This window comes from Candidatus Halobonum tyrrellensis G22 (genome assembly GCF_000495475.1).
Taxonomy (GTDB): domain Archaea; phylum Halobacteriota; class Halobacteria; order Halobacteriales; family Haloferacaceae; genus Halobonum; species Halobonum tyrrellense.
In genome coordinates this window covers 1-46632 of sequence record NZ_ASGZ01000044.1, presented here as the reverse complement: position 1 = coordinate 46632, position 46632 = coordinate 1, and the positions used below count along the sequence as shown (strand labels likewise).

Sequence of the window (46632 nt, the reverse complement as noted above, 5' to 3'; positions counted from 1 at the left end):
CGGCGAGGGGCGGGTCACCGTCGCCGTCGACCGCTCGGCGGCGAGCGCGCTGCTGTCGGCGAGCGTGCGTAGGCTGGTGGTCCGCTCGCGGGGAACCCGCCGGGAGTTCGAACTGCTGTCGCTGCTCCGGCGTGCGGGCCGACGGTTCCGACGGCTGACCGTCCGCGCCGACGGGGCGCTCGCGGGGCGGACGCTCGCGGACGCGGCCGTCCGCGCCGAGTACGACGTGGCCGTGCTCGCGGTCAGGGCCGAGGGCCGCTGGACGGTCGGGCCGGACGGCGACCGGGTCGTGAACGCGGGCGACGAGGTGGTCGTCGTCGGGGCGGGCGCGGCGCTCGACCGCTTCGCGTCGGAGGCGGCGTGACGGTGGCTCCGGTCGCGTCGGTCGTGTCGGTCGCGTCGGTCGTCGACCCCGCCGCGGTTCCCGTCGTCGGGGTCCGCCGGGTCGCGGTCGCGCTGTTCGCGCCGGTCGGACAGACGGGGCAGGTCGACGCGACGCTCGCCGTCAGAGCCGCCCGGGTGCTCGGCTTCGCGACGATGTCGTTCCTGATGGCGGCGGTGGCGGCGCTCGGCTACCGGTGGTACGTCCGCGAACCCGTCCCCGGCGGGCTGGCGGTGCTGGTCGGCGTCGCGGGGGTGGCGTTCTACCTCAACACGGTGGGGCTGTTGGGCGAACTCCTCTCGGTGGTCCAGCGGCAGGAGGACTTCTTCACGACGGCGAACGTGCTGACGAACACCGCCACGCTCGCGGTCGCCGCGCTCGCGGCCCCGCTGGGCCGGCGGGCGGGTGACGGGTTCGCGCGGAACGTGGTCGCGGTCGCCGGGGCCGACCGGGTCGACGGCGAGGTGGGCCGACTGGTGCGGACGGTCGGCCGGGTCGTCACGGTGACGCTCCCCGAGGAGATCGAGACGCTGGAGGGGTACGACCCCGTCCCCGAGGCGACGGTCGAGCGGCTGGCGGGCGCGACGCTCATCCTCCCCCGGCGGCCCGCCGACGCGTCGCTACGCGAGAGGCTGACGACGCGGCTGAAGGAGGACTACGGCGTCTCGTACGTCGACGTCGACCTGACCGGCGGCGACGTGTCGTACCTCGCGGTCGGCCAGCGGGTCGCCGGGCTGGGACCGACGCTCGGGCCGGGGACGTGTGCCGTCCCGGTGCGCGCCGACCCCGCCAACGGCGCGAGCGTCGGCGACGTGGTGCAGGTGTGGACGACCGCGAGCGGCGCCGGAGCCGACCACGCCGACGGCGCCGGAGCCGACAGCACCGGAGCCGACGGCTCGACGGCGTCCGCGGGAGCCGCCGGCGGAGCCGACGCCGACGCGGACGGGGCGCGACCCGAGCGGGTGGCGACGGGGGAACTCCGCGCCACCGCGGGCGACGTGGTGACGCTCGCCGTCGACGAGGCGGACGCGGCGGCGCTGTCGGCCGACCGGGAGTACCGCCTGCTCACGCTCCCGACGGACCCCCGCGTCGACCGCGAGTTCGCCTCGCTGTTGCGCGCCGCCGCCGAGACGATGGGCGTCGTGACCGTCGGCGGGGGGAGCGACCTCGTTGGGGCCGTCGTCGGCGACCTCCCGGGGACGGTCGTCGCGGTCCGGCCCGCCGCGGGGAGCGTCGACCCCCTCCCCCGGCGGGACCGACGACTCGCCGCCGGCGACGCGCTGTACGTCGTCGCTCGGCCGGACGCGATCCGCGACTTGGAGGCGCGGGCGGGGACGGGGGCGGACGACCCGCCCGCCGACGGCGCCTCCCGCGGGCGCTCGTGACTCGCCCCGACCCGAACCCTCTTGCCCGCCCGCCGCCGGACGTGAGGCATGCGCTGGAAACTGTTCGCCGACCTCGCCGAGGCCGCCGGGGGGCGCGAACTCGCGGTCGACGCCGACGGCGCCGACACCGTCGGGGAGGCGCTCGACGCCCTCTTGGACGCCCACCCGGCGCTCGCCGCGCGCGTACTCGACGAGGAGGGGGAGCTCCGCCCGCACGTCAACCTCCTCCGGAACGGCGAGGACGTCCACGAGACCGAGGGGTTGGCGACGCCCGTCGACGCCGACGACGAACTCGCGCTGTTCCCGCCCGTCAGCGGCGGCTGACCGGGGAAAAGCCGGGGACGGCGACGGCGTCGACGTTTCGAAACCTTCAACTGCGTACCCGCGGAAGGAGTAGTCGCGGCAGGCACGCACCCCCGGAGGGTTGGTGGTCTAGTCTGGTTATGACACCTCCTTGACATGGAGGAGGCCGGCGGTTCAAATCCGCCCCAACCCACTTCTGACGGCGCACGACCGACGAGCGAAGCGACGAGTGTGCGCGGTCGAGACTCCACGTGGATTCGAGCCAGCGAGCGAGGCGAGTTGGCGAGCGGAACGACCGTCGGTCCCCGCCCCAGGCCGCTTCCCGCGGCGCGAGGGGACGAACGCGTGAGCGGAACGAGCGACCAGCGGGTTCCGCCGATTCGGGACCGCCGGGTCGGTTCCGAGCCGCCTACTGTGCGAGGTAGCCGCCCTCGACGGGGAGGGTCACGCCGGTGACCCGCGAGGAGAGGTCCGAGCCGAGGAACAGCACGGCGTTGGCTATCTCGCGGGGGTCGGCCAGCCCCGGCATGGGTTCGGTGTTCAGGAACTGCTCTTCCATCTCGGGGTGTTCCTCGATGCTCCGCTCGATCATCTCGGTGCGGACGATGCCGGGCGCGACCGCGTTCGCGCGGATGCCGTCCTCGACGTACTCGATGGCGGCGTACTTCATCAGGTGAGCCACGGCGGCCTTGGCCACGCCGTAGCCGCCGTACTGCGGGACCGCCACCTCGCCGCCGATCGACGAGGCGGTGACGATCGACCCGCCGTCGTCGTCGAGCATCGCCTCGATGCCGTACTTCGTCCCGTACCAGACGCCCTTCAGGTTCACGTCGATCACCCGTTCGAAGGCGTCGTCGTCGTACTCGTCGAGTCGCGCGACGGGTCCCTCGATGGCGGCGTTGTTGAACAGGACGTCCAGCCCGCCGTACTCGTCGACCGCCGTCTGCACCATCGCCTCGGCGTCGGCCGGGTCGGACACGTCGGCGGAGACGAACGTCGCCTCTCCCCCGGCGTCCGCGATCGCGTCGACCGTCGCCTCGCCGCCGTCGGCGTCCACGTCGGCGACGACGACCGACGCCCCGTGTTCCGCGAACGTCTCGGCCGTCTCGCGTCCGATACCCGACGCCGCCCCCGTGATGACCGCGGTCCGGTCTTCGACCAACTGCATGGCCACCCGTCGTGCCGCCGCCCAGTTGTGCTTTTCTATTTTGATACCAGGTGGGGATAGTTTATACACGAGGTCGGACACGAGTCGGCCGATGGCCTACTACGAGTCGGACGTGGTCACCGTCGAGTGGAACGAGTCGCTCGGAGCCGTCGTGATGAACTGGCACGCGTTCGCGTCGGGCGAGAAGTACCGCGAGGGGCTGAACGAGGGTCTCGAACTGGTCGAACGCGAGGGGGCGCGCAACTGGCTCGCCGACCTCCGCGAACTCGGAACCGTCCCCGAAGCCGACAGCCAGTGGACCCAAGAGGAGTGGCACCCCCGCGCGTTCCGGTCGTCGCTGTCGAACATGGCCGTGGTCCAACCCGAGAGCGTCGTCGCGAACATGTCGGTCGAAGATCTGGTCGACGAGGTGGGCGAGAACACCACCTCGCGGATATTCGACAATCGCGACGACGCTTTCGAGTGGCTCCGGGACTGAGGCGGCCGAAGACGGGGCGTAACTACCCGGCGTTACGCGGCCGAACCGTACCCGCGCGGCGGTTCTCGGTCGGCCGTCGTGCGCGACGCGCCCGGGTCGGGAACGCGGTGACGGCGAGGACGCCGAGCACTAGCGGCCCGATTCCGGATAGACCGGCTGTCCGGGGAGCTACGCCGACGGTAGCGTGGCGGCGCCGGAGGCGAACGGCGACCGGCCGGCGGTGGCACGATACCTCACCCCGGTCCGACTCGCCGTCGGCGGGGTAGGAGTTCGGACCGCCCTGCGGCCGCGGGCGCTCACTCCCGGTGGTACTCCTGTCCGAGAACCAGCGCGCCGACGTTCGCTGCCAGCAGCGCGACGAACAGCGGCGCCTCCTCGGCGGTGAGTCCACCCCTCCCGCCGAGCAGCGGGAGGTAGAGGAAGGGGGCGGCGATGGCGGCGTAGAAGCCGAGCGCGTGGAGGGGGAGCGCGTCGGCGACGGCCGGAACCGCCTCCTTCAGTCGGTCGACGGTTCGGACCAACGAGGAGGGAACGGTGGAGGGCGTCATCGTTGGAGCTACCAGTTACTCGGTCGCCCACCCCCATATACCCCCGCGATCGTTCACCCCGGCCCGACCCCGAGAAGCGTCCCCCTACTAACGATTCGATACGTAGTAGATACCGACTGAAGGCGTTCGAAGCCCCGTCGGGGACGGCTCCGACCCCGTCACACCGCTTGGTGGACCCCCCGGAGCGACCAGTCCGCGGCCGGGGAGCGGTGGCGGCAGTCCGTGCGGGGCGGGCGAACTGCTTTGGGCCGGGGTCGCACAGACCCACCATGGAGACACGAGTCGTCGAGTGCGGCACGCTGCTCGACGGGGAGTCGGAACCGGTCGACGACGCGCGACTGGTGGTCGAGGCGGGGCGCGTCGCCGACGCCGGCCCGCGGGAGGACGTGGACGCGCCGGACGGCGCCGCGGTCGTCGACCACGGCGACGCGACGGTCACGCCGGGACTGGTCGACGCGCACGTCCACCTGACGGGCGACCGTTCGATGGACCCGATGACGTGGGTGACGGAGTCGACCGAACTCGGCGCGGCCCGCGCGACTGCGGACCTCCGCCGCCTGCTCGCGGCGGGGTTCACCGCCGTCCGCGACGTGGGCAGCGGCACCGGCCTCGCCTTACGCGACGCCGTCGCGGACGGCGAGGTGCCCGGCCCGCGTGTGTACACCAGCGGGCGGTCCATCTCCCAGACCGGCGGCCACGGCGACTCGCACATGCTGCCGTACGAGTGGGCCGACTCGGAGTCGGGGATCGGGACGCTCGCCGACGGCGCCGACGAGTGCCGGAAGGAGGCGCGAAAGCGCGTCCGCGAGGGGGTCGACCTGATCAAGATCATGACAACCGGGGGCGTGCTCTCGGAGAAGGACGCCCCGGACCAGAGCCAGTTCACCGACCGGGAGATCCGGGCGTTCACCGAGGAGGCCCACCGCGTCGGCATCCCGGTCGCCAGCCACGCGCAGGGCGCACCCGGCGTGAAGGCGGCGCTCGAGAACGGCGTCGACACGGTCGAACACGGCTTCTACCTCGACGAGGACTGTTTCGACCTGTTTGCGGAGACGGACGCGACGTTCGTCCCCACGCTGTCGATCATGCACCGTCTCGTCACGCGCGGCGCCGACCACGGCGTCCCCGAGTACGGACTGGCGAAAGCCGAGGAGGCGCGGGAGGCCCACTTCGACGCCACCCGGCGGGCGTACGAGGCGGGGGTACCGATCGCGCTCGGCACCGACTTCATCGGACCCGACCTGGTGCCGCACGGCGAGAACGCCCTGGAGGCGGAACTGTTCGTCGACGAGATAGGCATGAGCGAACGGGAGGCCATCGAGGCGGGCACGCGCGTCGCCGCGCGGACGGTCCCCGACGACGAGTTCGGCACGCTCACGCCCGGGATGCGCGCCGACTTCCTCGCGTTCGAGGCGGACCCGCTGTCGGACGTCTCCGCGCTCCGCGACCCCGCCGCGGTGTACCGCTCGGGCGAACGCGTCGACGAGGGGCTGGGCGCGTGAGCGGACGCGACCGGGACGGCGAGCGCGGAACGGACCCGGAGAGCGGGACCGACCCGGAGAGCGGGACCGACCCGGAGAGCGGGACCGACCCGGAGAGCGGGACCGACCCGGAGAGCGGGACCGACCCCGACCACCCGCGCGTGCGCGTCCTCGCGGCGGGCGGCACCATCGCCTCCGAACCCGGCGAGGACGGTGCCGCGCCGGCGAAGGCGGGGTCCGAGTTGGTCGACCGGGTGCCCGAACTCGCCGGACACGCCGACGTGAGCGCGGAGTCGGTCGCCTCCCGGCCGGGGTTCGACATGGACGTCGCCACGGTGGCCCGCCTCGCGAACGCGGCCGGCCGGGCGGTCGACGACGGCGCCGACGGCGTGGTCGTCACCCACGGGACGGACACGCTCGCCGACACCGCGTTCGCGCTCGCGGTCGGCACCGACCTCCCCGTCCCCGTGGTCGTCACCGGCTCACAGCGCCGGTTCGACGAACCCGGAAGCGACGCGCCCGCGAACCTCCTCACCGCGGTCCGGGCGGCCGCCGACGACCGGTTCGCGCCGGGGGTCGCGGTCGCGTTCGACGACGAACTCCACCCCGCCCGGGACGCGGTCAAGCGACACACCAACGCGCTCTCGACGTTCGGGTCGCCCGGCAAGGGTCCGGCGGCGACGTTCACCCGCGCGGGCGTCGATATCCACCGCCCGCTCCGCCCGCCGGACGTGTCGCTCCCGCTGTCGGCGGACGCCGACGACGTGTCGGTCCCGCTGGTCTCGTCGGGGACCGGCGTCGGCGCCGACGGGGTCGAGCGCGCGCTGTCGGCGGGCGCCGACGGACTCGTGGTCGAGGGCACGGGACTGGGGAACGTGACCGGCGAGTTGGGCGACGCGCTCGTCCGCGCGGTCGACTCGGTGCCGGTCGTCGTCGGCACGCGGTGTCACGCCGGCCCCACCGAACCCGTCTACGGCACGCGCGGCGGCGGCGTCACCCTCGCCGAGGCGGGCGTCCTGTTCGCGGGCGACCTCCCCGTCCACAAGGCGCGGCTGGCGCTCCGGCTCGCGCTCGCGGGCGGCGTGCCCGCCGACCGGGTGTTCGAGTCGTTCGCTCCGTAGTCGGGAACCGCCGACGGTCGGACGACCCGAACCGGTCCGAGGGGGAGCCTCGCGTCGCCGTTCGCGCTCCCTCTCCCGTCTCGCCTCCGGCACGCGTCTCGGTGGCGACGGTCGCCGTTCGTGCCATCGCGAGCGGACGGGGTGGGGGAGCGCGGAGGGCGTCCCGGGCTACCGTTCGAACACGTACGCCGCCCCGGCGTAGTCGTCGGCCCCCGGGGCTCCGACGACGACAGTGTCACCCGCGTCGGAGACTCCCACCAACTCGAAGTAGTTGTCCGTGTCGTCGTCGACGAGTTTCGACTCGCGGCTCCAGGTTTCGCCGTTCCGGACGAACACGTGCGGCCCGACGACGACGGTGTCGCCCGCGTCGGAGACTCCCACCGACTGGCCGGGCTGGATGAGTTTCGCCCGCTGGTTCCAGGTTTCCTCCGATCGGACGAACACGTACACCGACCCGGGGTAGGAGGCGTATCGCCCTTTGGGGCGAGTGGCGATAGCTGCGACGTCGCCGGAGCCGGACATCGCCACCGAGTCGCCGAAGTAGCTGTACTCCGCCGCGTCGTCGGCGGTGAGTTTCGGCCGCTGGATCCAGCCCTCCCCGACCGGACGAACACGTACGCCGACCCGGCGTTGGTGCCCCTGTCCTCGTCGCCGTCGCCCCGAGATCCGACGACGGCGGTGTCGCCCGCGTCGGAGAGCGCCACCGAGACACCGAACTCGTCCTCCCCCACCGCGCTGTCCGAGACGAGCTTCGCCGTCTGGTCCCAGCTCTCGCCCGTCCGATCGAACACGTACGCCGACCCGGCATCGATGTAGCCGCCGTCCTCTATCTCGTCGTACGGGGCTCCGACGACGGCAGTGTCGTCGGAGACCGCCACCGAGGTACCGAATCTGTCTCCTCCTCTCGCGTCGTCGGCGACGAGTTTCGCCCGTTGGCTCCAGGTCCCGTCAGTCCGGTCGAACACGTACGCCGCCCCGGCCTCGCGGCCCGTGTCGTCGCGCCGGTCGCGCGACGCGCCGACGATGGCCGTATCACCGGAACCGGACACCGCCACCGAGACGCCGAACTGGTCTTGCTCCCTCGCATCGGCAGCGGTGAGTTTCGCCCGTTGGCTCCAGGTCCCGTTCGTTCGCTCGAACACGTACGCCGACCCGCCGTTGCGCTGGAGCCGCGCGCCGACGACGGCCGTCTCGCCGGAACCGGACACCGCCACCGACTGGGCGTACGCGTCGCCCCCCTTCCTCTTCGCGGCGGTGAGTTTGGCGACTTGGTCGTACCCGTCCGAGGGTCGCGAACAGCCGAGCGAGGAGCGGTCGACCGTCAGTTCGTGCGTTCCGGGGCCGAAGGTTCCGGTCGCCGCGTCGGCGAGGCGCTGCTGGGACTCGAAGGAGAACTCGCCGCCCGGGAGGGGGTAGAGCGTCAACGAGAGCGTCCGTTCACACCCCTCCGCGACCCGAAACTCCACCGAGACGGTCCCGTCCTCCACGTTGATCGGTTCGGCAGTGACACACCGGCGGACTTCCGTGTCGAGCGAGTTCAGCCACGTGTCGCGTTCGATCACCGTGTCGCCGGTGGCGTGGACGTACTGGACGAGCCTGTTCTGTCGGCCGTAGAACGCGTCCTCGTCCGCTCCGAGCGTCTGGATGGGGTCGCCGGCGACGAAGTCGACCTGGTAGTAGCACTCGTCGGCCGAAGACCCGTCCGACCGAGCGGTTCCGACCCGCGTGCCGAGACCGACCAGTCCGGTCGCGGCCGCGCCGGTTCGAAGTGCGCTGCGTCGCGTGATCCACGCACCATCTATCATGATAGTTCATGAATTAGATCGCAGCTATAGTACATAAAATAACGTGTTCGGTTGAGTTACTCTCCGCACTGAAGGCACATGGAGTCCATCCGATCCGTGTCGTTTCTTCCACCTACTGGGGCCGTCGAACGACGCGCTCGGAGACGAGCGTCCGCATCGTGCCCGGGGACCGAGGGGATCCGACCCCTCACGCCGACGAGACCAGCCGGCGGAGTTCCGCGCGGACGGCGGCGCGCTTGAGCAGGAGGAACGCGGCGAAGATGAGACAGAACCCGACGGCCGTCGCGCGCGTCGGCGTCTCCGCGAGGAGCACCCACCCCGCGAGCGCCGCGAAGACGGGCGAGACGTACGACACCAGGTTGATCTCCACCGGACCCAGTCGGTCGAGCAGGTCGAAGTAGACCAGAAAGCCCAGCGCCGACGCCGCCAGCGAGAGGTACGCGAGCGCCGCGGCCGCCTCGACGGTCCACGTCACGTCGGCGACCCGTTCGCCCATCGCGACCGACACCGCGTGCATCAACAGCGCGCCGAGCAGCATCGACCACGCCTCCATCGGCTCTATCTCCAGTCCCGAGTCGACCCGCCGGGTGAGCACGCCCCCGAGCGCGAAGCTCACGACCGCGAGGAACACCAGTCCCTTGGCGACGCCGCCGGTCCCGAGGAGGGCGACGGCCGCGTCGGCGAGACGGCCGACGCCCGCCGCGACCCCGCCCTCGAAGAGGCGGGCGAACGAGAGGGGGTCGCTCCCCGCCCCGGTGCCGGCGAGCGCCGCGGCGTCGGGTTCCGCGAGCACGACCGCACCCGCGAACCCGACGACCAGTCCGACGAGACCCAGCGGCGAGAGCCGCTCGCTCGGCAGCAGCGCGCGCGAAAAGCCCGTCGTGAGCACGGGGTTGAGACCGACGATGACCGCGGCCGCCGCGCTCGACACCGCGGGGTCGGTCTGGCCGACGAACAGGAACGCGTGGTACGCCGCGATGAGCAGCGTCGCCCCGACGGCCACCTCGGTCCACTCGGCGCGCCCGCGGGGGACGGGGTCGTCGACCGCGTACCACGCGTACGCCAACATCACGACGCCCGCCACGTCGTAACGGACCGCCGCGAACAGCACCGGCGGGAAGAACGCCAGCCCCGCCTTGATCGCGGCGAACGCCGACCCCCACACCGCCGCGAGCAACAGGAACAGCGCCGCGTTCCGGTAGGGACTCACGTACCGGTGGTTCCCGCGGTCCCCGCCTTACGGTTACGGTTCCGACCCGTCGCGGTCGTCCTCACTCGCGTCGTGGTCGTCGGCGTCGTCCGCATCGCTAGAGTCCCCGTCCGAGACCCCGTGCTCCGGGTCGGACACCCCGTCGGGTAGCTCCCCGCCCGCCGCCTCGGGGTCCGGGGTCTCCATCCCCGCCGCCATCCCGGCCCCGCCGAACTCGGGGTCGGTCACGGGGTCGGCGTCGTCGTCGACGCCCGCGGCCGCTCGCTCGTCGTCGTAGAGGTGACACGCCGCCGGGTGCGGTTCGTCGGGCAACACCGGCTCCTCGGTCTCGCAGACCGACTCGAACCGCTCGGTCAGCCGCTCGGCCGCCTCGCGTTCGCGGCCGTTCGCGAGCACTTCGAGCGCGTCCTCGACGGTGTCGCCGTTCGCGCCCGTCAGCCCGTCGAGACCGAACTCCGCGCGCACCTCGCGTTTGAACGCCTCGGTGTCCTCGCGGTCGGGGTCGCCGACCGCCTCCCAGACGACGCCCGTGCCGAAGTCGCCGCGGCGGAGGCGGTCGCGGAGGTCCATCACCGACCGGTACGTCGACTGGTCGACGGCGACGCCCGCGGGCGGGATGACCTCCGGACAGCGGGTCCGGAACCGACAGCCGGACGGCGGGTCGCGCGGCGACGGCACGTCGCCCGACAGCGTCTCGACCCGTCGGCCCTGCTCGGAGGTGTCCGCCCGCGGGACCGACTCCAACAGCGCCTCGGTGTAGGGGTGTTTCGGCGACTCGAACAGTTCCTCGGTCGTCCCCGTCTCGACCACCTCGCCGAGGTACATCACGGCCACCCGGTCGCAGATGTGCCGGACCACGCTCAGGTCGTGCGCGATGAACAGGTACGTCAGGCCGTACTCCGACTGCAGGTCGTCGAGCAGGTTGAGGATCTGCGCTTGCACCGACACGTCGAGCGCGCTCACCGGCTCGTCGAGCACGATGAACTCGGGGTCGAGCGCGAGCGCTCTGGCGATGCCGACCCGCTGTCGCTGTCCCCCCGAGAACTCGTGGGGGTAGCGGTCGATCTGGCCGGCCGAGAGACCGACGCGTTCGAGCAGCGTGCGCGCCCGCTCGCGGCGGAGCGTCCGCTTGGAGGCGCCGACCGAGACGTGCACGTCGTAGCCGCCGTCGCGAGGGGTTACCTCGGCCGCGAGCACGTCGTCGTACCGGCCGAACGAGACGGTCGGCCCGCCGTCCGCGCGCGTCCCGCCGTCGGCCGACCCGGTCGCACCCGCGCCGGTCGCGTCCACGCGGACGGGGACGCGCGCGACGCCTCCCTCGCTTTCGACTGCGGTGTCGACGTCGTCGTCGACGGTCACCTCCACGTCGGCGTCGCCGTCGACGGTCACGTCGGCTTCGACCGCCACGTCGGGGTCGGCGGCGGGCAGGTCGTGGATCTTCAGCCCCTCGGCGATCACGTCGCCGACGGTCATCCGCGGGTCGAGACTGGAGAAGGGGTCCTGGAAGACGATCTGCGCGCGCTTGCGGAACCGGCGGAGCTCCGACGACCCCATCGAGAGCACGTCCTCGCCGTCGAACCGCACGGAGCCGTCGGTCGCGTCGCGCAGGCGCAACAGCGTCTCGCCGGTCGTCGACTTGCCACAGCCCGACTCGCCGACCAGCCCGAGCGTCTCCCCCCGCTCGATGTCCAGATCGACCCCGTCGACCGCCTGGATGCTGGTCGGCTCGCGGCGCAACAGTCGGTCGATCAGCGTGTCGTCCTCGTAGTAGTACTTCCGCAGGCCGCGCACCTCCACGAGCGCGTCGTCGTCGCCCGCGGGCGGGGCACTCGCGTCTGCGCCGTCCCCGTCCCGGGCGTCCGTCCCCCGGAGGTCGCTCCCGGCGCCGGGGTCGGTCTCAGTCACCGGTCGACACCTCCTCGCCGGCGGCCGGGTCGTCCGCCGACCCCGACTCGGAGGCGGAGTCGGGCTCCGACTCGAAGTAGCCGTCGGGGAGCGCCGCCGCCTCGTCGTACTCCTCGACGGCGAGCACGCACCGGGTCTCGTGTTCGTCGCTCCCCTCGGCGTCGTACATCGGGATCGGCCGGAGACAGTCCTCCATCGCCTTCGGACACCGGTCGGCGAAGTAACACCGCTCACCCATCTCCGAGTCCAACAGCGACGGCACGTTCCCCTCGATCGGTTCGAGCCGGGACGCCGGCTCGTCCATGTCGGGGATCGAACCCAACAGCCCCTCGGTGTACGGGTGGACGGGGTCGTCGAACACGTCGGCGAGCGTCCCGCGTTCGACCACCTGACCGGCGTACATCACGCCGACCCGCTGGCACATCCGCGCGATCACGCCCAGGTCGTGCGTGATCATCACGACCGACGTGTCCTGTTCGGCCTGTAGGTCCCGCAGCAGGTTGAGGATCTGCGCCTGGATGGTCACGTCGAGCGCCGTCGTCGGCTCGTCGGCGATCAGCACGTCGGGTTCGCCCGCGAGCGCCTGCGCCACCATCGCGCGCTGGAGCATCCCGCCGGAGAACTGGTGGGGGTACTCGTCGGCGCGTTCGGCGGGGTCGGGGATGCCGACCTGTTCGAGCAGTTCGACCGCGCGCGCCTCGCTCGCCTCGGAGGTGTACCCCCGGCCGGGGACGAGCGTGTCGACGAGCAGTCGACCCAGCCCGTACCCCTGGGTGCGCGAGCGGGTGCGCCGGGGGTTCGCGCTCGCGCGCCGCTGGACCTCCACCGCCTCGGCGATCTGTTCGCCCACCGTCACCGACGGGTTGAGCGACGACATCGGGTCCTGGAAGATCATCGAGAATGAGGGGCCGCGCAGCGAGCGGCGCACCCCCTCCGGGAGCCGGCGTACGTCGACGAACTCGCCGTCGACCGCCGCCGGGACGTCGTCTTCGAACTCCGCCGCCAGATCCGGCTCGCGGTACCACACCTCGCCGTCGGTGATCCGGCCGGGCGACTCCACGAGGTCGATCACCGACAGCGCGGTGACCGACTTGCCCGACCCCGACTCGCCGACGATGCCGAACACCTCGCCGTCGCGCACGTCGAAGTCGACGCCCTCGACCGCGTTCACCTGCCCCTCCTCGGTGAAAAAGCGGGTCGTCAGGTTCCGGACGCGGAGCACGTCGTCGGGGGAGCCGGCGGGCGCGCCCGCCGGTTCGGCGTCGGTCGGGTCTCGGCTCATCTCACATCCCCCCCTCGCCCTCGATGCCCGGGTCGAGCGCGTCGCGGAGCCAGTCGCCGACCAGGTTGATGCCGACGACGGTCAACACGATGGCGAGCCCGGGGACGGTGGCGATCCACCACGCCGACGCGAGGTACGCCCGCCCTTGCGCGATGTCGAAGCCCCACGAGAGGGTCGTCCCCGAGAAGCCGAGGAACGACAGCGAGGATTCGAGCAGGATGATCGACGCCACCTGGATCGTCGCGAGCACGAGGATCGGCGTCGTCGCGTTCGGGAGGACGTGCCGGAGGACGACCCGGGCGTCGTCCGCGCCGAGAGCGCGCGCGGCCTTCACGAACTCCTCTTCGCGGATGGAGAGCGCCTCGCCGCGGGCGACCCGCGCGAACCACACCCAGTTGACCAGCCCGACGACGACGATCACCGTCCCCGGGAGGACGAACGTGTCGGGCATCGGCGTCGGCAGGCCGAGCGCGCTCCGAACCGGGTCGACCACCCCCGCGACCACGAACGGGTCGGGGACGCTCACGCTCGCGCGCCCCCACACGCCGATCAGCGCGATCGCGAGCACCAGCGAGGGGAACGCGAGCGACACGTCCGCAAAGCGCATCAGCGTGTCGTCGACCCGGCCGCGGTAGTAGCCCGCGGTGAGTCCGACGCTCACGCCCAACAGCGCCGCGAGCGAGGTTCCGAGCAGTCCGACCAGCAGCGACGTGCGGGCGCCGTAGATCACCCGCGCGAGCATGTCCTGGCCGAGCGAGTTCGTCCCGAGCGGGTGGGCGAGCGTCGCGTTGACCGTCTCCGTCGTGTTCACCGTCTGGATGCTTCCGTTGACCATCTGCGTCTGCGTCTGTTGTTCCGTCTGCGTGAACCCCAGCGGGGGGAGCCGCCCGTTGTCGAGGTTCTGGGTCGTCGGGTTCTGGGGCGCGATGAACGGCGCGAACACCGCCATGAACACGACGACGAGGATGAGCGCGACCCCGACCTTCGAGAGCGCGCTCGTGCGGTACTCCGACTTCAGGTTCCGCACCGTCCGCGGCGAAACCGTCAGCGCGCCGCGGACGCGGTCTACGGCGCCGAACAGCCGGTCGAGGGGTCCGGTCGAGTCCGCCATCTACTCCACCACCTGCGGGTCGAGATACGCGTACAGCGCGTCGACCAGCACGTTCACCAGCACGAACCCGACGCCGATGACGATCAGCGTCCCCTGGATGATCGGCCAATCGCGGGCGTTGATCGCGTTGATCAGCGTGGTGCCGAGCCCGGGCCACGAGAACACCGCCTCGGTGATGACCGCGCCGCCGATCAGCGTCCCCATCTGGAGACCGAGCACCGTCACCACCGGGATCAGCGTGTTCTTGAGCGCGTGTCGGTAGCGCACCAACGTCTCGGGCAGTCCCTTCGCGCGGGTCGCGCGGACGTACTGCTTGCCGAGTTCGTCGAGCATCCCCGAGCGGGTGAGCCGCGTGACGAGCGCCGTGAAGTACGTCCCCAGCGTGACCGCCGGGAGCGCGATGTGCCACAGCCAGCCCGTGATGGCGGCCCAGAACGCGCCCACCCCCTCGGCGAACAGCAGTTCGAACGACCGGTAGAAGCCGAACGCCCGCCCGCTGGTCGGGAAGAGGTTGAGTTCGACCGACAGCAGCAACACGAGCATGATCCCCAGCCAGAAGTTCGGCGTCGAGATGCCGACCAGCGAGAACGACGTCGCGGCGTAGTCGGCGGGCTCGTGCCGCCGGGTCGCGCTCACGACCCCCAGCGGGATCGACAACACGATGGCGACGACTGTCGACGCCACCGCGAGTTCGAGCGTCGCGGGGAGTTTGCTCAACACGATCGTGCTCGCGTCGATACTCGAGATGTACGAGTAGCCCATGTCGCCGTGGAGCAGTTCCCAGATGTAGTCGGCGTACTGGACGTACACCGGGCGGTTGAGACCGAGCTCCTCGGCGATCCGCTGTCGCAGCTCCGGGCTGGCGTCCAGCGGCGCGACGGCGTTGACGGGGTTGCCGGGCGTGATGAACCGCAGTCCGAACACGACGGTCACCACCCCCCAGACGACCAGCACGCCCTGCAGACCGCGTTTGAGTAAGAACCGTCCGTAAGCCATGTGGATGTGAGTGTGAGTGTGAGGTGAGTGTTGGTGTGTGAGACGCGGGCCGCGGACGGGCGCGCGCCGCGCCCGGCGGTCGGGCCGTGACCGACCGCGCCGTCAGCCCGCTCAGTTGTCGCCCGGGAGGCCCTGGGCGTTCTCGACGAGGCTGTCGAACCGCTCGCTTTGGAACGTGGTCAACACGCCCTCGCTCGTCATCAGCGGGATCAGCGTCTGGCTCGCGTCGAACGTCGCGTTCCCCCAGCCGATGAGGAACCAGTGGGGCTTGTCCTCGATGCTGCCCGTCAGCAGTTCGTCGGTGAGCGACGCGAACTCCCGCTGTTCGACGCTCGCGGAGACGTTGGGGAGTTCGTCGATCTGGCTCGCGACCGCGCGGGCGATCTCGACGTCCTTGAGGTAGCGGCCGACCGGCGTGTGCAGCGTCAGCTCCGCGCCGCCGTAGCCCGACTCCTCGACCAACTGCTCGGCGCGGTCGGGGTCGTGGGGGTACGGGTCGACGTCGGAGTTGTAGCCGGTGAACCCTTCGAGCGTCGGCTGGCCCGTCGGGGCGCCGAACGTCTGGAGGACGTTCTCGACGATCGAATCGAGGTTGACCGCGTAGTTCATCGCGCGGCGGAACTCGACCGAGTCGAACGGCTCGACGTCGGTCCGGAGCCCGTTGTAGATGATCCGCGTCGACGGCACCGCCGCGACCGACGTCGACTCGTTGCTGTCGACGCGGCTCACGTCCTGCGGGGGGACGTTGACGATGATGTCCGACTCGCCGCTGAGCAGCGTGTTGACGCGCGTGCTCGCCTCGGAGGCGCCCTCGAAGGTGAGCGTCGAGATGGCCGCGGGCTCCTGCCAGTACTCCTCGTTCCGCTCGAACTCGACGGAGACGCCCTGCTCGTAGTTCGAGAGGACGAACGGGCCGGTCCCGTTCATGTGCTGGTTGATGTAGGCGTTCTCGTGCTCCTCGACCCACGACTGCTGCATGATGTCGCAGTAGCTCGCGAACAGCGCGAAGACGATCGGGTTGAGGTTCTCCGATTCGACCCGGACCGTCCGCGCCTCCGAGTCGGCGACTTCCGCGCCGGTGACGCCGGACAACTGGTCGCTCTGAGGGCTCTCGAGTCCGCCCACGTCGCTCTGGACGATCCGGTTGATCGAGAAGGCGACGTCCTCGGGGGTGAGCGGGTCGCCGTTGTGGAACGTCACGTCGTCGCGGACGACGAACTCGACCACGCCGTCCTCGACGCGTTCGTACTCGGTCGCCAGCATCGGGATGACCGACCCCTCGGCGTCGCGCGCGAGGACGCCCTCGTACGCCTGGAGGACGACGTTGTCGGTGGTCGTCTCGCGGTGGTCGTGGGGGTCGAGCCCCGAGTCGAGTTGCCCCTGCGTGATCAGCACGTCCTCGCCGCCGTCGCCCGCGGGCGCGATGTCGTACGCGTCGATCCGCTCGTCGCGTCGCGCCTCCCACTCGATGGCGTTCGACTTGCCGTACACCGAGTACTGGCGGTTGAGGAAGATCCACGGCGCCTGCTCGTGGGCCACGAGGTTCGCCCGCTGGAGGTACCCCTCCCGCGTCTCGGGTTCGGGCAGTTCGGTCGTCTCCGCCGCCTCGGTTCCGGTGGCGGTGTCCGTCCCCGTCGACGCGGTGGTGTCGGCGTCGCCCTCGGTGGTTGCGTCGTCGCCGCCGTTGCCCGAACAGCCGGCCAGCGCCGCCGCCGCCGCGGCCGACCCGGCCGCGCTCAGAAACCGCCGTCTGGTGGTGTCCTCGTTCGACATACCCCTCACGAAGTGACTGAGTGGCTTATATGCTGTGATAACGAGCCTCGGCGTCTACGCGCGGACTCGGCGGGTCGAGCCGTCCGTTCTCCGGCGTCCGGTCGGCCGCGCGGCTACGCGGTGTAGCGGTCGAGAAAAGTGTGAGAACGCGGGTGCGATTAGTTACTCGGCGCGGTGGACTCGCCGATGATCTGGGAGCTGCTGCCGTCGGGTGAGGCCCAGACAATCTGAACGGTTTCGCTGGGAACCACGCTATTGTTGCTGTTGTCAACAATGACACTACCGGCTGTGTATGGGCTGTTCGTCCCAGTGATCGAGATGTCCGACCCCTCCGAGGCCGCAGCTGAAATCGAATTGGCAGTCAGTTCCTGTCCACCTTGGTGGACGACCTGAACATTGTAACCCTCCTCGCTCGCGTTCTCGGTGAACTGAAAGTCCATCTGGACCTGCGGCGCTTGGTTGAGTCCGCTACCGAGTCCGAGCACGAACGTCCCGATGACAGCCGCGAGGATCACGGTGATAGCGACCATCAGGATGACCCCGATGACCGGGCTGACCGCGCGGTCGTCAGCGAAGAGTTGTTTGATATTCATGGTTAGTTGCTCGGCGCGGTGGATTCACCGATGATCTGGGAGCTGCTGCCGTCGGGGCTCGACCAGACGATGCTGATCGTCTCGCCCGCGTCGTAGTCACCGGACGCGATGGTGTCACCAGCGGTGTAGGTATCTTGAGTACCCAAACTCAGTGAGGTGTTGGTGTCCGATTCAGATATTGAAAGCGTACTGTTCGACAGTTCAGCGCCACCCTGATGAGTAACAGCAACCGTTCCATCCGGGCTATCGTATTCGAAGTCCATCTGCACCTGCGGCGCTTGGTTCAGCCCGCTACCGAGTCCGAGCACGAACGTCCCGATGACGGCCGCGAGGATCACGGTGATGGCGACCATCAGGATGACCCCGATGACCGGGCTCACGGCGCGGTCGTCCGTGACGAGTTGTTTGAGGTTCATGTGTTGGTGTTGCGCGCCCGCGACTCTCGCACGGCGACGGGCTCTGGACCCCCCCACCGCCCTGCGTCGTCGGGCTCTGTCCGGCGATACCCGAGTGGTAAACAAAAGGCTACCTGCTAGATTATCAGCACTGAATCTCGGGGTAGAAAACTCGTCCCGGAGGGATGTGCGCTCGGGGCTACTCGTCTTGGGCGTCGACGACCGCGACCCCGGCGAGGTTGACGATGTCCTTCACCTCGTCGCCCCGCTGGATCACGTGGACCGGTTTGTCCATCCCGACGAGCATCGGGCCGATGGCGCCCGCGCCGCCGAGCCGCTGGAGGAGTTTGTAGCCGATGTTCCCCGCCTCCAGGTTCGGGAACACCAGCACGTTCGCCGGCCCGTCGAGTTCCGCGAACGGGTAGGTGTCTTCGAGTATCTCCTCGACGACGGCGGTGTCCGCCTGCATCTCCCCGTCGACCGGGAAGTCCACTTCGGGGTCGTCGTGGAGGCGTTCGACCGCCTTCCGCGGCTTCATCGTCCCCTCGTTCTCGACGGAGCCGAAGTTGGAGTACGACAGCATCGCGGCGCGCGGTTCGACGTTGAACCGCCGCGCGAGGTCGGCGGTGTGTTTGGTTATCTCCGCGAGCACCTCCTCGTCGGGCGCCTGGTTGACCGTGGTGTCGGCGCAGAACACGACGCGGTTCTTGAACGTGAGCATGTACACGCCCGCGACGTAGTCGGCGTCCTCCGCGGTGCCGATCACCTGCAGCGGCGGCCGGAGCGCCTTCGGGTAGTCGTGGGTCAGCCCCGTCAACAGCGCGTCCGCGTCGCCCTCCTCGACCATCACGCTCCCGAAGTAGTTGGAGTCCCGCTGGACCAGGTCGGCCGCCTCCGAGCGGGTGATCCCCTTGCGCTTGCGCAGGTCGTGGAGGCGGTCGGCGTACCGGTCGGCCGCGGCGTCCTCGCCGGGGTCGACCACCTCGGGGTCGAACCCGAGCCCGAGTCGCCGCGCGGTCGACTCGATCTCCCCGCGGTCACCCAGGAGGACGGGGTCGGCGATGCCCTGCTCGCGCATCTGGTAGGCCGCGCGGATCATCTTCTCGTCGGCGCCCTCCGCGAGCACGACCCGCTTGGGCTCCGAGCGAGCCTTGTTGAGCACGACCCGCATCATCTCGCGGCCCTTGCCCAGCCGCGCCTCCAGCCGCTCGGTGTACTCGTCGGGGTCGAGTTCGGTCCGGGCGACGCCCGACTCGCTCGCCGCCTCGGCGACTGCGGGCGCCAACTCGAAGAGGACGCGAGGGTCGAGCGGTTTCGGGATGACGTACTCGGGACCGTACTGGAGCGGTTGGTCGCCGTACGCTTTGACGACGGCGTCGGGGACGTCCTGTCGGGCGAGGTCGGCAAGCGCTTCGGCGGCGGCGCGTTTCATCTCCTCGTTGATGTCGGTCGCGCGCACGTCGAGTGCGCCCCGGAAGATGAACGGGAAGCCGAGGACGTTGTTCACCTGGTTGGGGTAGTCCGACCGGCCCGTGGCCATGATCACCGTGTCGTCGCGGGCGTTTTTGGCCTCCTCGTAGCCGATCTCGGGGTCGGGGTTCGCCATCGCGAAGATGACGGGGTCGTCGGCCATCGACCGCACCATCTCCTGGTCGACGATGCCGCCGACCGACAGGCCGACGAACACGTCCGCACCCTCCATCGCGTCCGCCAGCCCGCCCTCGGCGGTCTCGCTGGCGAACTCCTTCTTGAACTCGTTGACGTCGTCGTTCGCGGCGCGTTCGGCGGTGATGACGCCCGAGGAGTCGCACATCACGATGTTGCTCGCCTCCGCGCCCAGCGAGACGTAGAAGCGCGCCGTCGCGATGGCGGACGCACCCGCACCGGAGAAGACGATGTCCAGTTCCGAGAGGTCCTTGTCGACGATGTCGGCGGCGTTGATCAGCGCCGCACCGGAGATGATCGCCGTGCCGTGTTGGTCGTCGTGGAAGACGGGGACGTCCATCTCCTCGCGGAGTTTGGACTCGATCTCGAAACACTCGGGCGCGGCGATGTCCTCGAGGTTGACGCCGCCGAACGTCGGCTCCATCGCCGAGACGCTCCGGATGATGTCGTCCGGGTCGGTCTGGTCGAGTTCGATGTCGAACACGTCGATGTCGGCGAACCGCTTGAAGAGGACGCCCTTCCCCTCCATCACCGGCTTCGACGCCTGCCCGCCGATGTCGCCGAGACCGAGTACGGCCGACCCGTTCGAGACGACCGCGACGAGGTTCCCCTTCGCCGTGTACTCGTACGCCCGTTCGGAGTCGGCGTCGATGTCGAGACACGGCGCCGCCACGCCCGGCGAGTACGCCAACGACAGGTCGCGTTGGGTGTTCGTCGGCTTCGTCGTCGATATCTCGATCTTCCCGGGCGGGTCGGATCGGTGGTACTCCCGCGCGTCGTCGTCCAGGCCCATGGAAGGGGCACCGCCGGCCCGGGGAAAAAGCTACCGAGCGGACAGACCGCTACCCGGCCGGGGTTCCGGTCCGCCCGCCGCCGGCGCCGCCCCGGCGGTCGTCGCCCCCGTCGTCCCCGTCGTCCGCGGGGGTGACCCCGCCGAACCCGTCGTCCTCGCCGGACCGGTCGCCGACCCGCCCGCCGGTGCCGCCGCCGGGACCGTCGACCCCGTCGTCGCGGGTCGCGCCGACGCCGCCGTCACCGGAGCCGCCGGGACCGCGCCGGTCGGGCCGGTAGGGACCGAGCAGGTCGAAGGCGTCGTCGAAGCCGGCGAGGGACGCGAGTTCGTACGTGCGGACGTAGGTGGTCGTGAGGATACCCACCGGCAGGAAGACGAACAGGAAGTACAGCAGCGCGAAGACGACGCCGCCCGCGAGCAGGCCGACGCCGGTGCCGGCCATCGGGTTGCCGCCGTGGGTCACCGCCGCGGCCGCCAGCCCCACCACCAGGGCGACGATGCCGACGACGACGGCGCCGAACAGGAACAGCAGCAGCCCGACCAGCCCCACGCCGATGCCGACGAAGAAGTGCATCACCAGGTACACCAGCGTCTGCTTCCACTCGTCGCGCAGGCGGGGCCAGAGCCGCCGCCAGCCGCCGAGGACGCCCGACCCGGTCGCCACCATCACCGGGACGACGAACGTCCGGGTGAACCCGGTGACCAGCCCCGTGACGACCAGCCACGCGGCCGCGAGGACGACCACCGCGACGGTGCCGGCGGTGCCGACGGAGCCGAAGAAGCCAACGAGCGCGTCGAAGCCGTTGAATCCGGGCGGTCCGCCAGCGAACAGTATCAGGAACCCGGCGACCGCGAACGGCAGGAGGCTGACCAGTCCGACGACGAACTCGAAGACGAACAGCCGCAGGCCGTCGCCCACCCGGCTCGCGAACGGTCCGAGCACGCGCACGCGGTCCTCGGCGATGGCGTCGACGAACACGAACTCGAACGTGTAGCTGATGAGCGCCAGTGCGAGGACCAACAGGAGGACGACCACGACGACGACGAGTGCGAGCCCCCCGAGTTCCGGGGTGACCGTCGAGGGGTCGGTGGGAATGGAGGGGGAGGGCTGGGTCGGTCCGGTCGGCCCGGTCGGGACCTGTCCGACGTTCTGGAGGTTGGAGACCTGACCACCGACGCCGCTCCCTCCGACGAAGAAGGTGATGAGCGCGAGCCGCGCCCACCGCCCGAGCGAGAACGGGAAGAGGAACTCCCGACTCGCGTCGAGGGCGTCGTCGATGGCGTCTATCGCGTACCACGACATGTCCCAGTCGAATCCGCACCGGACAATGAAAGTTGCCCTCCGTCGGGCGGCGGGCGTGTACACGGCCGGCGGTCGCGGCGCCCGACCTACGGCCGGTACACCGCCGGCCGGTCGAGCGTCAGCCCGCCCGCCGTCACCTCGTCGGTCGGCCACTCGCCGGTCGACGTGAGCACCTCCACCTCCTCGTCGCGGACGACCGCGGTGTCCTCGCTCTTCGCCCCCTGGACCGTCGGGTTCCACGCGTAGGCGGCGTCGGCCGCCACGGGTCCGTCGTGGCCGGGTTCGGCGAACCACTCCCGGCCGGCGTACCCCGTCGCGCCGCCCTGGTGGTGGTGGCGCCACTCGCCCTCGTACCCCTCGTCGGCGTACGCCTCGCGTATCTCGTCGAACACCTCGCCCGCCGTCCCGCCCTCGCGGGCGACCGACCGCGTGGCCGCGAGCGCGCGCGTCTCGACCCGCTGGGCGGCGGCGTGCCGCTCCGCGAGCCACCCGGGCGGGTCGAACGCGACGGTCCGGGTGAGGCTGGCGTGGAGCCCCGCCCGCCGCGCGGTCAGGACGACGAGCGCGTAGTCGCCCAGCGGCGCGTCGGTCGGCGTCGGGTGACGGTACTCCTGTGCGCGTTCGCTCCCGCCGACGAGGACGACCGGCGCGTCGATGTTCCGGGAGGCGAGGGCGATCCGGACCGCGGCCGCCACCTCGTGTTCGGTGTCGCCGGGTTCGAGCTCCCGACACACCGACTCCAGGGCGACCGCCGCCTCGGTCCCGAGCGCGCGGTAGCGCTCGACGTCGCTGTCGGCCAGTCGGAGGCGGAGCGGCGTCGGGTTCAGCCCGCCGAGCCCGGGAACGTCGAAGTCGGCGGCCGCGGGCGTCGGCGACCGCGCGGCGACCGACTCGGCGAGACCGGCGTCGTACCAGTCGTCGGCGGCGACCGACATCGACAGCCCCGCCGGGAGTTCCTCGGCGGCGATCCGCTCGGCCTCGATGTTGTTCGTGACGACCGTCCAGTCGCCGTCGCCCGCGTAGCCGACCGCGGCGTCGCCGACGTCGGCGGCCGCGTCGACCCAGTTCGACCCGCCGGTCAGCCACGCGAACCCCGCGGGCCGGCCGAACCAGACCGCCTCGTTCCCCGTCTCCGCGAGGTAGTCGTCGAGCCGTGCCTCGCGGTCGTCGATGTCGACGCCGATGTCGGGTGTGACCATACCCGTCGACTCGCCCGCGCGGGCTTTGAATCCACGGGCGGCCCGGGACGGGCAGCCGAGGGGCCACGACGACCGACGGGTGCCGGCGCGTGACCGGCGGCGGGGTCCGAGTCGGCGGGCGGTCGCCGGGTCGGCCGATCCGGACCGAACCCCTCAAGTCGACCGACACTAACGCCGTGATAATGACGACGACGCTCGGGACCGCGAGTGCGGCCCCCGGCGAGTTCGACACCGGTCGGCTGGAGGTCGGCGAGATGCGCGACGGCACGACGGTCGGACTCCCGGTCGCCGTCCTCAACGGCGCGACCGACGGCAAGACGCTGTACGTCCAGGCCGTCAGCGACGGCGACGAACTCAACGGACTCGGCGTGCTCAACCGACTCGTCCCGCAACTCGACCCCGACGAGGTCGCGGGCGAACTGCTGATCGTCGGGGTCGTCAACCTCCACGCGTTCCACGCCGCCCAACACCGCAACCCCATCGACGACACGAAGATGAACCGGGCGTACCCCGGCGACGCCAACGGCACCTCCTCCGAGCGGGTCGCCGCCGCCACGTTCGACGCCGCCAAGCGCGCCGACCTCGTGGTCGACCTCCACCAGGGGTCGACCTCCCGGATGATAAACGAGGTCCGGGTGCGGTGCGGTCCGCGCCACTCGCTCCACCGCGAGTGTCTCGAACTCGCGAAGGCGTTCGGGCTCGGCTACGTCTTAGACCAGAAGGGACCCGACGGCCAACTCGCGCGCGCCGGCCCGGACAACGGCATCCCCACCATCGACCCCGAACTCGGCGGCTGCGTCGGCTGGGACGACGACAGCGTCTCGCTCGGCGTCGAGGGGATGTTCCGCGTGCTCCGCTACTACGGCTTCCTCGACGGCAGCGTCGAGACCGAACTCCAGACGCGCGCGTCGGGGTTCGACCAGTACGGCTCGCCCGCGGGCGGGCTGGTCACGTTCGAACGCGAGTTGGGCGAGCGGGTGGGCGCCGGCGACGCGCTGTTCACCGTCACCGACCCGTTCGGGCAGTTGAAGGGCCGCGTCACCGCCGACAACGACGGCATCTTCTGGCGGACCCGCCGGCTCCCGCAGGTCGCGACCGGCGAGTACGTCTGCTCGGTCGGGACGGACGTGGATTCCTTCTAGCACGAACCGCTTTTAGCGGGGGCCTCCTCGTTCGCGCGCCTCCGGCGCGCTCACTCGTCGACCCCCGCCAAAACCCGTTCATGATCAAAAAACCGCTCGCTCGGTCGCTCACTCCGTTCACTCCCTCGCTCGCGGTAGAACTGCCAGTGGCCTGCATTCGGACGGGCCTCGTCGCTCCGCCCCTCCCGTTCTCCGTCCGCCGGAACCGTCACCTACTGGTCCGTCCGACCCGCCTCCCCGCGTATGAACGAGAGCCCGCCGTCGCTCCGCTGTCCCGACTGCGACCGCACGTACGCCGACCGGTGGCGTTGTGAGTGTGGTCACCCCCTCGACTACGCCGAGACGCCGCTCCCCGACGGCCCCGCGCCCGACCCCGCGGCGTTCGACACCCGGGCGGGGCTGTGGTCGTTCGACGGGTTCCTCCCGGAGGACCCGCTGGCGACGCTCGGCGAGGGGACGACGCCGCTCGTCCGAGCCGAGGGGTGGGACGCGTCGTTCAAACTGGAGTACGTCTTCCCCACGGGGTCGTTCAAGGACCGCGGCGCGACCACGACCGTCTCGCGGGCGGCCGCGCTGGGCGTCGACACGTTGGTCGAGGACTCGTCGGGCAACGCGGGCGCCGCGATAGCGACGTACGCCGCGCGGGCGGGAATCGACGCCGAGATATACGTCCCCGCGTCCGCGAAGGCGTCGAAGCTCCGCGCGATCCGACGGGCGGGCGCGACGCCCGTCCGTATCGAGGGACCGCGGCAGGCGACGACGGACGCGTGCGTCGACGCCGTAGAGGCGGGCGAGGGCTGGTACGCCAGCCACGCGTGGAACCCGGCGTTCCTCGCGGGCACGGCGACGTTCGCCTACGAGACCGCGCTCCAACGCGACTGGGACGTGCCGGACGCGGTGGTGCTCCCGCTCGGTCACGGCACGCTCTTCCTCGGCGCCTACCGGGGGTTCTCCGCGTTGGAGGCGGCGGGCTGGACCGACTCGACCCCGCGGCTGCTCGGCGCGCAGGCCGCCGGGTACGCCCCCGTCGTCGCGGAACTCCGCGGCGAGGAGGCGGCCGCGGGCGACAACGACGCCGCCGACGGGATTCGGATCGCCGAGCCCGTCCGCCGCGAGGAGATACTCGACGCGATAGCCGAGACGGGCGGCGACGCCATCGCGCTCGACGCCGCGAGCGTCGAACGCGAACTCGCGGCCCTCCACGCGGCGGGCTTTTACACCGAGCCCACCTGTGCGGTCGCACCCGCCGCGCTCCGCGCGTACCGCGAGCGCGGGGTGCTCGGCGCCGACGCGGACGTGGTGGTGCCGCTCACGGGCAGCGGACTCAAGACCTGAGTCGGTCGCTCAGCGCTCGGGGTGGGTCGGCGCGTCGAACCCGCCGCGCACCAGCGGCTTGGCGACGTGCCGCCGCGCCGACGGCGGCACCTCGTACCAGCCGAGTTCGAGGTCCCGCTCGACCGGCCGGTCGACCTTGCCGTCGGCGCTCGTCCCGCAGTCGCGACACCGGTAGCCCTGCCCCCGGCCCGCCGACTCCATCGACCGCCCGCAGTCGGGGCACGACGGGACGACCCGCTCGGTGCGCTCCAGCGAGCGGACCGCGAACTTCTCCAGTTTGAGCGCGCCCGTCGCGCCCTCACGCTCCGCGCGTTCGTCGCTCGCGTCCCCGTCCTCACTCTCGTCGCCGTCCTCGCTCCCGCTCGCGTCCCGTCGCCCCACCTCCCCGCAGACGGTCACGCGGTCGCCGGCCCGGAGCGCGCGCACCCGGTCGCGGAAGCGGCCGGTCGGCGCGAACGCGACGCACTCCAGGCGCGCGTCGCCGTCGCCCACCGCGAGGAAGACGTGTCCGCCGCGGCGCGTCTCCGGCGGGTCGACCACCTCGCCGGTCACGCGGTACGCCCGGCCCGCCCGCACGCTCCCGAGTGCCCCGTCGCGGAGGTGGGCGTCGGTCCCCTGGTTCGTCACGAACAGCGCGGTCCGCTCGACGGGTTCCGACGCGACGGCGTCGGCGACGGCGGTCACCGCCTCGGGGTCGTCGCCCCGGATCCCGTGGAGGATGGGGCCGGGCGCGTTCGGGACGCAGACCGCCTCGCCCGTCGCGCGGTCGACGGTGTCCCACGCCGCGGGGTAGCCCGCGTCGGCGGCCGCGAACAGCGAGTCGAGGTCCACCTCCCGGGGCGTGCCGCACCGGTCGAACTCGCGGTAGCTGATCCGCTCGTACGTCCAGTCGCCCGCCTCGCCGCCGAACGCCGCCCACGCGCCCGTCGCCGCGAGCGCGCCGATCCGTCCCCGACCCGGGCGGCCCCCGGCGGTCTCCGCGCCCCACCCGCGCGTCTCGAACCCCGCGTCGGCCGCGAGCGACAGCGCGTCGTCGAGCGTGTGGAAGCCGCGGACCGCGGTCCGGGCGAACGCTCCGACCGCCGGCGGCACCGCCTCCGGCGCGCAGTCGGCGACGACCAACCCGGGGCTGGTCCGGGGGTCGTCGACCTCCGCGTACCGCGCTATCAGGTCCGCCGCGAGGTCGAACGCGCGCGCGGCGTCGAGGTCCGTGTGGAGCGCGAGCGCGGCGTTCCCCCGGGTCTTGTGCTCGACGGCGGGGTTGAGCCTGACGAGCAGTCGACGGGTCACCGCCCCGCCGGCGTCGGCGACGGCCGCCGCGACCAGCGACGCGAGGTAGGTACTGCACATCCCCCGCGTCCGCGAGTCGGTGTCGTCGAGACCGATGACCGTCACGCCCGCCCGGAGGCGGCCCGCCGAAATGTGGCTTTCGCGTCGGGTTTCCCGTATAGTTCTACCGGCCGGTTCGGAATCGAACGGCGTGACGGCGGCGAGGTGAGTCTGCAAGCCGGCGGAACCCATATACGTCTGCGGGCGCTTACGTTATGGTATGTCACGGGAGGCGTTGCTCGGGAACGTGACCGCCATGCTGGAGGACGCGGAGTTCCTCGTCAGCGAGCGGTGTGCGGTCCGCCCGAAGAGCTTCGACCTCGCCGCCCGCCGCGGCGAGGACCTGCTGTTGGTGAAGGTGCTCGGGAACGTCGACGCCTTCGACGGACCGACCGGCGCGGAGATGCGCCGGCTGGGCCGGTACCTCTCGGCGACGCCGCTCGTCGTCGGCCTGCGGACGCGCGACGAGGACCTCAAACCGGGCGTGGTCTACTTCAGACACGGCGTCCCGGCCATCCACCCCGACACGCTGTTCGACCTGCTGGTCGAGGGGGTTCCGCCGCTCATCTACGCCGCGCCCGGAGGGCTGTACGTCAACATCGACGGCTCGCTCGTCCACGAGGAGCGGAGCGAACGCGGGTGGAGCCTCGGCCGCCTCGCGGAGGAACTCGGCGTCTCCCGGCGCACCGTCGCCAAGTACGAGGACGGGATGAACGCCTCCGTCGAGGTGGCCGTGAAACTCGAGGACCTGTTCGACCGGCCGTTCTCCGGCCCGGTCGACGTGTTCGAGGGTGCGCCCGAGGTTCGCGACGCCGACCCGACGCCCGAGGCGCCCGCGGCCGACCCGGACGACGAACACGTCCACGCGGTGCTCGCACGCGCCGGGTTCGTCGTCCACCCGACCGAGCGCGCGCCGTTCACCGCCGTCAGCGAGGAGGCCGACCGCGCGCCCGTCGAGTTCACCCTGCTGTCGGGTCACTCGACGTTCACCGAGACGGCGCGCAAGCGCGCGCGGCTGATGGCGTCCATCGGCCGGGTGACGCGCACCCGCGCGGTGTACTTCACCGACGACGACTCCAAGCCCCGCGACGAGTCCGTCGACGGCACCGCCATCGTCTCGTACGGCGAGGTGGACGACGAGGACGACCCCGAGCGCATCCGCGACCTCATCCGCGACCGCTCGGAGGAGCCGCAGGAGGCGTAGGCGCGTCGCGCGGACCCGCCGACGCTCCCCCGCCGCGGTTTTGCAGTTCAGTTCCTCCGGTCACCAGCCTCGGCGCCGGCCCCGACTCCGTGCCGACCCACTCCGACGGCCGCGGCTCGCGGGTCGAGAGAAGTGAGAACCGGGTCCGCGTCGCGCGGGCCGGGGCTTACGCCGCCGCGCCCGAGCCGTACGTCTCGTCGAGGTAGTCGACGATGTCGTCGCTCTCGGCCATGCCGTCGACGCCGTGCTCCTCGTCGACGAGGACGGGGACGCCGCGCTGACCGCTGACCTCCTCGACTTCGTCGCGTTGGCTCTTGTCGCCTTCGACCATCACCGACTCGTACTCCAAGTCGAGTTCGGAGAGTTTGTCCTTGACTTTCGCACAGTACGGGCAGCCGGCCAGTTCGTAGAGGACGAGGTCTGCCATCTTCACCCGCCAGTAGCGCCCGGTCGTACTTAAACCCGGTCGCGGCTGTGCGGTCGGGGCACAGAGACACCCGACGCGGGGGCGGCGGGGGTCGGCGGACGCGCCTTCCTCTGGCGTGCCACGACGTGTCACACCCGGGGCAGCGCTTTCGTGCGCCGGTCCGACGCTCGGCCGTGTTCCCCGAACGCATCGAGACCGAGCGGCTCCGGCTGGACCGCCACGACGCCGCCGTCGACGCGCTCGCGATGTACGACGGCGCCGGCCGGCGGCGGAGCGACACGGTCGGCGAGGAGACCCGGTTCCTCCAGTGGCGGCCGCACGAACACCCGAAGGAGAGCCACGACGTCACCGAGCGGTTCCGCGAGTCGTGGGAGGACCGGGAGGCGGCGACGTACGCCGTCTTCCCCCGCGAGGGCGAGGACGGTGCGGGCGAGTACGCCGGCAACGCCGGCCTCCACGTCGACTGGGAGAAGCGGACCGGCACGCTCGGGGTCTGGCTCCGCAAGCCGTTCTGGGGGCGGGGCTACTCGGGCGAACGGGCGCTCGCGCTCGCGAGCCTCGCGTTCGACCGACTCGACCTCGAACTCCTGTCGGTCGGCGCGCTCCCGGACAACGACCGGAGCCTGCGCGCCATCGAGAAGTACGTCGACCGACTGGGCGGCCGCCGGGAGGGTCGGCTCCGCAACTGGGTCGTCTCCGACGACGACGACCCGCGGGACATGGTGCGCTTCTCCGTCTCGCGGGCGGAGTACGACGCCTCGGACCCCGACCCCGAGGTGCGGTTCGTCGCGGACCTCCCCGACGGGGAATGACGCGCCGTGAGTGGATCCGCTTCCGACGACCCCGACCCGGCCAGCCTCGACGCGGCCGTCCCCGAGACGTTCGAGACCGAGCGTCCGCGGTTCGAGCCGCGTTCGCCCGCGTACGTCGATATGCGCGAGTGTTAGAGAGGATAGGACTGGGCGGCATGCGTCCATTCACAACAGTTGGGCACTCTTGAGGGATAGTCAACGCACGTACTCTGATACGACCATACCTACTCGATGCAAACCACCCGTTTCATTACACTTGTCTAATAATTCAGAATCGTGGACAGACGAGACTACATTACGCTGACCGGGAGCGCCCTTCTGACGACCGGGCTTGCGGGCTGTTCGGGGGAGACCGACACCGGGGCCGGCAGTGGATCGAACGGCGACGCCGCGGACACGTCAGCCGCCTCTGGCGAGACGACCGCGGCGACCAATTCGCCGACGGCGACGGACACCGAGGCGGCGACGGAGAGCCAGACGCCTACCCCTTCGACGGAGGCGTTCGGCCCCGAGACGTTCAGTGGGGAAGGAACCAGTTCGACCGACGAGTTCCAGTTGGTCAATGCGCCGCTGACCGCCGAGTACACTCACGACGGCGAACAGAACTTCCAGACGACGCTCATCGCGATGGAGGGCGAGTCCTATCAAGACGTCTACCTCACGAACGCCATCGGCTCGGTCGAGGGGTCGAAGGTAGCGAACGTCACTACCACGGGACCGTTCACGATGGACGTCCAAGCGGATGGAGAGTGGGAGATCACACTCGAGCAAACCCCGAATCCCGAGATACAGCCACTCCCCGTCGAGGCGTCCGGGTCGGGACCGACGTATCTCGGTCCCTTCGAGTTCGGCGGCGCGACGCAGTTTCAGGGCTCGCACGATGGCGAGCAGAACTTCATCGTCCAGTCAGTGCCGCTTGACTCGTTCGGCTTCGGCGACATCATCTTCAACGAAATCGGCACCGTCGAAGAGGCGACGACCACCGCCCGCCCCGGTGACATCGCGTATCTCAACGTCGAGGCCGACGGCGACTGGTCGCTCTCGACGAGCGAGTAGCGACTCAGCCTTCCTTTTCGGGACCTCGTCCGTAGCGCTCGCGATTGATCGGACTCAACCGGACCGACGATACGTCGCCGTACTGCGAACGGAAGCTCCTGCCGAACCTCAAGGGCTGGTTGACTGACCTGCCCAAGGAGTACGCGTGCGCGATGTCTCGGCGGACCAGCCGTTGTAGTGAGCTGAGTCGCCGGCCGGACTCCGCGCGCACGCCGCTACAACCTGCGGGCGACCATCTCGCCCCAGTCGTCGAAGCCGTGCCGCTCGTAGAACGCCTTCGCGCGCTGGTTGTCCGAATCCACGTCGAGCACGAGTCGGTCGAGCGGCGTGTCCTGCTCGCGCGCGGCCGCGAGCGCGGCGTCCATCAGGTCGTCCGCGACGCCGGTCCCGCGCGCGTCGGGTTCGACGTACAGTTCGTTCAACACCGCGGCGTCCCAGACGAACGCCATCGACTCGGGGAGGAGGAAGACGTAGCCCGCGAGTTCGTCGCCCGTCTCGTCCCCCCTGCGCTCGCGCGCCGCCACGGAGACGCAGTCGGTCCCCTCGGAGACGCAGTCGTCGACCCACGCGAGCCAGCGCGAGCGGTACTCCTGGTCAAGTTTGGCCTCGTACGCCTCAGCTTTCGCCTCGCCGCCGGTTCCGGCACCCAGCCCCGTCTCGAACCCCCGTTTCAGCTCCCACAGCGCGTCCGCGTCGAACGGCTCGAACGGCCGAACGTCGACGCCGGTGTCGGTCATACTCCGGGGTGGGGCGTCGGGGTGTTGAACCCGCCGGTGGCGGCGAACGTGCGACGGGCCGGCGGTCGTCACTCCGCGCGCGCCGACTGCCGGAACCGGACCGCGAGGGTCGCGGCGCCCGCAAGCACGACCAGGAACTGCCAGCCGGCGGCGACGACCGGGAACACGCGCTCGACGTTGCCGGGTTCGGCGCCGGGCGAGGGGTCGACGCCGGTGCTGTAGTGGAGGTTCTCGGTCGTGCGCGCCGCCTCGGCGGGCACCGAGAGGTCGACGAACGTCTGGACCAGCCCGCGCCGGGTCGACAGCGCCAGCCGGCCGTCCAGCGTGTAGAACTGGTCGTGGAGCGGCCAGAACAGGTTGACGCCGTTGACGACGTAGTCGAGACCGACCCCGGCGACCGCAAAGCCCGCGAGCGCGGTCCACGCGACGGCGGGCGCGGTCGGACCGTAGCGCGCGCGGACCCGCGAGTCGCCGACGCGCGTGTCGTACAGCAGCGCGGCCGCGAGCGCCGCGGGCACCAGCGCGTTGTGGCCGAGCGAGCGGTGCGCGCCGCCGACGACCAGCGACGCGAACGCGTCGAGGTCGGGGAGCGTCGCCGCCAGCAGCACGACCGCGACCGACCGCCGGCCGAACGCCCGCTCGCGGAGCAGGGCGGCGGCGAACAGGCCCGCGAGCGCGACGTGGACCAGCGTCGATGGCACTGGCCGTGAGTCGCCCCGCCAGCACGTGACGTTTTCGCCGTCGCGGGTCGGGCCGCCGTCCCGCGCCGGCGACGGTCGCGCCCCCTCGCCTCGGGTCGCCGCCGTCCGGCCCCCACCGCCGACACGCTTATTCGAGGCGTCGACGGACGGGCGGGCATGGACGCGGGAGCGGCGGGGGGCGACGCCCCGCGCGAGGAGTTGGCGCGGCGCATCGCCGGCGAGATCACGCTGTCGGCCGACCCCGGCGCGACGCTCCGGAAGTGGCGGACCGACTTCGGGGTCTCCCAGACCGAACTCGCGGGGACGATGGACGTCTCCTCGTCGGTCATCTCCGACTACGAGAGCGGCCGGCGCGCCTCGCCGGGAATCGGGCTGGTCTCGCGGGTGGTCGACGCGCTACTCGACATCGACGAGTCGCGCGGCGGCCACCGGATCCGCCAGTACGCCCGCGTGGTGTCGGCGGGGTTCGAGTCGGACATCGTCCGCGACATCCGCGAGTACCGCACCGCGCTGCCCACCTCGCGGGTGTACGAGGCGCTCGACGCGACCGAGATAGCCCCGGGGGAACGCGACACCGTCAACGGCCACACCGTGATCAACTCCATCGAGGCGATCACGTCGCTGTCGAGCGAGGACTTCTACCGCCTGTACGGCCAGTCGACCGACCGCGCGCTCGTGTTCACCGACGTGACCCGCGGGGAGTCGCCGCTGGTCGCGCTCCGGGTGGTGACGCCGACGCCGAACGCGGTGATCCTCCACGGACTCGGTCCCGACGACCTCTGGGAGCACGCGGAGGCGCTCGCGCGCGTCGACGGGTTCGCGCTCGCGGTGTCGACCGCGCCGCTGGAGGAGGCGCTCGACGAGTTGCGGGCGCTGTAATCCGCCCCTCCGGCGACGTTCCGCGGGGTGAGCATCCTCGCGCGGACGGCGCGGACGACACCCCTACCGGTGGTTCTCGACGAGTTCGACGAGTCGCTCGGCGCCGACGAACCCCTCGGCCAACCGGTCCACCTCGCCGTCGGCGTCGAACAGCACGAGCGACGGCACCGACCGGATCGCGTGCTCCTCGACGAGCGACGGGTCGTCCTTCGGGTTCACGGTGAGTATCGGCACGCCGGTCGCGCGCGCGACCGAGTCGAGCACGGGCTCGACGCTCCGACACAGCGTACAGCCGGCGGTGTAGAAGTCGACGAGCACCAGTTCGTCGTCGGCGAGCGCCGCGTCGAGTTCGGCGCGGAACTCGCGGGCGTCGACGTCGCGGGGTCTCGGGGTCGCGGCGGCGTCCGTCTCCATACCCCCGATCCGCGCCCCGTCGGCATGAGGCCGTCACTCGCGTGCGGTCGGCGCGCACACGCGAGCGCGGGGAACCCGACCGGCTCGTCGGCCCGCCCTACTCGACGTAGTCGTACTGTCGCTCGCTCATCCGGCCCCAGCCGGTGTGGACGAACTCGCCGTCGGGCTGGGTGAACGCCTCGATGTCGTCGTTCAGGTCGTGGTTGTGCGAGTCGTGGACCCGCTCGTACTCCTCGTACGAGAGGTCGTACCGCCGGTCGAGCTGTTCGTCGACCGTGAGTGCGGCGACCTCCTCGGCCCAGCCCGGCCGGACCGTCTCGGCGTGCATCTCCGCTTGCGCGCCCGACCCGTACGACCCGACGAGGAGCTTCGACCCCTCGAGGTCGACGTCGTTCTCGAGGGCGTGTTGGAGCGCGGAGGCGCGCGCGACGTGGACCGACCCGGTGTACCAGTTGCCCACCCGCCGCGAGAGCGCGAGCGTCGGCTCGATGGCCGCGCCGTACCACTCGCGGTACGTGTCGGTCCCCGACAGGTCGTCCATGTACCCGCGGATCGCCTCCTCGTACGACTCGCGGTCGTCGAACGCCTCCTCGCGGGGCTGGCGGCCGATCTCCGACGCGAGGTCCTCTTCGATCTCCGTGTCGCGGATCATGTGGCGGTAGCCCAACAGCCCCGCCTTCCGCACCATCCCCGGGAACGGCGTGTGGAACGGGATGTACGCGAAGTCGTCGGGGTGGGTGTCCCACGCGACGCTCTCGAAGTCGGTCAGCGCCTCGCGCATCCGCGCGAGGTACACCTGCATCGAGCGCTTGCCGTCGACGCTCGGGAACTGCTGGTTGGGCTTGAGGAAGTCCGTCTCGTCGGCGCTGCCGTACCCCTGCTCGGGCGAGAGTTCGACCAGCGACGGCTCCTCGGAGATGAGCATCGCCACCGCGCCCCCGCCCTGGGTCGCCTCGCCGGGGTCGCCGCGCGCGTACAGCGCGGTGTCGGTCGCGACCACCAGCGCCGACCGCCCGCGGTGGCGGCCCGCGCGGATCCAGTTGTACGCGTCGTCGATCGACTGGGTGCCCGCCACGCACGCGAACTTCCGCTCGCCCTTGTTGGCGTGGTGGAAGTCGTCGTCGTACACCTGTTCGAGACAGCCCGCGATGTACGTCGAGACGGGCTTGGAGTTGTCGAACGCCGACTCCGTCGCCACGTCGATCCGTCCGATGTCCTCGGGGACGAGCCCCTTCCGGTCCATCAGGCGCTTGGCCGCGTTCGCGCCCATCGTCACGATGTCCTCGTACGTGTCGGGGAACGAGGAGGTCTTCAGCCCCAGCCCCTTGGTGTACTTCTCGGGGTCTTCGCCCTTCGCCGGCGCGAACGTCTCCGGGAGGTCCAAGCTGAGCTTCCCCGTCCAGATCTCGATGGCGTCGATGCCGACGGCAGTCATGCACCGGGGTTCGGGCAACGGGCATATGCCTCTGTCGATGGGGATCACGTCGATCGTCGATCCGAGTCGCCGTCCGCCGCGGCCCGCGGCTCGGGTGTCGTCGCGTCCGGTCACGGTGTCCGACCACGGTGTCCGGGCCGGCTACCGCCGGTGGCGGTCGTCGTCCGGGCGGAGCGGGTCGTCCGGGTAGCGCGGCCGGAGCGCCCACGTCGGGACCGGCTTCTTGTCGTACCTCGACCGGTCCCGGCTGGTACTCGCACGCCGCCACGAGACGTCCAGATGCTGGTCGCCGGTGTTCTCGTAGTACGTCACCCGGATCGCGTGCTCGCCCGCCGAGAGGTCGACCTCCCCGCTCGCCTCCGCCCGCGAGTGGTCGCCCCCGTTGTCGACGACCCGCTCGCCGTCGATGTACAGTCGGCTCCCGTCGTCCGACTCGGTGTAAAAGCGGTACGTCGCCGTCTCCGGAACGGTGAGGTAGGCGGTGTACTCGATGGCGAACTCGTCGTCGCGCTCGCGCGCCGAGAGGTCGAACGCCGGCGCGTAGCCGGTCGCCGTCGGGGTCTCGCTGGCGAAGTCCGGCATGGGGATCGACCCGTAGTCGCCCTCGTAGTACCGGTAGTACGCCCCCTCGACCACTCGGGCGGTCAGTTCGTCGCTCGACTCGACGCTCGCGGCGCGGAGCGTCGTCGTGCCGGCGCCGTTGAGATCCAAATCGCGCGCGAGCCGTCCGTCGCCGTCCGTGTTCCCCTCAGACCCGTCGAACTCCGCGACCGCCCGGTCGCCGGTCGTGAGGTCGACGAACGCCTGCCCGGTCGCCGGGGTCGTCCCGAGGGCCGTCCGCACCTCGTCGCGCCCGGCCGAGCGCCCGACGGTACACTCGTCGGCGGCGCCGTCGCCGTCGGTGTCGACACAGCGGACGCCGCTCCGGGCGTCGAGTGCCGCGGTGTCCCACCGCAAGTCGTACTCGCCCGCCCCGCTTTCCGCCGCCCGCGAGAGCGTCACCTCGACGCGCTCGGCGGGGTCGTCCCCGATCCGGAACGTGACGTTCCGGTCGCCCGACGGCTCGCGGTAGTGGAACGTCGCGCGGCCGTCCGCGCCGGTCGCGACCGACGACTCGACGACCGCTCCGTCGCCGGCCACCCCGACGGTCGCGCCCGAGACGGGGTTGTTGTACGCGTCGCGGACCTCGACGGTGACGCTCCCCGGCGCCGCGGCGGTCGGGCGCGTCTCCCCGACCGGGACGAGGTACGCCGGTCCGGGCGTCTCGGCGCCCGAGCCGACGCCGACCTTCGCCATCCGGAGGTCGTACGTCCGGCTGGCGTTTAACTGGACGACCACCGCCCCCTGTCCGCGGTCGAGCGAGACGTCCCCGCCGACCGCGCCGTCGATTCCCGACCCGTACGCCCGGAGCTGTTCGTTGGAGTAGTAGTCGACGGACTCGACGTTGCCCTCGGCGAGTTCGTCCGCGAGCGTCTCGCGCCACGCCGACTCCGACGCCATCGTCAGCACGTACAGTCGGATGGGGTCGCCGTCGGCGCTCCGGACGGGGACCGTGGTGGTCGAGACGCTCAGCGGCTCGGTTCCCACGCTCTCGACGCCGCCCCGCGAGACGGAGCGCGACCCGTCGAGCGCGACCAGCGTGACCGTCCGCCCGTCGACGAGCGACCCGTCGGTCAGCGGCACCGTCGCGTCGTCGAACCGGTTGTACACCAGCCCGCCCTCGACGACCGTCTCGGGAGGCGAGCGGTACTCGTGGTAGCCGGGCGCGTAGACGAGCGCCTCCGACCCGACGACCCGCCAGTCGCCGTCCCAGTAGTCGCCCGCCTCGCCGGTCGCGCGGGCGTTCTGTATCCCGTACCCGGTCGAGAACGCGCCCGTGGTGCGTAACGACCCCGACGGCGCGGGCGGGTTGACGAACAGCGTCCGCGAGGGGTACCGCGTCCCGAGCGTGACCGCCGTCGACTGCCGCACGCCCGTCGCGGCGGTGCGGAGCGCGGCGTCGTGGACCCGCTGGAGGTCGCCCTGGACCGTCTGGCTGTGGGAGAACTCGATATCCTCGTTCTGCGCCGGCACCACCGTCGACTGGTACGTCGCCATCGAGACGACGAGGAAGCCGAACAGCAGCACCGCGCCTATCTGCGTCGACTGCCCCCGCTCGTCCCCCCACAGACCCATACTCCGAGACGCCGTCGACCGGGGAAAAGGGTAGCGGGGGCGGTATCAGTTCGGAGAACCCGAGTCCGACTCCGTCGCCGACTCCGGCCGCGGTCGCCCGCCTGAGTCGGCGTCCGGTCCCGGCGCCCCCCAGGGGCGAGTCCCCGGGTCGCGAGCGCCGGCACCGGGCGGCTCAGTCGTCCTCTTCCTCGACGACTTCGGGGTCGGCCATCGCCGACTGGAGCGAGTCGAGTCCGTTGACCCACTCGGAGACCAGCCCGTACTCGAGGTCCTCGACGACGTCCATCGGGAGTTCGTCGCCGTCGATGATCCGCGTGCCCGCCTGCACCAGGTAGCCGAGCGCGGCGTCGACGTCCTCGTCGGCTTCGGCGTCGACGGCGGCGTCGACGTACTCCGCGACGGCGGCGTCGTCGGCGGGACCGCCGACCACGTACTCCTCGGCGGCGTAGAACACGCAGACCAGGCTGGTCTGGACGCCGTCGACCAGCATCCGCTTCTCCTCGTCGTCGAACGCGACGTCGTCGAGGACGATCTCGCGGATGTTCGCGATCTCCTCGGCCGTCCGCTCCTGGTCGAGTTTGTCGTCCTCGTACGCCGAGACGATCTTCGCCACCGCGATCGCGGCGTCGTCTTGCAGGTTGAGCAGGAGGCGCGCGGAGTCCTCGTCCTCGGGGTCGAGGCTCTCCTCCCGGAGCCGGTCGAGCCAGTTCTGCCACCGATCTTCGGTGTAGAACGTCTCCTCGGGTTCGCTCATACCCACACCGTCCGGTCCCGTGTTGATAGGCCTTTCTTATCCTTCGACACGCGTGAGAACCGGAGCGACGGTCTCAGCCGAGCGTTCCAACCGTATCGATGCCGTACACCCGCTCGGGCGTGTCAACGTGCGCGCCCCGCACCGCCTCGGCGTGTCCCTCCTCGCGGAGCCACCGGACCCGCCGGGGGACGGTCTTCGGTCCCATCACGGCGCCCGGCCGGTCGGGGTCGTCGACGAAGTCGGTCTCCATCAGGAACGGCTCGCCCGCCGCACAGGCGGTCAGGAGGTCGTCCTTGTCGCACATCACGCTCGGCGTCGGTCCCGCCAGTCGGCCGGCGGCGTAGTGTTTCACCACCCGGTGGGGCTCCAGTCCGGCGTCGTCGGCCCACGCCGCCACCTCGCGCAGGTCCTCGCTCGCCTCGGTGTGGAGTTGGACCGCACAGTCGTGGTCCGCGCCGAGTTCGAACGCCCGGCGCATCACCGCGTTCGAGGCGTCCCACACCGCGTCGGCCACCTCGTAGTGGGGCCGCCCCGACTTGAGCGCGAGCGCGCGGCCGTCGGCGACGTACTCCGCCGCCACCTCCAGCCCGCCGGCCATCAACTCGCGCGCCTCGGCCGGGTCGAACCCCCGGTCGTCGACCAGCCGACTCACCAGCCCGGGGTGGACGCCGAGCACCGGCCACGCGCGCCCCTCCAGGCGGTCGGAGGCGTCGGCCACCACGTCGAGGGTCGTCTCGAACGCCGCGCGGAAGTCGTCGGGGTCGTCCGCCTCCACGCCGAGGTGCCACGACGGCTTGTTGACGACGAGCAGGTGGGTGCCGCCGAGGCGCGCGAAGTCGTCGACGGCGTCCATCCCCCGCCCGCGCTCGGGGTCGAGGTGGAGGTGGTCGTCGAGTACCGGCTGTCCGATGTCGTCGCTCATCCCGTCCCGTCGGACGGGCGGGGGACCCATAACGCGTACGGAGCGCGCCCGATGGGGCGGGGCGGGCGGCCGTCCCGTCGGCGTCCCGCCGAACGCACCAGTCACTCGCCGGGAATCTCCCGTCGAGCGATACATGTACGTATAGTTATATCCCACCCGCGCTTCACTGTGGGTGAGTATGTCTACCGAGAGGCAGTTGCTCCGCCGCTCTCTCGACGCCTTGGAGGACGTCTTCTACGTCTACGACGAGCGGGGGAAACTGGTGGTCTGGAACAGTCGGCTCGGCGACCTGTTCGACCTCACGGACGAGGAACTCGCGGGGATGACGCCCCCGGCGTTCTTCGTGGAGACCGACCGGCCGGCCGTGGAACGCGCCGTGCGGGAGATACTCGCCGAGGGGGAGACGGTGGTGGAGGCGCGCGCGAACACCAGCGAGGGGACCATACGCTTCGAACTCACGGGGCGGAAACTCGCCGGCGACGACGGCGAACTCCTCGGCTTCTGCGGCGTCGGCCGCGACGTGACCGACCGGCGCGACCAGGAGCGACGGCTCGCCGCCCAGAACCACCGGCTCGGGGAGTTCGCCACCCTGCTCGCACACGACCTCCGGAACCCGCTGTCGGTCGCGACGGGGTTCGTCGACCTCTACCGCGAAACGGGCGACGGGACGGCGCTCGACCGGGTGAGCGACGCGCTCGCTCGGATCGACGCCATGGTCGAGGAGATGCTGCTGGTGGCGACGCACGGCCGGGCCGCGACCGACGTCCGGCCGGTCGACCTGGACGTGGTCGCGCGCGACGCCTGGGCGATGGTCGACACCCCCGGGGCGACGCTCGACGTGCGGACCGACGCGACGGTCGACGCCGACGAACCGCGGCTGGGACGCCTGTTCGAGAACCTGTTCCGGAACGCGGTCCAACACGCCGGACCGGACGTGACCGTCACCGTCGCCGCGACCGACGGGGGGTTCGCCGTGACGGACGACGGGCCGGGGGTCGACCCGGCCGACCGCGGCCGCGTGTTCGACTCGGGCGTCTCCGGCGTCGCGGACGGCACCGGGTTCGGGCTGGCCATCGTCCGCGCCGTCGCGGAGTCGCACGGCTGGACCGTCTCGCTCACCGAGGGGTCGGAGGGCGGCGCGCGCTTCGAGTTCGTCGTCTCGCCGTGCGGTGCGGGCGACGTGGAACTCGGGATGTGACGCGGTGGGAGCGGCCGAGCGGAGTCGGTCCCGGAGCGGGGCCGGGGAGTGACCTTCGAAACCACCAACCGCGCCTCGTACCGAGTGAGTAGTCGATGGACTGGACGGAGTAGTCCGTCTAACTGTGTGCATATCGCGGGTACATGCGATACGCTCGCTCTCCGATAGACGAGCTACGGTCGAGACACCGGGGATGGGTAGACCGACGAGTTTCGGGGAATCCTTTTGACGATACCCACCGTACGAGACGGTATGTCAGACGCGACGCTCGACGACCGGGGGCGTCTGACGCTCCCGAAGGAGATGCGAGAGCGGTACGGCGACCGCTACCACGTCGTCGACGTCCACGACGGGATCAAGCTGATCCCGGTCGCGGACGACCCTCTCGACGCGCTTCGAGACGAGTTCGCGGACGTCGAGACGTCGGCGGAAGAACTGCGCGAAGCGGCACGCGACGCGGCGCTGGACGGGGCCGGGCGCTGAATGTACGCCGAGACGGATTTCCTGCTGGCTCTCATCAAGGACGAGGACTGGCTCGGCGAGGCCGCCGAAACGGTGTATCGGAAACACGAAGACGAACTCTGGACGTCCCAGTTCACGCTCATCGAACTGCTGATGGTCGCCTATCGCGAAGACCGAGACGCGGAGCGGGTCGTCACGAACGCGGCGAGACTCGTCGAGGTGCGCGGCGACGTCGATACGGTCGTCGCGGCGGCCACGTACGCCGAAGACCACGGATTCACTCCGTTCGACGCGCTCCACCTCGTCGAGTCCGACGGTGACAGTATCGTCTCCAGCGACGGCGCGTACGAGGGGTACGCCCCGCGCTCGACCTGAACGCGACCGAGGAGTGACGCGGGACGAACGTGTCCGGCGAACTCGCGGGTCGGGGGCACCGACGAGTGACCCTTCGAAACCACTAACCGCGCCTCCCGCCTCCCTCCGACGATGACCGACTGGACGGAGAAGTACCGCCCGCGCTCGCTCGCGGAACTCCGCGGCAACGACAAGGCGGTCGACGCGTTCCGCGAGTGGGCGGAGTCGTGGGACGACCACCGCGAGGCGGTCGTGCTCCACGGCTCTCCCGGGGTCGGCAAGACCTCGGCGGCGCACGCGCTCGCGGCCGACATGGGGTGGGAGACGGTCGAACTCAACGCCTCCGACCAGCGGACCGCCGACGTGATCGAGCGGTACGCGGGCCGGGCGGCGAACAACGCCACCCTCGGCGGGTCGAGCGGCGCCGACGACACCGGCGGCCGACAGCTGATCGTGATGGACGAGGCGGACAACATCCACGGCAACTACGACCGCGGCGGCGCGGGCGCGGTCACCTCGCTCGTGAAGGACGCGGGCCAGCCCATCGTCCTGATCGCCAACGAGTACTACGACATGTCCCGCGGCCTGCGCAACGCGACCCGCGAGATCGAGTTCCGCGACGTGGGCAAGCGCTCGATCGTCCCGGTGCTCCGCGACCTCTGCCGGAAGGAGGGGATCGAGTTCGACGCCGACGCCTTAGAGCGGATCGCCGAGCGGAACGCGGGCGACCTCCGCGGCGCGGTCAACGACCTGCAAGCCGTCGCGGACGGCCGCGACCGGGTCGAACTGGAGGACGTGGTGACGGGCGACCGCGACCGCTCGATGGGGATCTTCCCGTTCCTCGATCTCGCGCTCAAGGAGGCCGACTCCGCCCGCGAGGTGCTCCACTCCAGTTACGACGTCGACGAGACGCCCGACGACCTCACCAAGTGGCTGGAGGACAACATGCTGAAGGTGTACGACCGGGACGAGGCGGTCCACGCGTACGACCACCTCGCGGACGCGGACGTGTGGCTGGGCCGCGTCAGGGCGACGCAGGACTACTCCTACTGGCGGTACGCGGGCGACAACCTCGCGGGCGTCGCCGCCGCCCGCGAGGGGACGAAGGGCGGGTGGACGCGGTGGGGCCGCCCGCAGTTCTACCACTCGTCGTCGAAGACGGCCGACCACGTCGTCCGGAAACTGGCGACCGCGGGCGGCGTCTCGATGACGACCGCCCGGCGGGAGCTGTTGCCGTTCCTCGCGGCGATGACCCACCACTGCAAGCCGCGCGACTTCACCGTCCGGATGGCGGCCGCCTACGACCTCGACGAGTCGCACGTCTCGTTCGTCACCGGGTCGGGCGAGACCACCAACAAGGTGGAGTCGGTCGTCGCCGACGCGGCGGCGATGCGCGAGGAACTCGTCGAGGAGCACGCGGGCGGCGCGTTCGCGGGCACCCCTGCGGCTGCGGACGACGGCGAGACCGACGGCGATAGCGAGACGGACGACGGGAGCGTGAACACCGACGCGGACGACGGGAGCGCGGACGCGGACGGCGGACCCGACGAGGCCGCCGACGAGCGAGCGGCGGGCGTCGACGGCGAGGAGGGCGACGACAGCCAGACGAGTTTCAGCGACTTCTGACCCGCCGGCCACCAGCCTGCCGCCAACTCGGCAGTCAGCTTTACACGACACCCGGGCGACCCGGAAACTAACGGGGCGCGGCCACCGCGTCCGGTACGCTCACCATGTCTGATACAGCCATCGGCTACACCCTGTCGAGCGAGGAGTTCGGTCCGAACGAGTTGGTGGATATCGCGCGAAGCGCCGAGGAGGCGGGCTTCGAGTTCCTCTCGGCGGCCGACCACGTCCACCCGTGGCTCGTCGAACAGGGGCAGTCGCCGTTCGTCTGGGGGACGCTCGGCGGCGTCGCGGAGGCGACCGACGAGGTCGACCTCGGCGTCGGCGTCTCCGCGCCCGCGTTCCGGATGCACCCGGTCATCACCGCCCAGGCGGTCGCCACCGCCGCCGCGATGGTCCCCGACCGCGACTTCTACTTCGGCGTCGGCACCGGTGAGAACCTCAACGAACACGTCTCGGGGCAGCGCTGGCCCGAGATGGAGGTCCGCATGGAGATGCTCGAAGAGTGCGTCGAGGTGATCCGGAAGCTCTGGACCGGCCGGAACGTCAGCCACCACGGCGAGCACTACACGGTCGAGAACGCGAAACTGTTCACGCTCCCCGACGAACTCCCCGAGATCTGTCTGTCGGCGTTCGGCGAGAAGGCCGCGGAGTACGGCGCCGACCACGCCGACGGCTTCTGGACCACCGGCCCGCAGGGCGACCTGCTCGACGTTCACGGCGAGGCCGGCGGACCCGCCCCCGACGACGGCCCGGCGATAACGCAGATCTCGGTGTGTTACGCCGACTCCGAGGCGGAGGCGGTGTCGACCGCCCACGAGAACTGGCGGCAGGGGTCGCTCCCGGGCGAACTCAACCAGGAACTGCCGACGCCCGTCCACTTCGAGCAGGCGAGCCGGATGATATCCGAAGACGACATCCGCGAGGGGAGCACCGTCACGTCCCGGGACCCCGACGACCACATCGAGTCGATCCAGGAGTGTATCGACGCCGGGTTCGACCACGTGTACGTCCACCAGATCGGTGACGAGCAGGGGAAGGCGATCGACTTCTACGAGGCGGAGGTCCTGCCGTCGTTCCAGTGAGCGGGTCGAACACCGGGTGGTAGCTCCTCGCCGCGACGCGTCGGTTTTTACCCGCCGTCCGCGAACGACGAGGCACAACCATGCGCGCAGCCGTCCTCCGCGAGTACGGGGAGCCGCTCGACGTGACCGACGTGCCCGACCCCGAGGCCGACCCTCACGGCGTCGTCGTCGACGTCGAGGCGTGCGGCATCTGCCGGTCGGACTGGCACTCGTGGCAGGGGCACGGCCAGTGGGCCGACGATCAGGTCCCCCTCGACTTCGTGCTCGGGCACGAACCCGCCGGCACCGTGGTCGAGGTGGGCGAACGCGTCGAGTCGGTCCGGGAGGGCGACCGCGTGGCCGTCCCGTTCAACCTGGGGTGTGGCGCCTGCGGCGAGTGTCTCAACGGCCACGGCAACACGTGTCTCGACGGTCGGGCGCTCGGGTTCGAGCGCGACGCGCCCGGCGCGTTCGCGGAGCGGGTTCACGTCCCGCGCGCGGACTACAACGCGATGCCGCTCCCCGACGGGGTGGCCGCCCGCGACGTGGCGGCGCTCGGCTGTCGGTTCATGACCGCGTTCCACGGGCTCGCACACCGCGCGGACCTCGCGGCGGGCGAGTGGGTCGCGGTCCACGGCTGCGGCGGGGTCGGTCTCTCGGCGGTCCACGTCGCCGACGCCCTCGGCGCGCGGGTGGTCGCCGTCGACATCGCCGACGGGAAACTCGACCGCGCGGCCGCCGCGGGCGCGGACGCGACGGTCAACAGCCGCGAGGAGGAGCCGGTGGCGGCCATCGAGGCGGTCACGGGCGGCGGCGCCGACGTGTCGATGGACGCGCTCGGCCGCGCGGAGACGTGCCGCAACTCGGTCGACTGCCTCCGCCAGCGGGGCCGACACGTCCAGGTCGGGCTGACCACCGACGCCGAGAAGGGCGAGGTGTCGCTCCCCACCGACACCATGACCCGGTGGGAGGTGGAGTTCCTCGGCGCGCGCGGGATGCCGCCGACCCGGTACGACGAACTCCTCGGGCTGTTGGAGGCGGGAGAGCTCTCGCCGGGGTCGCTGGTCGGCCGCGAGGTGGGACTCGACGCGGTGCCCGACCGCCTGGCCGCCATGACCGACTACGAGACCGACGGCGTCGAAGTGCTGACGTTCTAGTTCCGCGTTCCGAGCGGCTCCCGCGTCGGCCGTCGGGTTCGCCCGCGTCGACCCGCGCTGTGGTGCGGGCCGCCGCACCGATTCGGGGGCCGCCGCATTGACCCGAGGGGTTCAGTCGTCCGTCGACCCGTACACGGGGGTTGCGCCGGGACCGTCCTCGCGCCGGAGCGCCCAGCCGACGCCCGCGACGAGGGCGACGGCGCCGGCGACGACCACCGCGTTCACCAGCCGCACGGTCGGGCTGTAGTACACCAGGTCGCGCCCGAGCAGCATCGCCACGAACAGCAGCGCGCCCGCGAGCGCCGTCGCGGGGCGGAACCGGCCGCCGTGGTCGTCGGCCACGTCGCCGAGCCACCGGGTCGCGCCCGTGAGCGCGCCGAACCCCGCGAGCGAGACGCCGTAGAAGGCGGCCTGCGCCCACGGCGCGTAATCTAACAGCGGCGGGAGCCGCGAGAACACCACGCTCGCGAGCAGGCACGCCAGCGCGACGCCGAGCGCCGCGCGCGTCCGCGTCAGCGGGTCGCGGCCGTACCGGCCCTCGTACGACAGCAGCGCGGTGTACGCAAGCAGCGCGAAGATGCCGAACCCGGTGACGAAGTGGGCGGCGTGGACGGGCATCGAGTAACCCCCCGGGAGCCGGCCGTTGAACGTCACCGTGACCGCGCCGAAGACCGCCTGCAGCGGCGTGAGCACCGTCGCGCCAGCCGCGGCCCACCGCGTCCGCTTCGGCTTGTCCGCCCGCCACGCCCACACCGCGACGCCGAGGATGAGAAAGCCCGTCACCATCGCCCACAGCCGGTGGAACCACTCGATGAACGAGGGGACGGTCTGCGGGAGCACGCCGCCGTCACACAGCGGCCACTGCTGTGAGCAGGCCAGCCCGGACCCGGTCGCGGCGGTGTAGACGCCCAGCATCACCAGCGTGAGCGTCATGCCCGTCGTGAACGCCGCGTACCGTCGAAAGGTGAATCGACCCCGATCGGCTCCGCGTGTCATCGGTGGATCTGGGTATCGCTCGCACTTAGAACGCGCGATCGCGGACCGACCGACTCACCGGAAGGGCGGCGGCCGGTCGCGCCCGCTCGGGTCGACCCGACCGAACTCACACCGCCCGCGAGTACACCACCGTCGGGTGCGACTCGCCGCCGATGTCGTGGCTCGCCGTCCCCGTCCGCTCGAACCCGCGGGCCTCGTAGAACCGCCGGCCCACCTCGTTCCCCTCGAGCATCTCCAGCCGGAGGGTGTCGACGGAGTCGGGGAGGGCGTCGAGCACTCGCTCTAACAGCGCGGTGCCGACGCCCTCGCCCCACCAGTCCGGGTCGACGTAGACGGCCTTGAGGTCGGCCTCGCCCTCGCCGACGAACGCCTTCGTCCCCGCATCGCCCCAGCGCACGTCGGCGTAGCCGCGGACGGTTTCGTCGTCGCTCCCGTCGCGCCGTTCGACGGCGACGAACACGCCCCGGCGGTTGGCGGCGAGTCCCTCGTGCCACCCGTCGACCGCCTCCTCGTCCGGGTCGGGGTCCAGTCGGTCGAGCACCGCGGCGGGCACCAGCCCCTCGTAGGCGTCGCGCCACGCGAGCGCGTTCACCCGGGCGATACCGCGGGCGTCCGCGCGGCCCTCGTACCTGCGAACGTCCATGCCCGACGGCCGCGGACGACCGGCAAAGGGGTTGCTATCCGACAGATCCGGAACCGCTATGTCCTCCCGACGGGACCGCGACCCGTGTCTCTCCTCTTCCGTCTCGGCCTGCTCGCGCTCCTGTTCGGCTGGTTCCTCGCGGACGTGTCGACGGGCGTCGTCGCCGAGGGCGGCGTCGCGCTCGCCATCCTCGGGGTCCTCGTCGGACTGGTCGGCGTGCTCTCGCCCGCGTCGAGACCGGCACCGGACGCGGAGTGACGGCGCTCGGCTCCGACCCGCCCGACGGTTTATCAGCGATGGGGCGACCACCCGCCCCATGTCCGACGACCCGACGGTCGAGACGGCGGCGCTCGCGGAGCGACTCGCGGCGGTCGAACGCGCGGTGGGCGACGGGGCTGCCGCCCCGGCCGACCCGGACGACGCCGCCGACGTGGAGGCGCGCCTCGCGGAGGTGGAGTCGACGCTCGCCGCGCTCGACGACCGCGTGAGCGAACTGGAGGCGGCGACGCAGGCGCTCCGCGGCTACGTCGGCGGCGTCCGCGCGGTCAACCGCGACGTGGAGCGGCGCGCCGACCTCGCGCTCGCGCGCACGGAGGAACTCGTAGACTCGGCGGACACGAACCCGGAGCGGGACGCGTCCGCCGCGCCTGCCGCGCCTGCCGCGCCCGCCGCGGACCCGCCGGACGACCCCGACGCGTTCGACGCGCTGACGCCCGACGACGGGACGCTCGCGGCGGCAAGTGACGGGACGACGGGGGGAGACGACGGGGAGGCGGCACGCGGCGACGACGAGGCGGGGTCGACGCCCGCCGGCATCGCCGAACGCCTCCGCGACGCGCTGTGATCCGCGTCGTCCTCGCGGCCGCGCTCGCGGTCGCCCTGCTGGGCGCGTCGCTCCCGGCGGTCGCGGACGCCCG

Annotated in this window: 46 protein-coding genes, 1 tRNA gene and 2 pseudogenes; 22 read left to right on the top strand and 27 right to left on the bottom strand. The window is 71.4% G+C overall.

The genetic code is table 11. From position 1 onward, the window contains the following. From K933_RS12325 to K933_RS12310, 4 genes are all read left to right on the top strand, one after another. The coding region (locus tag K933_RS12325; protein WP_023395065.1) for a TrkA C-terminal domain-containing protein at positions 1-364 on the top strand (364 nt) is incomplete at its 5' end. A 2-nt stretch (positions 365-366) separates the two neighbouring features. After that, positions 367-1767 carry a potassium transporter TrkA gene (locus tag K933_RS12320; RefSeq protein ID WP_235063446.1) on the top strand — a complete coding sequence of 467 codons (1401 nt, stop codon included), beginning with the start codon at positions 367-369 and terminating at the stop codon, positions 1765-1767. A 48-nt stretch (positions 1768-1815) separates the two neighbouring features. After that, positions 1816-2091, top strand: a complete 276-nt coding sequence (locus tag K933_RS12315) for a ubiquitin-like small modifier protein 1 (RefSeq protein ID WP_023395063.1) — start codon at positions 1816-1818, stop codon at positions 2089-2091. Positions 2092-2188: 97 nt separating this feature from the next. Then, positions 2189-2263 (top strand) — tRNA-Val (locus tag K933_RS12310). A 216-nt stretch (positions 2264-2479) separates the two neighbouring features. Here the strand turns inward: K933_RS12310 and K933_RS12305 are convergent. Next, on the bottom strand, positions 2480-3238 hold the full coding sequence (locus K933_RS12305) for an SDR family NAD(P)-dependent oxidoreductase (protein ID WP_023395062.1): 759 nt from the start codon (positions 3236-3238) through the stop codon (positions 2480-2482). A gap of 91 nt (positions 3239-3329) precedes the next feature. On the opposite strand from K933_RS12305, the gene K933_RS12300 reads away from it, so the two are divergent. Beyond that, positions 3330-3716 (top strand): STAS/SEC14 domain-containing protein, encoded by a 387-nt coding sequence (locus tag K933_RS12300; protein WP_023395061.1) that lies wholly within the window; start codon positions 3330-3332, stop codon positions 3714-3716. Positions 3717-4012: 296 nt separating this feature from the next. On the opposite strand, the gene K933_RS12295 is transcribed toward K933_RS12300, so the two are convergent. Then, complete coding sequence (locus K933_RS12295; RefSeq protein WP_023395060.1) at positions 4013-4264, bottom strand: hypothetical protein; 252 nt, start codon at positions 4262-4264, stop codon at positions 4013-4015. Positions 4265-4533: 269 nt separating this feature from the next. On the opposite strand from K933_RS12295, the gene K933_RS12290 reads away from it, so the two are divergent. Continuing rightward, positions 4534-5766 carry a metal-dependent hydrolase family protein gene (locus tag K933_RS12290; RefSeq protein ID WP_023395059.1) on the top strand — a complete coding sequence of 411 codons (1233 nt, stop codon included), beginning with the start codon at positions 4534-4536 and terminating at the stop codon, positions 5764-5766. Further along, on the top strand, positions 5763-6866 hold the full coding sequence (locus tag K933_RS12285) for an asparaginase (protein WP_023395058.1): 1104 nt from the start codon (positions 5763-5765) through the stop codon (positions 6864-6866). The genes K933_RS12290 and K933_RS12285 overlap by 4 nt, the downstream gene beginning before the upstream one ends. 168 nt (positions 6867-7034) lie before the next feature. Here the strand turns inward: K933_RS12285 and K933_RS17510 are convergent, their stop codons facing one another. The 14 genes and pseudogenes from K933_RS17510 to K933_RS12220 all read right to left on the bottom strand — a co-directional run bounded on the left by K933_RS17510 (position 7035) and on the right by K933_RS12220 (position 22896). Next, positions 7035-7310 (bottom strand): FG-GAP repeat protein, encoded by a 276-nt coding sequence (locus K933_RS17510; RefSeq protein WP_049947844.1) that lies wholly within the window; start codon positions 7308-7310, stop codon positions 7035-7037. 6 nt (positions 7311-7316) lie between these two features. Continuing rightward, positions 7317-7454: pseudogene (locus K933_RS19490) on the bottom strand (hypothetical protein); the annotation flags it as partial. A 32-nt stretch (positions 7455-7486) separates the two neighbouring features. Continuing rightward, positions 7487-8671: pseudogene (locus tag K933_RS19485) on the bottom strand (FG-GAP repeat protein); the annotation flags it as partial. A gap of 187 nt (positions 8672-8858) precedes the next feature. Beyond that, positions 8859-9881 (bottom strand): DMT family transporter, encoded by a 1023-nt coding sequence (locus K933_RS12270; protein WP_023395055.1) that lies wholly within the window; start codon positions 9879-9881, stop codon positions 8859-8861. A gap of 33 nt (positions 9882-9914) precedes the next feature. Next, positions 9915-11786, bottom strand: a complete 1872-nt coding sequence (locus K933_RS19310; RefSeq protein WP_023395054.1) for an ABC transporter ATP-binding protein — start codon at positions 11784-11786, stop codon at positions 9915-9917. Continuing rightward, complete coding sequence (locus tag K933_RS12260) at positions 11779-13068, bottom strand: ABC transporter ATP-binding protein (protein ID WP_023395053.1); 1290 nt, start codon at positions 13066-13068, stop codon at positions 11779-11781. Before K933_RS12260 ends, K933_RS19310 begins: the two co-directional genes overlap by 8 nt. Position 13069: 1 nt before the next feature. Beyond that, positions 13070-14179 (bottom strand): ABC transporter permease, encoded by a 1110-nt coding sequence (locus K933_RS12255; RefSeq protein WP_023395052.1) that lies wholly within the window; start codon positions 14177-14179, stop codon positions 13070-13072. Further along, positions 14180-15175, bottom strand: coding sequence for an ABC transporter permease (locus tag K933_RS12250; protein WP_049947843.1), 996 nt, complete (start codon positions 15173-15175; stop codon positions 14180-14182). 111 nt (positions 15176-15286) lie between these two features. Further along, positions 15287-16948, bottom strand: a complete 1662-nt coding sequence (locus K933_RS12245) for an ABC transporter substrate-binding protein (protein ID WP_023395050.1) — start codon at positions 16946-16948, stop codon at positions 15287-15289. A gap of 158 nt (positions 16949-17106) precedes the next feature. Next, positions 17107-17541: a type IV pilin gene (locus K933_RS12240; protein ID WP_023395049.1), complete on the bottom strand. Its 435-nt coding sequence runs from the start codon at positions 17539-17541 to the stop codon at positions 17107-17109. A 2-nt stretch (positions 17542-17543) separates the two neighbouring features. Then, the gene (locus tag K933_RS12235; protein ID WP_023395048.1) at positions 17544-17957 is read right to left on the bottom strand and encodes a type IV pilin; all 414 of its coding nucleotides are present in this window, start codon (positions 17955-17957) and stop codon (positions 17544-17546) included. Positions 17958-18135: 178 nt separating this feature from the next. After that, entirely contained in the window at positions 18136-20394 is a 2259-nt protein-coding gene (locus K933_RS12230; RefSeq protein ID WP_023395047.1) for an NADP-dependent malic enzyme, read from the bottom strand. Between the two features lie 49 nt (positions 20395-20443). Next, positions 20444-21697, bottom strand: a complete 1254-nt coding sequence (locus K933_RS12225; RefSeq protein WP_023395046.1) for a DUF7544 domain-containing protein — start codon at positions 21695-21697, stop codon at positions 20444-20446. Positions 21698-21783: 86 nt separating this feature from the next. Further along, positions 21784-22896 (bottom strand): M24 family metallopeptidase, encoded by a 1113-nt coding sequence (locus K933_RS12220; protein WP_023395045.1) that lies wholly within the window; start codon positions 22894-22896, stop codon positions 21784-21786. Between the two features lie 182 nt (positions 22897-23078). Here K933_RS12220 and K933_RS12215 point away from each other — a divergent pair, with 182 nt between their 5' ends. Then, the gene (locus K933_RS12215; RefSeq protein WP_049947842.1) at positions 23079-24038 is read left to right on the top strand and encodes a succinylglutamate desuccinylase/aspartoacylase family protein; all 960 of its coding nucleotides are present in this window, start codon (positions 23079-23081) and stop codon (positions 24036-24038) included. Positions 24039-24281: 243 nt separating this feature from the next. Beyond that, a complete protein-coding gene (locus tag K933_RS12210) occupies positions 24282-25373 on the top strand; it encodes a pyridoxal-phosphate dependent enzyme (protein WP_023395043.1) in 1092 nt (363 codons plus the stop codon). Positions 25374-25382: 9 nt separating this feature from the next. Here K933_RS12210 and K933_RS12205 read toward each other — a convergent pair whose 3' ends face one another. Continuing rightward, the gene (locus K933_RS12205; protein ID WP_023395042.1) at positions 25383-26768 is read right to left on the bottom strand and encodes a tRNA(Ile)(2)-agmatinylcytidine synthase; all 1386 of its coding nucleotides are present in this window, start codon (positions 26766-26768) and stop codon (positions 25383-25385) included. Positions 26769-26922: 154 nt separating this feature from the next. On the opposite strand from K933_RS12205, the gene K933_RS12200 reads away from it, so the two are divergent. After that, complete coding sequence (locus K933_RS12200) at positions 26923-27906, top strand: transcriptional regulator (protein ID WP_023395041.1); 984 nt, start codon at positions 26923-26925, stop codon at positions 27904-27906. 166 nt (positions 27907-28072) lie between these two features. Here the strand turns inward: K933_RS12200 and K933_RS12195 are convergent, their stop codons facing one another. Beyond that, positions 28073-28333: a glutaredoxin family protein gene (locus tag K933_RS12195; protein WP_023395040.1), complete on the bottom strand. Its 261-nt coding sequence runs from the start codon at positions 28331-28333 to the stop codon at positions 28073-28075. Positions 28334-28506: 173 nt separating this feature from the next. On the opposite strand from K933_RS12195, the gene K933_RS12190 reads away from it, so the two are divergent. The 3 genes from K933_RS12190 (at position 28507) to K933_RS12185 (ending at position 30201) form a co-directional block, all read left to right on the top strand. After that, the gene (locus K933_RS12190) at positions 28507-29145 is read left to right on the top strand and encodes a GNAT family N-acetyltransferase (RefSeq protein ID WP_023395039.1); all 639 of its coding nucleotides are present in this window, start codon (positions 28507-28509) and stop codon (positions 29143-29145) included. A 6-nt stretch (positions 29146-29151) separates the two neighbouring features. Further along, complete coding sequence (locus K933_RS19255) at positions 29152-29280, top strand: hypothetical protein (protein ID WP_268744629.1); 129 nt, start codon at positions 29152-29154, stop codon at positions 29278-29280. Between the two features lie 141 nt (positions 29281-29421). After that, positions 29422-30201, top strand: coding sequence for a cell surface glycoprotein (locus K933_RS12185; protein WP_023395038.1), 780 nt, complete (start codon positions 29422-29424; stop codon positions 30199-30201). Between the two features lie 215 nt (positions 30202-30416). On the opposite strand, the gene K933_RS12180 is transcribed toward K933_RS12185, so the two are convergent. Together K933_RS12180 and K933_RS12175 are read right to left on the bottom strand one after the other, a co-directional pair. Continuing rightward, positions 30417-30938, bottom strand: coding sequence for a GNAT family N-acetyltransferase (locus K933_RS12180; RefSeq protein WP_023395037.1), 522 nt, complete (start codon positions 30936-30938; stop codon positions 30417-30419). A 68-nt stretch (positions 30939-31006) separates the two neighbouring features. Continuing rightward, positions 31007-31639, bottom strand: a complete 633-nt coding sequence (locus K933_RS12175) for a metal-dependent hydrolase (protein ID WP_023395036.1) — start codon at positions 31637-31639, stop codon at positions 31007-31009. Between the two features lie 156 nt (positions 31640-31795). On the opposite strand from K933_RS12175, the gene K933_RS12170 reads away from it, so the two are divergent. Beyond that, complete coding sequence (locus K933_RS12170; RefSeq protein WP_023395035.1) at positions 31796-32518, top strand: helix-turn-helix domain-containing protein; 723 nt, start codon at positions 31796-31798, stop codon at positions 32516-32518. A 63-nt stretch (positions 32519-32581) separates the two neighbouring features. Here K933_RS12170 and K933_RS12165 read toward each other — a convergent pair whose 3' ends face one another. The 5 genes from K933_RS12165 to K933_RS12145 all read right to left on the bottom strand — a co-directional run bounded on the left by K933_RS12165 (position 32582) and on the right by K933_RS12145 (position 38218). Beyond that, complete coding sequence (locus tag K933_RS12165; protein ID WP_023395034.1) at positions 32582-32932, bottom strand: thioredoxin family protein; 351 nt, start codon at positions 32930-32932, stop codon at positions 32582-32584. Between the two features lie 97 nt (positions 32933-33029). Continuing rightward, a complete protein-coding gene (gene hmgB, locus K933_RS12160; RefSeq protein ID WP_023395033.1) occupies positions 33030-34367 on the bottom strand; it encodes a hydroxymethylglutaryl-CoA synthase in 1338 nt (445 codons plus the stop codon). 141 nt (positions 34368-34508) lie between these two features. Beyond that, entirely contained in the window at positions 34509-36542 is a 2034-nt protein-coding gene (locus K933_RS12155) for a PA14 domain-containing protein (protein WP_023395032.1), read from the bottom strand. Between the two features lie 172 nt (positions 36543-36714). Then, positions 36715-37296: a DUF2150 family protein gene (locus K933_RS12150; RefSeq protein ID WP_023395031.1), complete on the bottom strand. Its 582-nt coding sequence runs from the start codon at positions 37294-37296 to the stop codon at positions 36715-36717. 73 nt (positions 37297-37369) lie between these two features. Then, positions 37370-38218 (bottom strand): TatD family hydrolase, encoded by an 849-nt coding sequence (locus K933_RS12145; RefSeq protein WP_049947841.1) that lies wholly within the window; start codon positions 38216-38218, stop codon positions 37370-37372. A gap of 178 nt (positions 38219-38396) precedes the next feature. On the opposite strand from K933_RS12145, the gene K933_RS12140 reads away from it, so the two are divergent. The 6 genes from K933_RS12140 (at position 38397) to K933_RS12115 (ending at position 44076) form a co-directional block, all read left to right on the top strand. Continuing rightward, positions 38397-39416 (top strand): PAS domain-containing sensor histidine kinase, encoded by a 1020-nt coding sequence (locus tag K933_RS12140; RefSeq protein WP_049947840.1) that lies wholly within the window; start codon positions 38397-38399, stop codon positions 39414-39416. A gap of 252 nt (positions 39417-39668) precedes the next feature. Beyond that, positions 39669-39899, top strand: a complete 231-nt coding sequence (locus K933_RS12135) for an AbrB/MazE/SpoVT family DNA-binding domain-containing protein (RefSeq protein WP_023395028.1) — start codon at positions 39669-39671, stop codon at positions 39897-39899. Beyond that, on the top strand, positions 39900-40253 hold the full coding sequence (locus tag K933_RS12130) for a type II toxin-antitoxin system VapC family toxin (protein ID WP_023395027.1): 354 nt from the start codon (positions 39900-39902) through the stop codon (positions 40251-40253). 111 nt (positions 40254-40364) lie between these two features. Continuing rightward, entirely contained in the window at positions 40365-41858 is a 1494-nt protein-coding gene (locus tag K933_RS12125; RefSeq protein ID WP_023395026.1) for a replication factor C large subunit, read from the top strand. A gap of 104 nt (positions 41859-41962) precedes the next feature. Then, complete coding sequence (locus tag K933_RS12120) at positions 41963-42940, top strand: TIGR03557 family F420-dependent LLM class oxidoreductase (protein ID WP_023395025.1); 978 nt, start codon at positions 41963-41965, stop codon at positions 42938-42940. Between the two features lie 80 nt (positions 42941-43020). Further along, entirely contained in the window at positions 43021-44076 is a 1056-nt protein-coding gene (locus K933_RS12115) for an alcohol dehydrogenase catalytic domain-containing protein (protein WP_023395024.1), read from the top strand. A 111-nt stretch (positions 44077-44187) separates the two neighbouring features. Here the strand turns inward: K933_RS12115 and K933_RS12110 are convergent, their stop codons facing one another. Next, a complete protein-coding gene (locus tag K933_RS12110) occupies positions 44188-45072 on the bottom strand; it encodes a COX15/CtaA family protein (protein ID WP_049947839.1) in 885 nt (294 codons plus the stop codon). A 106-nt stretch (positions 45073-45178) separates the two neighbouring features. Beyond that, positions 45179-45715, bottom strand: a complete 537-nt coding sequence (locus K933_RS12105) for a GNAT family N-acetyltransferase (protein WP_023395022.1) — start codon at positions 45713-45715, stop codon at positions 45179-45181. Positions 45716-45799: 84 nt separating this feature from the next. Between K933_RS12105 and K933_RS18415 the strand changes: the two genes are divergently transcribed. Then, positions 45800-45973, top strand: a complete 174-nt coding sequence (locus K933_RS18415; RefSeq protein WP_161631423.1) for a hypothetical protein — start codon at positions 45800-45802, stop codon at positions 45971-45973. 58 nt (positions 45974-46031) lie between these two features. Further along, positions 46032-46559 (top strand): DUF7310 family coiled-coil domain-containing protein, encoded by a 528-nt coding sequence (locus K933_RS18760; RefSeq protein ID WP_023395021.1) that lies wholly within the window; start codon positions 46032-46034, stop codon positions 46557-46559. Positions 46560-46632 lie beyond the last annotated feature (73 nt).

Coding starts and splice junctions, on each gene's coding strand:
- K933_RS12105 (WP_023395022.1), bottom strand. CDS start 45,715: ATGGACGTTCGCAGGTACGAGGGCCGCGCGGACGCCCGCGGTATCGCC.
- K933_RS12170 (WP_023395035.1), top strand. CDS start 31,796: ATGGACGCGGGAGCGGCGGGGGGCGACGCCCCGCGCGAGGAGTTGGCG.
- K933_RS12295 (WP_023395060.1), bottom strand. CDS start 4,264: ATGACGCCCTCCACCGTTCCCTCCTCGTTGGTCCGAACCGTCGACCGA.
- K933_RS12220 (WP_023395045.1), bottom strand. CDS start 22,896: ATGGTCACACCCGACATCGGCGTCGACATCGACGACCGCGAGGCACGG.
- K933_RS12130 (WP_023395027.1), top strand. CDS start 39,900: ATGTACGCCGAGACGGATTTCCTGCTGGCTCTCATCAAGGACGAGGAC.
- K933_RS12245 (WP_023395050.1), bottom strand. CDS start 16,948: ATGTCGAACGAGGACACCACCAGACGGCGGTTTCTGAGCGCGGCCGGG.
- K933_RS12300 (WP_023395061.1), top strand. CDS start 3,330: ATGGCCTACTACGAGTCGGACGTGGTCACCGTCGAGTGGAACGAGTCG.
- hmgB (WP_023395033.1), bottom strand. CDS start 34,367: ATGACTGCCGTCGGCATCGACGCCATCGAGATCTGGACGGGGAAGCTC.
- K933_RS18760 (WP_023395021.1), top strand. CDS start 46,032: ATGTCCGACGACCCGACGGTCGAGACGGCGGCGCTCGCGGAGCGACTC.
- K933_RS12235 (WP_023395048.1), bottom strand. CDS start 17,957: ATGAACCTCAAACAACTCGTCACGGACGACCGCGCCGTGAGCCCGGTC.
- K933_RS12255 (WP_023395052.1), bottom strand. CDS start 14,179: ATGGCGGACTCGACCGGACCCCTCGACCGGCTGTTCGGCGCCGTAGAC.
- K933_RS12250 (WP_049947843.1), bottom strand. CDS start 15,175: ATGGCTTACGGACGGTTCTTACTCAAACGCGGTCTGCAGGGCGTGCTG.
- K933_RS12125 (WP_023395026.1), top strand. CDS start 40,365: ATGACCGACTGGACGGAGAAGTACCGCCCGCGCTCGCTCGCGGAACTC.
- K933_RS12180 (WP_023395037.1), bottom strand. CDS start 30,938: ATGACCGACACCGGCGTCGACGTTCGGCCGTTCGAGCCGTTCGACGCG.
- K933_RS12145 (WP_049947841.1), bottom strand. CDS start 38,218: ATGAGCGACGACATCGGACAGCCGGTACTCGACGACCACCTCCACCTC.
- K933_RS12305 (WP_023395062.1), bottom strand. CDS start 3,238: ATGCAGTTGGTCGAAGACCGGACCGCGGTCATCACGGGGGCGGCGTCG.
- K933_RS12140 (WP_049947840.1), top strand. CDS start 38,397: ATGTCTACCGAGAGGCAGTTGCTCCGCCGCTCTCTCGACGCCTTGGAG.
- K933_RS12135 (WP_023395028.1), top strand. CDS start 39,669: ATGTCAGACGCGACGCTCGACGACCGGGGGCGTCTGACGCTCCCGAAG.
- K933_RS12290 (WP_023395059.1), top strand. CDS start 4,534: ATGGAGACACGAGTCGTCGAGTGCGGCACGCTGCTCGACGGGGAGTCG.
- K933_RS12240 (WP_023395049.1), bottom strand. CDS start 17,541: ATGAATATCAAACAACTCTTCGCTGACGACCGCGCGGTCAGCCCGGTC.
- K933_RS12150 (WP_023395031.1), bottom strand. CDS start 37,296: ATGAGCGAACCCGAGGAGACGTTCTACACCGAAGATCGGTGGCAGAAC.
- K933_RS12115 (WP_023395024.1), top strand. CDS start 43,021: ATGCGCGCAGCCGTCCTCCGCGAGTACGGGGAGCCGCTCGACGTGACC.
- K933_RS12215 (WP_049947842.1), top strand. CDS start 23,079: ATGACGACGACGCTCGGGACCGCGAGTGCGGCCCCCGGCGAGTTCGAC.
- K933_RS12120 (WP_023395025.1), top strand. CDS start 41,963: ATGTCTGATACAGCCATCGGCTACACCCTGTCGAGCGAGGAGTTCGGT.
- K933_RS12110 (WP_049947839.1), bottom strand. CDS start 45,072: ATGACACGCGGAGCCGATCGGGGTCGATTCACCTTTCGACGGTACGCG.
- K933_RS12315 (WP_023395063.1), top strand. CDS start 1,816: ATGCGCTGGAAACTGTTCGCCGACCTCGCCGAGGCCGCCGGGGGGCGC.
- K933_RS12210 (WP_023395043.1), top strand. CDS start 24,282: ATGAACGAGAGCCCGCCGTCGCTCCGCTGTCCCGACTGCGACCGCACG.
- K933_RS12165 (WP_023395034.1), bottom strand. CDS start 32,932: ATGGAGACGGACGCCGCCGCGACCCCGAGACCCCGCGACGTCGACGCC.
- K933_RS12225 (WP_023395046.1), bottom strand. CDS start 21,697: ATGTCGTGGTACGCGATAGACGCCATCGACGACGCCCTCGACGCGAGT.
- K933_RS12230 (WP_023395047.1), bottom strand. CDS start 20,394: ATGGGCCTGGACGACGACGCGCGGGAGTACCACCGATCCGACCCGCCC.
- K933_RS12195 (WP_023395040.1), bottom strand. CDS start 28,333: ATGGCAGACCTCGTCCTCTACGAACTGGCCGGCTGCCCGTACTGTGCG.
- K933_RS12155 (WP_023395032.1), bottom strand. CDS start 36,542: ATGGGTCTGTGGGGGGACGAGCGGGGGCAGTCGACGCAGATAGGCGCG.
- K933_RS12260 (WP_023395053.1), bottom strand. CDS start 13,068: ATGAGCCGAGACCCGACCGACGCCGAACCGGCGGGCGCGCCCGCCGGC.
- K933_RS12200 (WP_023395041.1), top strand. CDS start 26,923: ATGTCACGGGAGGCGTTGCTCGGGAACGTGACCGCCATGCTGGAGGAC.